49 protein-coding genes and 1 pseudogene (2 of these 50 cut by a window edge) are annotated in these 57,671 nt (G+C 69.1%); 27 read left to right on the plus strand and 23 right to left on the minus strand.

Annotation, left to right across the window (positions count from 1 at the left end; translation table 11 throughout):
• The 6 genes from ACGFIE_RS12080 to ACGFIE_RS12105 form a co-directional block, all read right to left on the minus strand.
• Positions 1-210, minus strand: partial view of a bifunctional DNA primase/polymerase gene (locus tag ACGFIE_RS12080; RefSeq protein WP_393293774.1) — the beginning only. It extends 834 nt beyond the left edge of the window; only the first 210 of its 1,044 coding nucleotides appear in the window; it begins with the start codon at positions 208-210; its stop codon lies beyond the left edge, outside the window.
• Entirely contained in the window at positions 207-722 is a 516-nt protein-coding gene (locus ACGFIE_RS12085) for a hypothetical protein (RefSeq protein WP_393293776.1), read from the minus strand. The genes ACGFIE_RS12080 and ACGFIE_RS12085 overlap by 4 nt, the downstream gene beginning before the upstream one ends.
• A 102-nt stretch (positions 723-824) precedes the next feature.
• Complete coding sequence (locus ACGFIE_RS12090) at positions 825-1,754, minus strand: DUF4192 domain-containing protein (protein WP_393293778.1); 930 nt, start codon at positions 1,752-1,754, stop codon at positions 825-827.
• Between the two features lie 76 nt (positions 1,755-1,830).
• Entirely contained in the window at positions 1,831-3,198 is a 1,368-nt protein-coding gene (locus ACGFIE_RS12095) for a hypothetical protein (RefSeq protein WP_393293780.1), read from the minus strand.
• A 107-nt stretch (positions 3,199-3,305) separates the two neighbouring features.
• Positions 3,306-4,088, minus strand: coding sequence for a hypothetical protein (locus tag ACGFIE_RS12100; RefSeq protein ID WP_393293782.1), 783 nt, complete (start codon positions 4,086-4,088; stop codon positions 3,306-3,308).
• 3 nt (positions 4,089-4,091) lie between these two features.
• The gene (locus ACGFIE_RS12105; protein ID WP_393293784.1) at positions 4,092-4,784 is read right to left on the minus strand and encodes a hypothetical protein; all 693 of its coding nucleotides are present in this window, start codon (positions 4,782-4,784) and stop codon (positions 4,092-4,094) included.
• 1,206 nt (positions 4,785-5,990) lie between these two features.
• Between ACGFIE_RS12105 and ACGFIE_RS12110 the strand changes: the two genes are divergently transcribed.
• On the plus strand, positions 5,991-6,188 hold the full coding sequence (locus tag ACGFIE_RS12110; protein ID WP_393293787.1) for a hypothetical protein: 198 nt from the start codon (positions 5,991-5,993) through the stop codon (positions 6,186-6,188).
• Between the two features lie 78 nt (positions 6,189-6,266).
• Here ACGFIE_RS12110 and ACGFIE_RS12115 read toward each other — a convergent pair whose 3' ends face one another.
• The 9 genes from ACGFIE_RS12115 to ACGFIE_RS12155 form a co-directional block, all read right to left on the minus strand.
• Positions 6,267-7,580, minus strand: a complete 1,314-nt coding sequence (locus tag ACGFIE_RS12115; RefSeq protein ID WP_393293790.1) for a hypothetical protein — start codon at positions 7,578-7,580, stop codon at positions 6,267-6,269.
• Positions 7,581-7,986: 406 nt separating this feature from the next.
• Complete coding sequence (locus ACGFIE_RS12120) at positions 7,987-8,388, minus strand: hypothetical protein (RefSeq protein WP_393293795.1); 402 nt, start codon at positions 8,386-8,388, stop codon at positions 7,987-7,989.
• A gap of 177 nt (positions 8,389-8,565) precedes the next feature.
• Positions 8,566-10,203, minus strand: a complete 1,638-nt coding sequence (locus ACGFIE_RS12125) for a hypothetical protein (RefSeq protein ID WP_393293797.1) — start codon at positions 10,201-10,203, stop codon at positions 8,566-8,568.
• A gap of 49 nt (positions 10,204-10,252) precedes the next feature.
• Positions 10,253-10,612 (minus strand): hypothetical protein, encoded by a 360-nt coding sequence (locus tag ACGFIE_RS12130; protein WP_393293800.1) that lies wholly within the window; start codon positions 10,610-10,612, stop codon positions 10,253-10,255.
• Between the two features lie 144 nt (positions 10,613-10,756).
• Positions 10,757-11,890: a DUF932 domain-containing protein gene (locus ACGFIE_RS12135; protein WP_393293802.1), complete on the minus strand. Its 1,134-nt coding sequence runs from the start codon at positions 11,888-11,890 to the stop codon at positions 10,757-10,759.
• Between the two features lie 62 nt (positions 11,891-11,952).
• A complete protein-coding gene (locus tag ACGFIE_RS12140) occupies positions 11,953-12,390 on the minus strand; it encodes a hypothetical protein (protein WP_393293804.1) in 438 nt (145 codons plus the stop codon).
• 131 nt (positions 12,391-12,521) lie between these two features.
• Positions 12,522-14,204 (minus strand): ParB/RepB/Spo0J family partition protein, encoded by a 1,683-nt coding sequence (locus ACGFIE_RS12145; RefSeq protein ID WP_393293806.1) that lies wholly within the window; start codon positions 14,202-14,204, stop codon positions 12,522-12,524.
• 398 nt (positions 14,205-14,602) lie between these two features.
• Positions 14,603-15,892 (minus strand): tyrosine-type recombinase/integrase, encoded by a 1,290-nt coding sequence (locus ACGFIE_RS12150; protein ID WP_393293809.1) that lies wholly within the window; start codon positions 15,890-15,892, stop codon positions 14,603-14,605.
• A 206-nt stretch (positions 15,893-16,098) separates the two neighbouring features.
• Complete coding sequence (locus ACGFIE_RS12155) at positions 16,099-16,701, minus strand: helix-turn-helix domain-containing protein (protein ID WP_393293810.1); 603 nt, start codon at positions 16,699-16,701, stop codon at positions 16,099-16,101.
• A gap of 132 nt (positions 16,702-16,833) precedes the next feature.
• Between ACGFIE_RS12155 and ACGFIE_RS12160 the strand changes: the two genes are divergently transcribed.
• From ACGFIE_RS12160 to vsr, 3 genes and pseudogenes are all read left to right on the plus strand, one after another.
• Positions 16,834-17,001, plus strand: coding sequence for a helix-turn-helix transcriptional regulator (locus ACGFIE_RS12160; RefSeq protein WP_393293812.1), 168 nt, complete (start codon positions 16,834-16,836; stop codon positions 16,999-17,001).
• A gap of 46 nt (positions 17,002-17,047) precedes the next feature.
• Positions 17,048-17,740 (plus strand): DUF3800 domain-containing protein, encoded by a 693-nt coding sequence (locus ACGFIE_RS12165; RefSeq protein WP_393293813.1) that lies wholly within the window; start codon positions 17,048-17,050, stop codon positions 17,738-17,740.
• A gap of 367 nt (positions 17,741-18,107) precedes the next feature.
• Positions 18,108-18,548, plus strand: a pseudogene (gene vsr / locus ACGFIE_RS12170) (DNA mismatch endonuclease Vsr); the annotation flags it as partial.
• 17 nt (positions 18,549-18,565) lie between these two features.
• Here the strand turns inward: vsr and ACGFIE_RS12175 are convergent.
• The gene (locus ACGFIE_RS12175; protein ID WP_393293815.1) at positions 18,566-20,464 is read right to left on the minus strand and encodes a DNA cytosine methyltransferase; all 1,899 of its coding nucleotides are present in this window, start codon (positions 20,462-20,464) and stop codon (positions 18,566-18,568) included.
• A 283-nt stretch (positions 20,465-20,747) separates the two neighbouring features.
• Between ACGFIE_RS12175 and ACGFIE_RS12180 the strand changes: the two genes are divergently transcribed.
• Genes ACGFIE_RS12180 through ACGFIE_RS12195 form a run of 4 tightly spaced genes read left to right on the plus strand, consistent with a single transcriptional unit; the run spans position 20,748 to position 27,770 of the window.
• Positions 20,748-22,223, plus strand: coding sequence for an ATP-binding protein (locus ACGFIE_RS12180; protein ID WP_393293818.1), 1,476 nt, complete (start codon positions 20,748-20,750; stop codon positions 22,221-22,223).
• Positions 22,220-25,015, plus strand: a complete 2,796-nt coding sequence (locus tag ACGFIE_RS12185; protein WP_393293820.1) for a Z1 domain-containing protein — start codon at positions 22,220-22,222, stop codon at positions 25,013-25,015. Before ACGFIE_RS12180 ends, ACGFIE_RS12185 begins: the two co-directional genes overlap by 4 nt.
• Positions 25,012-26,007, plus strand: coding sequence for a PD-(D/E)XK motif protein (locus ACGFIE_RS12190; protein ID WP_393293822.1), 996 nt, complete (start codon positions 25,012-25,014; stop codon positions 26,005-26,007). The genes ACGFIE_RS12185 and ACGFIE_RS12190 overlap by 4 nt, the downstream gene beginning before the upstream one ends.
• Complete coding sequence (locus tag ACGFIE_RS12195; protein WP_393293824.1) at positions 26,004-27,770, plus strand: AIPR family protein; 1,767 nt, start codon at positions 26,004-26,006, stop codon at positions 27,768-27,770. The genes ACGFIE_RS12190 and ACGFIE_RS12195 overlap by 4 nt, the downstream gene beginning before the upstream one ends.
• Before the next feature lie 38 nt (positions 27,771-27,808).
• Here the strand turns inward: ACGFIE_RS12195 and ACGFIE_RS12200 are convergent, their stop codons facing one another.
• Positions 27,809-29,095: a PIN-like domain-containing protein gene (locus ACGFIE_RS12200; protein WP_393293826.1), complete on the minus strand. Its 1,287-nt coding sequence runs from the start codon at positions 29,093-29,095 to the stop codon at positions 27,809-27,811.
• A 2,317-nt stretch (positions 29,096-31,412) separates the two neighbouring features.
• Between ACGFIE_RS12200 and ACGFIE_RS12205 the strand changes: the two genes are divergently transcribed.
• A complete protein-coding gene (locus tag ACGFIE_RS12205; protein ID WP_393294635.1) occupies positions 31,413-32,702 on the plus strand; it encodes a multidrug effflux MFS transporter in 1,290 nt (429 codons plus the stop codon).
• Between the two features lie 68 nt (positions 32,703-32,770).
• On the opposite strand, the gene ACGFIE_RS12210 is transcribed toward ACGFIE_RS12205, so the two are convergent.
• Entirely contained in the window at positions 32,771-33,439 is a 669-nt protein-coding gene (locus ACGFIE_RS12210; RefSeq protein ID WP_393293828.1) for a hypothetical protein, read from the minus strand.
• Positions 33,440-33,462: 23 nt separating this feature from the next.
• Here ACGFIE_RS12210 and ACGFIE_RS12215 point away from each other — a divergent pair, with 23 nt between their 5' ends.
• Both ACGFIE_RS12215 and ACGFIE_RS12220 read left to right on the plus strand, forming a co-directional pair.
• Positions 33,463-33,981 carry a hotdog domain-containing protein gene (locus tag ACGFIE_RS12215; protein WP_363678658.1) on the plus strand — a complete coding sequence of 173 codons (519 nt, stop codon included), beginning with the start codon at positions 33,463-33,465 and terminating at the stop codon, positions 33,979-33,981.
• Positions 33,982-34,123: 142 nt separating this feature from the next.
• Positions 34,124-36,133: an acetoacetate--CoA ligase gene (locus tag ACGFIE_RS12220; RefSeq protein ID WP_393293830.1), complete on the plus strand. Its 2,010-nt coding sequence runs from the start codon at positions 34,124-34,126 to the stop codon at positions 36,131-36,133.
• Positions 36,134-36,252: 119 nt separating this feature from the next.
• On the opposite strand, the gene ACGFIE_RS12225 is transcribed toward ACGFIE_RS12220, so the two are convergent.
• Entirely contained in the window at positions 36,253-36,942 is a 690-nt protein-coding gene (locus ACGFIE_RS12225; RefSeq protein ID WP_393293832.1) for a TIGR03089 family protein, read from the minus strand.
• Between the two features lie 152 nt (positions 36,943-37,094).
• On the opposite strand from ACGFIE_RS12225, the gene ACGFIE_RS12230 reads away from it, so the two are divergent.
• Together ACGFIE_RS12230 and ACGFIE_RS12235 are read left to right on the plus strand one after the other, a co-directional pair.
• Positions 37,095-38,240 carry a glycosyltransferase family 4 protein gene (locus ACGFIE_RS12230; RefSeq protein WP_393293834.1) on the plus strand — a complete coding sequence of 382 codons (1,146 nt, stop codon included), beginning with the start codon at positions 37,095-37,097 and terminating at the stop codon, positions 38,238-38,240.
• 64 nt (positions 38,241-38,304) lie between these two features.
• A complete protein-coding gene (locus ACGFIE_RS12235) occupies positions 38,305-39,396 on the plus strand; it encodes a mannose-1-phosphate guanylyltransferase (RefSeq protein ID WP_393293836.1) in 1,092 nt (363 codons plus the stop codon).
• Here ACGFIE_RS12235 and ACGFIE_RS12240 read toward each other — a convergent pair.
• Entirely contained in the window at positions 39,344-39,919 is a 576-nt protein-coding gene (locus tag ACGFIE_RS12240) for an NUDIX domain-containing protein (protein ID WP_363679552.1), read from the minus strand. The genes ACGFIE_RS12235 and ACGFIE_RS12240 overlap by 53 nt on opposite strands.
• 102 nt (positions 39,920-40,021) lie before the next feature.
• On the opposite strand from ACGFIE_RS12240, the gene ACGFIE_RS12245 reads away from it, so the two are divergent.
• Both ACGFIE_RS12245 and ACGFIE_RS12250 read left to right on the plus strand, forming a co-directional pair.
• A complete protein-coding gene (locus tag ACGFIE_RS12245; protein WP_393293838.1) occupies positions 40,022-41,068 on the plus strand; it encodes a hypothetical protein in 1,047 nt (348 codons plus the stop codon).
• Positions 41,069-41,358: 290 nt separating this feature from the next.
• A complete protein-coding gene (locus ACGFIE_RS12250) occupies positions 41,359-42,357 on the plus strand; it encodes a winged helix-turn-helix domain-containing protein (RefSeq protein ID WP_393293840.1) in 999 nt (332 codons plus the stop codon).
• A 199-nt stretch (positions 42,358-42,556) separates the two neighbouring features.
• Here ACGFIE_RS12250 and ACGFIE_RS12255 read toward each other — a convergent pair whose 3' ends face one another.
• The gene (locus tag ACGFIE_RS12255; protein ID WP_393293842.1) at positions 42,557-43,645 is read right to left on the minus strand and encodes a coenzyme F420-0:L-glutamate ligase; all 1,089 of its coding nucleotides are present in this window, start codon (positions 43,643-43,645) and stop codon (positions 42,557-42,559) included.
• Complete coding sequence (gene cofD / locus ACGFIE_RS12260; RefSeq protein WP_393293843.1) at positions 43,642-44,589, minus strand: 2-phospho-L-lactate transferase; 948 nt, start codon at positions 44,587-44,589, stop codon at positions 43,642-43,644. Before cofD ends, ACGFIE_RS12255 begins: the two co-directional genes overlap by 4 nt.
• Positions 44,590-44,687: 98 nt before the next feature.
• On the opposite strand from cofD, the gene ACGFIE_RS12265 reads away from it, so the two are divergent.
• The 6 genes from ACGFIE_RS12265 (at position 44,688) to ACGFIE_RS12290 (ending at position 51,474) form a co-directional block, all read left to right on the plus strand.
• The gene (locus ACGFIE_RS12265; RefSeq protein ID WP_393293845.1) at positions 44,688-45,701 is read left to right on the plus strand and encodes a hypothetical protein; all 1,014 of its coding nucleotides are present in this window, start codon (positions 44,688-44,690) and stop codon (positions 45,699-45,701) included.
• 274 nt (positions 45,702-45,975) lie between these two features.
• A complete protein-coding gene (locus ACGFIE_RS12270; RefSeq protein WP_393293847.1) occupies positions 45,976-48,519 on the plus strand; it encodes a bifunctional FO biosynthesis protein CofGH in 2,544 nt (847 codons plus the stop codon).
• Positions 48,520-48,684: 165 nt separating this feature from the next.
• Positions 48,685-48,963, plus strand: a complete 279-nt coding sequence (locus ACGFIE_RS12275) for a hypothetical protein (protein ID WP_234587743.1) — start codon at positions 48,685-48,687, stop codon at positions 48,961-48,963.
• A gap of 51 nt (positions 48,964-49,014) precedes the next feature.
• Positions 49,015-50,409 (plus strand): DUF4331 domain-containing protein, encoded by a 1,395-nt coding sequence (locus ACGFIE_RS12280; RefSeq protein ID WP_393293849.1) that lies wholly within the window; start codon positions 49,015-49,017, stop codon positions 50,407-50,409.
• 20 nt (positions 50,410-50,429) lie between these two features.
• A complete protein-coding gene (locus ACGFIE_RS12285; protein ID WP_393293851.1) occupies positions 50,430-50,759 on the plus strand; it encodes a phospholipase in 330 nt (109 codons plus the stop codon).
• A 457-nt stretch (positions 50,760-51,216) separates the two neighbouring features.
• Complete coding sequence (locus ACGFIE_RS12290; protein ID WP_007455784.1) at positions 51,217-51,474, plus strand: WhiB family transcriptional regulator; 258 nt, start codon at positions 51,217-51,219, stop codon at positions 51,472-51,474.
• Positions 51,475-51,544: 70 nt separating this feature from the next.
• Here ACGFIE_RS12290 and ACGFIE_RS12295 read toward each other — a convergent pair whose 3' ends face one another.
• A complete protein-coding gene (locus ACGFIE_RS12295) occupies positions 51,545-51,994 on the minus strand; it encodes a metallopeptidase family protein (RefSeq protein WP_007455785.1) in 450 nt (149 codons plus the stop codon).
• A gap of 153 nt (positions 51,995-52,147) precedes the next feature.
• Between ACGFIE_RS12295 and ACGFIE_RS12300 the strand changes: the two genes are divergently transcribed.
• The 6 genes from ACGFIE_RS12300 to ACGFIE_RS12325 form a co-directional block, all read left to right on the plus strand.
• On the plus strand, positions 52,148-52,516 hold the full coding sequence (locus ACGFIE_RS12300) for a DUF3499 domain-containing protein (RefSeq protein WP_266249057.1): 369 nt from the start codon (positions 52,148-52,150) through the stop codon (positions 52,514-52,516).
• Positions 52,517-52,755: 239 nt separating this feature from the next.
• Positions 52,756-53,940, plus strand: coding sequence for an extracellular solute-binding protein (locus tag ACGFIE_RS12305; protein ID WP_393293854.1), 1,185 nt, complete (start codon positions 52,756-52,758; stop codon positions 53,938-53,940).
• 5 nt (positions 53,941-53,945) lie between these two features.
• Entirely contained in the window at positions 53,946-55,097 is a 1,152-nt protein-coding gene (locus tag ACGFIE_RS12310; RefSeq protein WP_393293856.1) for an ABC transporter ATP-binding protein, read from the plus strand.
• The gene (locus ACGFIE_RS12315) at positions 55,094-56,002 is read left to right on the plus strand and encodes an ABC transporter permease (RefSeq protein WP_393293858.1); all 909 of its coding nucleotides are present in this window, start codon (positions 55,094-55,096) and stop codon (positions 56,000-56,002) included. Before ACGFIE_RS12310 ends, ACGFIE_RS12315 begins: the two co-directional genes overlap by 4 nt.
• A complete protein-coding gene (locus ACGFIE_RS12320; RefSeq protein WP_393293860.1) occupies positions 55,999-56,835 on the plus strand; it encodes an ABC transporter permease in 837 nt (278 codons plus the stop codon). Before ACGFIE_RS12315 ends, ACGFIE_RS12320 begins: the two co-directional genes overlap by 4 nt.
• 331 nt (positions 56,836-57,166) lie before the next feature.
• A protein-coding gene (locus ACGFIE_RS12325; protein ID WP_393294637.1) for a G5 domain-containing protein crosses the window boundary here: on the plus strand, positions 57,167-57,671 show its 5' portion. Its footprint extends 251 nt past the window's final position; the window shows 505 of its 756 coding nt (coding positions 1-505); it begins with the start codon at positions 57,167-57,169; its stop codon lies off the right edge, out of view.

Raw genomic sequence — 57,671 nt, forward strand, 5'->3', positions numbered from 1 at the left:
GGGGTGTTTGCCGGGTGACGGGCAGGCGAGTGCCCGCCGGCAGCTACAGCCACCAGCACGCTGGGGAGTGTGCAGGGGCATCACGGGGATACCGGCGGTGGCGTAACGAAGGGCCACGTTGAGGACGGGCTCGGATCGCAGGTCCTGCGGTGGGGGCGGTTGGGTGGCCGGTGCGGCGGTCGGTCCGTGGGCTTGGGTCGGGGTGGTCATCGGAGCGTCCTCTGGTGGTCATGGGCGCGGTTCGGGCCCGACGGATCTGTCGAGGCCGGGCATGGCGCCAGGACGGCGGGATGGTGGACGGGGTGCTGGTTGACCGTGAGGTCGAGGCTGACGTACTCGCCGTTTTCCGTTGCGATCGCGACGCTGAGCGGCGCAGCGGTGCCGGGGACCGGGGTGACGGCGATGGTGACGGGACCGGCGGTGATCGTGGCGGTCGGGACGCCGTATCGGTCCTCGCTGACCGCGGCGTTGACGTCCCAGGTTTCGGCCAGCAGCGGCCGGCCGCTGCTGTCGATGAGGCTGCTCACCAGTTCCAACGCGTCTGCGCCGGATGGCTCGGCTTCACGGTTGAGGAATGCGGTGAGCGCGTCGACGATCGCTGTGTCCGGGTGTTGCTGTCCGTTCGTCGTGTGGTGCGAACGCAGATCCCCGTCGTCGGCGACTGTCGGGGTGCGATCGCGCTGCATCAGGCCGGTGTTGGTCAGGGCAGCTTGCGGCGTCACGAGGTACTCCAGAGGCAGTGGTACGGGCGGGATGGATCAAGGTCGGGGCATGGTTGCTTCGGCCCGGAGGGCTGGCTGTGCGGAGGCGCGACGGGGAACGCGTCACTCGGCGCGCGCGGCGTCGAAGTCGCAGGCTCCGAGGAAGGCCAGGTCACGGGCGGGTATGTGCCTGCCGGCGGCGAGCGCCACGATGCGGCTTATCCGGTCCTGTGGGTCGACGGTGAGTGACCGCCGGGCCGCGGCGAGAGCGAGGGTCTCGTCGCCGAGTCGCCACGCGCACCAGGCGGCGAGACCTGCCGGGGCGGTGACGTACTCGTCGGGGATGCGGCGGGTCAGATCCAGCCACAGATCCCGCTCCCACATCGCCCCCGACGTGGCCCGCCGTACCGCGTCTTGGTTGTGCGGATCGGTCAGCAGGATCGCCAGGCGGGCGGCCTGCTCGACGGTGAGGCGGTGGCCGCTCCGGGCCCGGTCGAGCAGCGCTCGCAGCGTCGCCGGCCCGACGGAGGCGGGCTGGAGGGCGGCAATGGCTGCGGCGACGGCGGCCTGTTGTGCCGGGTCGGGATCGGTGAGCGCGAGCAGGGCGTCGCGACTCGGTAGCGCGACGAGGCCCTCGACGGTCGACTGGGCAGCAGTCGCGGTCGCCTTCGCGTCGAAGCTGACACCCTCGGTGGCGTCGCAGGGACAGTCGATGCAGAAGTAACGGTCGGTGATCACCAGGAGTGTCTGGCTGACGGTGAGGTGCGCGGCCAGGGCCTCACCTGCCGCCGTGACCGTCGGTGCGACGTCCCGGTTGCCGTAGCCGACGAGGACGAGGGTCTGCGCCGCCGTCCGATCGGCGACGTCGCGGAAGGCCTCGACGACCTGCGCCATCGGGGCGGCAAGGTCGACCCGGGCCGCGACGGCGACTCTCCGGTCGGCCTTCATGAAGAGTGCGACGAGACTCTGCTCGGGGTGGTAGCCCAGCAGGTAGGGCACCAGGCCCAGCAGCTCCGCCTGCGACCGGACTGTGAAGGTGGGGACGTGAGACACGACTAACTCCTTGATCGAGTACGGGTAGAAAGCAAGACCGGCTGTGGTCGCCCGGAGGACGGCAGGGGATGCCGCTCTACTGCGGTTTCGGGTGTCGGCGTTCGCTGGCGAGGATTCGGACAGTGGTGCTCGCGGCGATAGGCGCGTCGGTGGGGCCGCGGAGGTAGGCGAAGACGTAGACGTCCTTTCGCAGCGCACGGCCGGGGCCGTGTGGTTGGGAGCGCCAATAGCCGCTGATCCACCGCCGCTGCGCCTGCGGCTCCCGCGCCTCACCCCGCCTGATCTCCCGCGGGCCGGTGGCCTGCCGGCCGCGGATGCGGACCAGCCGGACCTCCGGTGCGGGCCGCCGGGTCCGTGCGTACGCCTTACGGATCGACCGATCCGCCGCGACGGAGACGGTTTCGCCGGTGCGCTGCGCGATGAGCAGCCACGTCGCGGCCAGCACCGCGAGAGCACCGTCAACACAAGTGATCGCCTCGCCGTGGACGAGGAGGCGGTGGCTGACGGGGATGAGCCAGCCGACCTGCTCCCGCAGCGCCTGCATCGCCAACCCATCGGCGACGCCGGCGGAGCCACCGACACCGCGGTAGGAGACGATCCGAATCCCTTCATCAGTGCTGGCCCACGATGCGGCGCAGACACCCCCGGCGACCGGATTGGCCCATAGGAGCAGCCCATGGGGTGCGGGGAGGTCTTCGACGTCGAGGACGGTCGCCGGGAGGTCCGTGGCGGCGGTACAGGCGAGGTCGGTGAACTCGTCGTCAACGGCGAAGAGCCGCCCACCATGCAAGCTCGCCGCGATGTCCTGCCGCTGGCGGACCTCCAGCAAATCCACGCGGTCTGGTCCGGTAAGCAGCGCGGTCAGCCGGTCACGGACCTTCGGCAGCGCCGTGGCCGTGACTGGGGTGTGGGGCCAGTGGACGTCGGTGAGCAGGGTCCGCTCTGGCCTCAGGGTCCCCACGACACCGGCATGAATCGCGCGCACGGCTTCGGCCGCGATCGTCGGATCCGCCCACCCCATCCGGGTGACCGCCCGCTGGGTCAGGGCTTCGCTCTTGCTGGCCTGGGCGAGCAGAGTGCAGGTGATACACGCCGACCAGGTGGTGCCGAAGTCGTGGACGCTGCTGTCGTCCTCGCCGAGAGCGAGGGCCTGTACGGGGCCGCTGTCGAGTCGGAAGACGGGATATCGGTCGCTGCAGAAATCGCAGGACCGCGCTACCCCGGCCACCTCTGCGCTCGGCACAGGGTCCGGATCGTGGTCGTAGGAGGTGCGGGCGGCGGGGTGTAGGTGCCGGAGCCGGCCGGTCGCGTCGAGGTAGGTGTTCAGGATCCGGCGGCAGACGCGGCACGCCATCTCCCGCCGTAGATCGGCCGGCGGGCAGACGGCGGCATCCGGCGGGTGCCTGGTGGGTGGATCGTCAGAGGGAGGGGCGGAGTGGGACATCGGGGTGAGGGATCCTCCGGTCGGAGTGGGACCGGCTCGTCGTCAATGACCGCCTACTTATGGACGTTCGACGCGAACCGGCAGGAGCGACGGCGCCGCCGCAAAGGTCAGAGCAGTTCGCGGCTGCAGGTGTACGCGGCGTGGTCACCGAGCAGACCCGCCAGGCTCGCCCCGGGCGTGACCATCACGGTCTTCTGGTCGCAGCTCGGGCAGGTCAGCCAGTCGCCCTCGTCGTTGGCCGTGACGTAGGTGTCCGGGGAGACGCAGGGCAGCGCACCTGCGCACGCGCAAGCCGGGGGCGTCGGGAGCAGCGGCAGCGGTGACCACTGTTGGAGCGCTTCCGCGATCGGGTACGCCGCGGCCAGCTCGTCGCTGGTGCCGCAGTTCATCTGATGCGGGACCAGGATCTGCTGGTGCACCCAACGTTTCAAGCGGGCCCCGGCGGTGTGTCGGGCGGCGGCGCGCATCAGCGCGAGCCGGTCCAATCGCCGGTAGCGGGCAGCAATCACCTGACAAAGCGCCACGGCGCGGCGGACGGCCGCGGCACCACCGGCCGTCGCTCGGTCGGCGGCCTTCAACGGCGCCAGGCGTAGCCGCAGCGGCCAGGAGGTCGTGTCGAGGTCAATCGCGTCGCCGCCGCCAACGAGTGTGATGCCGCGTACGACGAGCAGGTTCGTCAAGTGGGTGGCGAGCAGGTGCTCACCGTCGCCGAGCTGCACGATGATCCGGTCAGGAACGAGCTGCTGATCCAGGACGTCCGGCTTGAACAGGACCGTGCCGAACAGCCCAGCGGCCGAAACGCGGTAGGCGACCACGCCGCCCGGACGCCGTTCCTCGGTCACCGTGACACGGCCCAGACCCGGCAGCTCCACGAAGTCGTCGAAAGTCATCGGTCAGGCCCCGCTTCCGACGCCAACGGCGTGGACGGTGCCAACCTGTGTCGCTCGCAGTGCTGGCTGTCCGTTGCCGCTGCTCGATCCGGCATCGGCGCCGGCCGTGGCCAGGATGCGAAGGTCGGCGACGCGCCGCTCGTAGTGGTGGATCTCGGCGGAGAGTTCGTCGCGTCTGCGGTAGCGGTGCGCCAACTCGTCGCGCAGGAGGTGCTCGGCGCGCTGCTCGGCACACAGCCGCGCCCAGGTGGCGACGAGGGTATGACGTAGCGGGTGCGTGGCCCACATGGTGCGCAGGACAGTGATGATCGCGGCGGCGTACTCCGAGGTCCTGTCCGGCACCAGGTCGGCGACTCGCGTGCTGCCGGCGCGGTAGACCGTCAGGTGCCATCGCCGGACAGGCTCCTGCTGATCCGGGTCCAAGTCGGCGATGCCCGCAATGGTGATCCCGTTGATCACCGGCCGATTGATGAGCGGGCCCGTGTTGAAATCGTCCGCGGGTTCGTGGCCGCAGCGGACCCAGATCCGGGTCGGGAGCAGCTCCTCGCCGGCGAAGGCGGGCTCGATCATGAAGGCGCCGCTGGCGCGGCGCCCGGAGATGACGTAGCGGACCTGCCCGCTGGTGAGGTCCGGGGTCTGGGTGAGGGCCAGCTCGCCATACGGGTCAGGCAGTGCCACGGTGTGAAGTTCAGTCATGGGTGCTTCCAAGGTTTCTTGAGGTGAGCGGGCCGCCGGCCGGCGGCGATCAGGTAGGCGGTACTGCCGAGCAGTGCTTCGCGGTTGGTGTGGCCGGCCGTGAAGTCCTCGGCCCACAGGCACAGGTGGTTGGCGTGTGCGTGGTGATCAGCCGTCGGCCGCCTTGGATCTCGCTGCCGGTGCGAGCTGCACGAGCCCGACGAGCAGAGAGATGACGGTCGGGAGAGCGCTGTCTGCCCCAAGGATTGGTTCGCTGGGATGCGCTTGCCTCACGGGCTCGCCTGCGGGCAGCGTCGTCGATCGACGTCCGACCCGGTCTCCTTTCAACGGGCGGGGTCGCCGGATGGGCGATGCTGGCCCGATCCGCCCAGCCGGCCGATCGGCGCAGCCCCGCACGGGCCCACCCGACCGACCTTCGAAGATCATGAGCGGCTGCGACGGTGGGCCTTGCGGGGCCATCCGCGGCCGGCCAGGATCGAGGGCCAGTACGCACACCGGCTGACCGCCGCAGCGGAGCGCGTGAAGGCCCCGCTGCTGCGCCTGCACTCGGTCCAATTCCGGCAAGGGCGGCTTCGGCTGCTATAAGCGCAGGTGCCAGCGCCTGCCATGCCGTCGATCGAAAGCGAGCAGTTCGGAGATCCCTGGGGTGCGCTGTCTACCAGGTCGACTTGATCTGGCCAGTTTCTGCGGTAGTGAGCAGGTAAGTGGGTAGCTGTGGCACCCGTTCGCCAGGTTCAGTAGAGCCGGTGTGCCCCATCGATGAGCAGCGGGGCGGCTGGCCGGTGATGTGGATCTGCCCCACGACCAGTGGTGTGCTCAGGTCGGTGGTCAGGGCGAAGGCCCGGCTCAGGGCGCCGCTGATCGGGCCGATGAGGTTCGCTCTACGCGAATCCGGGTTGTCGAGGTGGGGTAGGTGTCGGCGTACGAGTTGCAGTGCAAACCGCGTAAGCCACCGAGTACACAGCGGCCATCGGCGTCCGTAAGGTCAGCGACGACCTGACAGCCGAGCCGACCTCGTCGCACACCGAGAAGATCGACTACAAAGGGTGATGCATGTCGACCCGGCGGCGTCCGGATCTGTCGATGAGAGTTGATCCGCTGGCGGGGGCTGGGGCTCCTGGGACGGGCTCCGAACCGGAAGCTTGCTCTCTACCCGGTCGCCTCAGGAGCCATTAGGCTGGCTGTCCCGCACCCGGAAGGTAAACGATGCCCAAGAAGAGAAGAATCACCGTTGAGCTCAGTGAGGACGCGACCGACGAAGAGTATGCGCACCTCGCGAACACGCTCTGGGCAGTGGCCCGACTGAGCCCAAGCTTTGAGAGCGTGCACCAGGACGGCGCCACGGATGTCGATTACTTGAACGGCTGGTGGGTCGATAAGGGGCACATCCGCTGGCCGAAGTAGCGACGTTAAGGTAGTGGCTCTCATTGCCTGTGATCTATCTGTCATGCCGATGAGAGCGCCGTGCTTTCGCTGAGCCGGCTATGACGCGGTCTTGTGGGCGCTGATGATGCGTTTCAGGACAGTTGCCATGGCAGTCCAGTCCTGGTGCGGTAGCGGGCCGCCACGTGCTTCGGCTATACGGACCTTGCGGCGATAGTTTTCCTGCACCTTCTTCTTGCTTCTTTTGTCGGCGAAACGGGCCTCATAGTGGCCAGGGTCGCGGTGATGGACGGTCAGATCCATTAATAGCGTAATGTTGTCGTCACCCCGGAGGGTGTCAGATCCTAGATACATCTCGATGCACCCGGAGATTCGCGCATTGCTTCGATCCTCAGTCGGCCGGTGCTGACTTCCGAGAGGTGGGAGTTGAGCGACCAGATAGTCGGATATCGGCACAGCGGGAAACTGCATGAGGACGATATTCGGCGGTAGCGCGACAGCCTTGAGCTGCTTCAAGGCATCACTAGCGGCGCCATCGTCGTCGAACGCGGCGACGATGCGGTTCCTGATACCTGCTGCGGCAAATGCTTTCACGGTATTGACCAGCGCTCCTGCGCTGCCCTCGGATCTGGCGCGGGGGTCGAGGAATCGCACGAGGTCGGTCAGGTGTGGATACAGCAACTTAAGGCCGGCACGAAGGAACTCGGCGTCGGTGCTGCCCTCGGTCAGTACGACAATCGGTGATCTGGCTGACGATTCGGCTGTCCACCATTCTTGAGCAACTGATGGCATGGTGTCGAGTTCGTCCTTGACAAGCCAGCCGCCATAGACCAGATCTGAAACATCGAGAATCACCTCGATGTCAGGCACGGCGTGCGTCACAAGCCGCAAGCGGTGCCATCGGGCATTTTCAGTTTCATCAGGAATTAGCTCCAGCAACCACTTTCTTGATCCGATGACTGGCTCCTGATCGGGGGGCTCGAACACAGCTTTGCTTTGTGTAGCGGCTGCTGATGCTATCGCCTTGAGCCAACGATCAGTGTCAAGCTCGGCGAGTGCTGCCTGTTCAGCCTCCCAGCGTTCGACCGACTCTGGATCTATCCTGCCCATGCCTTCGAACCAAGGCGGACTGTCAAGGTTCTCGCCGATCGATTGCCTCAGAACTTCGAGTGCAGAATCGATGTCGAAGCCGAGGATGTCGAGCCGGTCTGCGATCAGACGCCCGGTGGCCTTGTACTCGAAGAACTCAACGTCATGGTCCGGCTTGCCATCAAGCGCATAGCGAGTTGAAGCTTGCCCGATCGAAGGGGAATACATTTCGTCCTGAAACAGGCAAACGAGGTCATTGGGGACCATATCCTTGAAGAAGAATAATGTGAACGGTCCGGCACTCAGTTCACCCCAACTGCCCATGGTCATCCATTCTGGGGGTTCAGCCTGCCGACGCGCGAGGGGGTTTGGTCTCCTCTCTGACGCCGAACCACAACGTCGCGATCAACGAGCGAGTCGGTGCACTCTCATGCCGCGATTCGGGCGCCAGCCCACGGCGATCGACTACTCGCAGTTAATGGCAGACGCGGGTCGCCGGGCATGCCCGCTGGCGCAGTGTCCCGAGTGCTCCGCGTCCCGGCCTCTGCAGAGTTGGCGTACATGACTCTGCGCTGGAACCCGTATGCCGTCAGTAGGCCGTACGCGGTCGACCAGGTGGTGACGTCGAGGGGCAGGGTGTCCCGGGGTGCCGAGGCGATCAGAGCCTTGGCTGCGTCGATGTCGAAGACCCATGGCCCGAAGTGGAACCACTGCTCTGGTCGGCCGCCGGTCACCGGCTGTTTCCCTTCTCGGTGAGGCGGGTGTAGATGGCTATGCAGCGAAGGATCAGCTCGTGCGGCGGCAGGGTGAGCAGTCGTTGTTGGTTGTCGGGGCGGAGCCGGTCCCAGATGAGGATGGTGACGCTGGCTGACCACAGGTCAACCAAGACGCCGTTGATCTTGGCGTGTTGCCGGTTGGCGACGATCTGACGCAGGGTGTCGATGAGGGCGAGGTCGTCGGGCCGGTGGTTGGCGTCGTCGGGTCGGGCGGCTTCGGGGAGCAGGGTGTAGCAGTCTGCGCAGGTGTAGCCGGTGCGAGGTGGGGCTTCGGTCTCCCATCGACGGACGTCGGCGGCGGGTACGCCGCACACCGACTGGCGCGGGTCGTGGGGGTGGCGGATGTGGCCGCTCATCGGGAGCCCTTCCGGTCTGGTCGAAGTGGGGTGAAGGTCGGGCATCGCAGTGCTTCTCCTGGAGGCTGTTTGGGGACTTCGTGCTGTCGCGGCGGCGGGCATCGCTCTGGGCCGCGTGGAGGGTGAGAGGCGTCGGTCGGCGAGACGCTGGCCGGGCGCCGGGGACCAAGGGCTTGCCTAGTCCTGCGGTGACGGGAGGACTGCCGCGTCGTTGATCGGTCCGTCGGCCCTGAGCGCCGCGAGGAGCGCCGTGGCGCGGTCGGTAGAAACGCGGACCCCATCGGTGCGTAGCCCTTTGATCAGGACCGACCGGGACAGCGTCACGCCGTGAGCGCTCAGGCGGTCCGCGACTCGACGCCCGGGGTCCATCAGGTCCCTAACGTCGGGGATCGGCCGTGGCCGTAGCCGGTCGGCCCCGTCCCGCGAGGGCATCTCGCGCGGAGCCGGTCCGCTGTCGCCGATGCTCCGGACCCCGACCCGGTCGTCCGCCTCGACGGTCGATGCTGCGACGGTGTCCCTGGAAATCGAGGGCGAGGTGGAGGTCCGCTGCGAAGACCACTCGGCGTTGACCTGGTCCGGGAGATCGTGGCCGTGGTCCTGTTCACTGCGGTCCCTGTCGACCGCGGTCCGGTCTTGCGCCGGGGCCATCCGCGCTGCCGGGTCTGACCCTGCGGATAGCGCAGAGTCCGGGGCCGGCCGGGTCCGGTCCTGCGCCGGGAATGCTTGCCCTGAAGCAGACGTGGGGTCCGGCTCGGTGCAGGCGCGGTCCTGTGGTGATGAGGACTGGTCCGGGACCTGTCCTGTCTCATGGTGGATCTGTGGGTGGGGTAGGGCGGGGACCGGGCGGCTGGTGCCGTGTTCGGCGAGCCAGGTCAGAGATGCGAGGACCGCGCCGGTGTCACCCCGCCGTGCGGCGGCGCGGGCCGTGCGGCGTGCCAGCCGGCGGACCTGGTTGCGCCTCGCGGCGGTCCGCCGGGCCTGTCGTTCGGCTGCGGCCCTCCGCAGCAGGTAGGCGGCGCGAGGGCTGACGCGGTCGCGGACATCGACGGACCAGGCTGCGGCGGTGCTGGGCAGGTATCGGAGCCAGCGGCGCCAGCCGAACGCGGCCGGCGGATCGGGTAGGAGCCTGCGGCGGCGCAGTTCGACGCGGTGTCGGGCGCCGCTGCGGATCTCCCAGACTACGATCCCGGCGAGGGACAGGACGGCAAGGAGTCCGGCGCCGACGCGGCTGGCATGTTGGTGGCCGAGGTAGTTAATGCCGGCGGCGGTAGCGGCGCAGAGCCAGGTCAGGGCGCGCGGGGTGCGGGCGGCTTCCCCGGCGAGGCGCATCTTCTGCGCGGTCAGCGCCATAACCAGTGCCAGACCCTCGATCGCGACGGCGACGACGATCCCAGCGAGCATCGGCCAGCCCCGAGCTTGCGCGGCGGTGATCTGTCCGTAGACGGCGCCACAGACAGCCAGCATGTACATGGTGGCGGCGTAGACGTCGTCGGCGTGCCCCCGCACGTACGCGAGGTGGGAAGCGGCTTGGTGCCGCCAGCGCGCTGCCCGCTGCCGGGCGGTGCGGGTGCGGGCCTCGCGGCGGGCCCGCCGATTGGCGGCTCTCTCCTCGGCCTCGCGGCGCTGGGTGGCGCGGGTCTGGGCGGCGAGGTGCTGCTGCCGCTCTGCTGCCTGGAGCTGACGCTGCATCGCGGCGTCAGCGGCGGCGATCCTCGCTTCCTCGGCGGCCTGGGCCTGCTGGGCGTAGAGGACCTGGCGGGCCAGTCGCCGGTCCCGGCTCGCCAGGTGCGCGACGGCCTCCAGGTCGACGCTCACCGGCCCCGCCCCCTCTCGCCAACGGCGCCGCAGTAGCTGTCGAGGGGAGTCACCGCGGCTCCTGGGCGGGGAAGTCGGCCGGGGTGCCGCGGACGATGGTCATCGGGTGGTGGGCGAGGGCGAGGAGTTCGTAGACCAGATACGGGTGGCCTCCCGCGAGACGGAACCCGACCTGATCGCAGGCCGCGCCGCGAACCGGCCGCAGGACACCGCCGGGTGCCCAGACAGCGATGACCCACGTACGCGCCCGGTTGACGTCGTAGGTCAGCTGATACACGGGCCCGTCGTCGCCGACCACGGTGAGCAGCGCAGGTCCGTCCGTGGTGAAGAGGATCTGGTCGACGCGGGCAGGACGGTGCGCCAGAGCCGCGCCGACGGCGAGACGGAACTGTATCCAATCCATGATCACGAACGGCTCCGTGTCCTGCTGTCGGGCATCGTCGGATCGGGGGCGAGGAGATGTGTGGTTCATGAGGGCGGCTCCTGGGCGAGTACACGGCGCGCCCGGACCTGCGAATGGGTCCGGGCGCGCGAATGTGCGAGAGAGGTGGTTTCAGGCGGTGGTGGCGGCGAGGTGCAGGGCCTGGACGGCCGTGGCCTCGAGACCGTGGGCGGCGTCAGCGTCGGAAAGGGTCTGGGCGACGGAGGTGACGGCGTGCATGACCCCACCGGCGGTGGGGTCGGCGCCAGCGATGAAGTGGGCGAGGATGTCGCGTTGCTGGTCCTCGCTGTAGCGCAGCCGCTGCCCGACGATCTTGAGTGTGGTGTTGGGGTCGGTGATGGGGGTGCCGGCGGCGGTGTCGAGCTCGCGCAGGACCTCGGCGATGTAGTCGGCGTCGAGGAAGGCGGTGACCGCGTCGGTGGTGCGGGAGGTGATCAGGTCGAGGGTGCGGCGGGTGGTTTCCTCGGAGGCGGTGACGACCCCGTCTCCGCCGGTCATGCGGGAGCCGATGTGGGTACGACGCAGGGCGTTGCGGCGGATGACCATGCCGTTGCGGCAGACCTCGAAGCGCACCCACGGGGCGATGCTGAACGCACCTGCCCCGGTCTCGGAGTTCGAGATCAGGAATCCGGCTGAGACGATCGGTAGTTCGGAGCCGGCCCGCCCGTCGAACGGGGACCGGTAGCGGGCCAGCAGGCGGGGCGCGGCGACCTGCACCTGAGGGGAGTAGACCCGCAGGTACATCCGCCGGTCGGTCAGGTCGCATCCGGCGAACTGGACCCGCACGTTCGCGCGCCGGATCCCGTCGAGGGCGGCGAAGAGTACGTCGAGGTTGTCGATGCGGTGGTACCGGTCGGACAGAACCGCCCGCACGATGCCGCCGCCGGTGTCGTTGCGCAGGCAGCGGATGAGGAAGTTGCGGGGGTCGCGGGCAAGCCAGCCGTTGACGTTGTCGTCGAACAGGTCGGGGTGTTCGGCGGCGAGACGCCGGAGGTACGCGACGGGGATGCCGAGCTTGTCGGCGAGGCCGGCGGTGGCGACATCGTTGACTGTGTACGTGCCGGCGGTCATCGTCACCCCCTCCGGGCCGAGCTGCGGCTCGGTGCCGTCCAGGACGAGGTTGCCGGCGACGGCGCGCATCCGTCCGGCGCCGGCCTTGACGTCCATGGCGCGGGTGGACTGGTCGGTGAGCATGTGGCGTAGCTGGTCGAGGTCGACGTTGCGGTGCGCCGGAACAGTGATCATCGAAGACATGAGGGATGGATCCCTTCGAGAAGAGTCTGGAGATGGGGAGTTCGTTGAGGGGGTCAGCGGCCGGCGTTAGCGGCGGTCATGACGGCCAGGCGTAGTCGCTCCCACTGCTCGGGCCCGAGGGTGCCGAGCGCGCGGGCCTCGTCGAGGTGGTCCAGGGCGCCGGCGGTGTCGCCGGCGGTGAACGCGGCGTCGGCGGCGCGGAACGCCACTTCGCCCTGCTCGCGGCGCAGCTCTCGCCATCGCGCGGGGTTTCGGGCCGGCCCAGCCTGAATCAGCACCTCGGGATGGGTCCGGGCATGGGCGTAGATCCACTCCCACTCGGCGGGGGTGGCGTTGACGATCTCGGCGACGTACCGGCAGCCGTCACCGGTGACCCGGTGATAGCCAGGTCCGTACTCCTCGAACGCCAGCAGGATCTCCCGCTGGCGGATCAGCGCCAGACGGCGCTTAGGGTCATCGACCTCGGACACCAAGTCGGCGTCAGTGGACACGGGGCTCCAATCGGAAATGTCGAGAGCTGGCGCGGTGAGTGACCTCGCTCCGCTGCGGAGTCGGGTTGGCACGCGAGTCGGCGGGGGCCTACGCGCAGTGCGTGGACCCCCGCCGATAGCGGATTTTCAGATCAGGACTTGCCGCTTACGGGTCCGTCGTCAAACGTCTGCTTCTCGACGTCCGCCAGTTCATCGGCGTCCGAGAGGTCATCGGCCTCGGGGCCCGTTGCCTCGGGTTCCGTCGCCTCGGGCTCGGGCTCCTGCGCGGTGTGCGGTGCGGCGAGCACGTCGTCGTCCGCAGCGAGGCCGTCGGCCTGCTCGGTCTCCGCATCGACATCGCCGAAATCTGGATCCTCGGCGTCTGCGGCCGTGGACTCGTCGGTGTCTTCGTCGTTGGGCAGCTCGTCCTGCGGGTCACGGCCGAGCGAATCCCGCAGCGTCGTCTCCGCCTCGGAGAGGGTGTAGCCGTCGGCGACGAGCTGGTCGAGCCACGCCACCGCCGCCTCGTCATCCAACGCCCACGTCTCGTCGCGGGCCGCGTAGCCGAGGTTGCGTTCCTGGACGCAGATCCACTGCGCCACCAGGCAGCGACGCAACTTGTCCTCCCGAGCCACCACGGCAGCGGCACCATCGACGCCACCGAGAGTGGCGTACAGGCCGTCGACGTCGCGGAACCGCAACCCGCCCACGACGGTTGCCCGAAGCGCCTCCAGGAAGAGGCGCTTCACCGCCCGCGCCGACCCGTATGCGGTGCGGTAGAACTCCCGCCGCACCTCCGCCGCGACTGTCAGACCAGCGAGGTACTCGGCGCGGGCCTGCTCGGCTGCCTCCCGGCGGGCACGTTCCTCTTCCGTGACGCCCCGACGACTGCCGTAGCTCAGGCGCTGGTAGCCATACCGGTCCGGCTCCGCACAGTAGAAAGTCGTCTGGGCATGGTCGCCGATCTTCTCAACGAACGCTGCGAGCCCCGCCAACGTGGGAAACATCTCTGGGTCAAGCGGGTTGCCGTTGGCGTCGGCGAGCTGCGTGGCGGCCACGGCCGTACCGCTGTAGGGGTAGCCCTTCGGCTTCGACGTCACCTTCACCCCGGCGAGCACCAACTCCGCCTTCGCCCGCTCCTTCGCCGCCGCGAAGGTCCGCTTCGAGCGCTCGGCGGCGATGGCGTGCCGGAATCCCCAACTCGACCCGGTGCCCTTCAGGATTCGATCCAGGGCAGCCGGATCCTCGGTGAACTCGGTGAGCGCAGAGGCATCCTCCAGCGTCAGGGTGCCGGCGTCGGCCGCGCCGCGCGCCGCCTGCGGCAACTCCCGCAGCTTCAAGGTCTGCTTCACCCTCGCCGCCGGGATCGCCCGCACCGTGGCAATCTGCTCGGGCGACCAGTCCAGCAACGTCAGCTGGTGAAACGCCTCAGCCTCCTCCGTAGGAGTCAGCCCCACCCGGTGGCCGTTCTCGGCGAGCTGCGCAACGATCTGCGCCGCCGCGCCCTCGTCGGAGGCGACCCACACCGGCACCTGCTCCATGCCGAGCTCGATCGCCGCGTACTTTCGGCGATGCCCGATGATCAACTGGAACGCATCCGGCTGCTCCGGCACCGGAATGACCACCAACGGGCAGAGAACTCCCACGACCGCCATCGAGGCGGTCAGATCGCTCAGGTCACCGACGTCCGTACGCAGGTTGCGTGGGTTATCGACCAGCTCACGGGGGTCAAGGTACTGGGCCCGGACCAGCAGGCTCGCAGGGTCCGCGAGGGCGGTGACCTCGGCGACGCCGAGCTCGTCCGGTACGGGTCGGGACAACAGAGTGGTCGTCATAACAGAGAACGTCCTTTCCAAGACCACAAGGACGCCCTACTCGGCGCGGGAACGGCCGGGTGGGCGGTGCTGGCCCGATCCGCCCGGCCGGCCGATCGGCGCAGCCCCGCACAGGCCCACCCACGCTCCGTACGACGCTCAGAGGCGGCTGCGCCGGTGGGCCTTGCGGGGCGAGCCGCGGCCGGTCAGGATCGAGGGCCAGCAACCGCACCCGCGGCCTCCCGCCCGAGAGCAGGTCAACGTCAACGACGAAGCGGCGCGGAGGCAGGCCGCTACACCGGGGGTGCTGCCGGGCGGAACCTGGGCGCGGTCAGCGGGTGCTACGGTCGGAAGGCGGACCTGCCCCACGTTTGTGGATCGGCAGGTCCTGCTGTGTTCGGGTCGCCGTCGCTGGCTGGTCACCGTGGTCCTGAGGAATCACGCAACGAAGTGACGACGGCCGGCTGGTCCGTCTGAACAGCAGCCTTATTCGTTGGCGGGGTGGCCATTGCGGTGTCGATGGCGGTTCTGCCGCGTTCGGGCGCTTCGGGCATGAGGTGGCCGTAGTACTCGTCAGTGACCTTGGAATTACTGTGGCCCAACCAGACCGCGAGGTCGGTGATCGGCACCCCGTTGCCGAGCATCGAGGAGGCGAAGAAGTGCCGCAGCGCGTGGGTCTTGGTGAACGACACCTTCGACTCCGTGAGTGCCAGCTGCCAGATCTGGTTGCGGAAGTAGTACTGGTACAGCAGGCCGGTCCGGCTGTGGTTGGGAAAGAGCAGGTGGACCTGACCCTGGCTGCTCTGCCACGCGAGGGTGCCGAACTTCTTCAGGTGTGCCCGTAGGACCGCGGCGACGACCTTGGGAAGCGGCACGGCCCGGCCGGGGGACTCGGCATCGCGGTGCTTGGTGTACATCTTGAGATGCAGGCCGGCGTTCTTGCCACTGTCGCTTTCGCCGTCCTCGGTGATTTGCCGGTTGACGTGCAGCAGTCCCCGGCGGAAGTCGATCTGGTCGCGACAAAGGCCCATCGCCTCAGCGACGCGTAGCCCGCAGCCAGCCATCAGCCATGCCACCGCGGCGTATCGGGGGTCGAAGGCAGCGATGAGCGCTTCGATCTCGACGCGTGTCGGGACGACGATCTTCTCTTTCACCACGCGGCGTACATTGGCGCGGCGACCGGGGAGTTTGGCCCGCTTGGCCGGGTTGCGGCCGAGTTCGTCGTTGTCGACCGCCCACTGCAGCGCCGAGCTGAGGTACCCGAACCGGGTCTGGATGGTCTGCGGTTGGTACTTCTTGGTGTCGCGCATCCACAAGATCCACGCCTGGATGTCGGCGAGCTTGAGCGCCCCGGTCGTCCTGGCCTTGAAGTATGGCCGGACCGCCTGGTTGAGCATGCTGCGGTACTGCCGGACGCTGGAGTTCTCCAGGCCGCGTGTGGTGGCCCACCGTTCGAACAGCGTCGCGACGGTTTCGGCGCCTCGCTCGGTCTCCAGGTACGTGCCGGTGTCGAGTTCGCGCTCCTTGCGGGTGCGGAAGTTCTCTGCGTCGATCTTGCGCCGGAAGGTCTTCTGTCGTTGCCGGTGGTCTGGATCCATCCAGAAGCAGGTGTAGCCGGGACCGTCGGCGCTGGGCTTGATCCATGCTCGTGCCATGAGGGGAACTCCTTGGTGCATTGCGAAGCCGGCCGGCGTCGGGGCGCACGTCATCGCCCCGGCTCGTGTACAGCGAGCGGGTTGAGGACAGGGGGTATCGCCCCGGCGGCCGGACCAGGCTGCGGGCTGAAGGGTGTGCGGTATCGGCTGTCGGTGCGAGTGGCGCGCCGCGGATTGTCGGGGTACGGGCTATCGGCTCGTGACCAAGCCGCAGGTCACGAGTGGTCTGTCAGAAGCAGTGAAGCGGTGGCGCCGGGTGATTACTCCAGCCGGTCGAGGAAGCCGTCGATCATCGCGAGTAGCTCCTCAGTGGGTGCGCCGTCGGCGGCGGCGGTGCGGACTTCGCCCAGTACCTCGCGGACCTGCTGGCGCGTCTTGCGGCGAATCTCGTCGCTGTCGGCGAAGAAGCCGTCGAACGCGGCCTGCGCCCTGGTCAGGAACTCGTCGCGTAGCTGTTGCGGGATGCCACGCCCGGATGGCTCTACTGATTCAGCTGCCGTCGCCTCGTAGTGCGCCGCGTCAGTGCCGTCGAGAGCTTCCTCGCCGCGCATCCACCGCAGCAGCCGAATCGAGTCGACCACCACACCGGGTGTGACCTGCACCCGTCGGTCGGCACCGGGAACCAGCAAAGCCTCTGGCGGAACGTCCAGCGCGTAGGCGAAGCGCATCAGCTCGTCAACGGTAACCGGAGTCCGGCGGCGCCCCGCCTCGATGTTCATCAACACAGTCGTCGACATCGCCGGATCGCCGTACAGCTCGGCAGCCTTGTCCGGGTTCAGTCGGCGCTTCTTCCGGATCTCCTTGAGGCGTAGACGCACCACCTCGCCCGGGGTGGCCTCGTCGCCGAGCTGCTCACTTGTCATGTTCGTAAGTTTTACTCGCCCTGTTGACAAGTTGCAAGCCTGCCGGTCATATTACTTGCCCCATCAGCAAGTAGAGCGGATCTACTTGCTAAACAAGCAAGTGAGTTGATGATGCGAGAAGAGTCGACGGGCATGTGGACCCACGAAGAAGCCGCCCGGTACCTGGGCGTCCAGCCCCAAACCTTGTACTACATGAACTACAAGGGCAATGGGCCCAAGTCGTACAAGGTCGGGAAGTACCGCCGCTACCGCAGGCGCGACATTGACACGTGGCTCGAAGCGCACAGCTCCGAGCGCTGACCACCCCTCAACCACCGTCACGTCACCCTGTTCGGAGCGAGCCAGCTTGACCACCACCGGCACCAACTTCGCCCTCTTCTACGTCGACGACTCCGGTAGCGAAGCCCACGGCCTGACCACGTTCAGCTGGATCCGGATCGACCCAGCACAGTGGGCTGGCGCGACCCAACGATGGTTACGGTTCCGCGCTGCGGTCTTCCGCCGCCACGGCATCCCCGCCGACATTCGGCTGCATGCCACCGAGCTGGCAGGCGGTCGGGGGGCCTGGGTGAAGGATCCTGCCGGCAGGACGGCTGGGAAAGGTCTGAATGTCATCGAGGAGTGTTTGACCGCGATAGCTGCTCTGCCGGGAATCACGCTCGGCAGCGTCTATCGCCGTACCAACGCCCGAGGACGCAACTTCGAACGCGACAAGCAGGACCTCTACCGCTGCATGATCGCGAAGCTTGACGCCGACCTCCACGAAGCTGCCGCCTTCGGCGCCGTCGTCCTGGACGGTGACGGCACCAACGGCGGCTACAACCGCGCACACCGCGCCCTCGCCAACGGCAGCCGTGCCCTCATCGAGGACCCCTTCTTCCGGCACGCCAATACGAGCCAGTGGGTCCAGATTGCGGACCTCGCCGCATGGACCGGATACCGATCGCTGCGACCAGGCGGCCGCCGGGACAAAACCACCACCTGGTACGGCCGGGTCCTCCGGCATCTCGACGGGGCAGGAGGACCCGTCGAACTTTGACTCGGAAGACCCCATTGCAGGCCAGCTCCCACGGGAACCTGCGAGTGGACGGAGGTGCCGTGTCGGGGTAGTGCGATCGAGGGCGGCGCTGCGTAAGCGGCCTTAGCAGTGGGGGCGCAGGAGCAGCATCCGCCCCCGGCGCGAGCGGTGTCACAGCCCCCAACCTCGGCAAGTACGGCTGACGGTTGTGCTTGCGTGCCCTCTCTCTTGAGAATCCTTGGGGGCTTGACATCGCTAGACGGGGGAGGAGCGTCGCTCCTAGCCCAGCGCTGCGCGTGCGCACAACGCTGTCCCCGCCGCGCCGTACCCTGGCTGCGTTCCCCCAGCCTGCTGGACGTCGAACACAACGAGAGCTGGTTCGATGCTGATGAGGACTGAAGCCCCTGATGAATCTCGGCGAGAGTCGCAAAGTAACAACTTGCCGGTTGGCGGCCCCGCGAAGCCTCACTCGGGAGTTAAGCCTGACCGGCGTGACTGGGTAGCAACGTCTGCGGGTGCGCATCTGAGGGGGCGCCGGACGGAGGACACCGCTCCGGAGCTGACACTCCGACGAGCGGTTCACGCGCTCGGCCTCCGTTTCCGGCTGAGACGTCGCCTGGCCGGATGCCGGCCAGACTTCGTCATGCCGCGTCACAGAGTGGCCGTCTTCGTTGACGGCTGTTTCTGGCACGACTGTCCTCAACACGGACCCAAGAAGTTCAGAGGGCCGAACGCCGATCGCTGGCGGACTAAACTACGGACCAACGTTGAGCGAGACCGCCGCAACGACGAGGCACTGACTGCTGCCGGTTGGTCGGTGATCAGAGTCCGTGAGTGCGAGGTACGTCAGGACCCGGCGGCGGCTGCCGCACGGGTGGCGCGAGCCTGCCGAACAGCTGACGTAGACAGAGAACCCACGTCGCAGTGTCCTCGCAACGGGCAGCTGCCGCAGGCCGACGACGACTGATCCGCCTTGCAGAAGTTGGCACCCACAAGTCTGACCGCGGCCATGCGTCCAGGCGCATGCTGACCGGAACCAACCAGAAGGGCGAGATCAAGGCGGCCCCGGGTACGGAGGTTCGACCCGCCGGAGCCGGTGCTGAGTACGCGGTCTGCGACTCTGACCGTGGCCTGATTCGGCAGTAGTCGGTCCTCACCGAGCAGGAGCCGGAACAGTTCGGTCTCCGCAGCTTGGAGGCGTGCCTTCTCAGCGATCTCGGCAGGATCGTCGCAGTCGTCGAGTTCGCTGATCACGGTCGATAGTCGCTCCGCGGCCCGTCGTAGCCGCGAGGTGGCGTCCGGGTGGCGGGATATCGCTTCGAGGTGAACCGGCGTGAGGTTGGTGAGGCCTCTTACTGTTTCGAGTGCAGCGCCGAGGCCCGTCTGGCCCCGGCACATCGCGACCAACGCGGCGAGTGTCGGAGACATCTGGTCCGACGGAAACAGATACCAGTGTTGGCTACTGCGTTGCAGTGTCGCCCACTGAGCCAACCGCTTCCGCACGGGCCCGAGGTCCCTGTCAGTGCTGGGAAGGGGTAGGTCCTCGCGCGGTGTAACCGCCAGCGCGGCGGCCTTGCCGAGCAGTGGCGGCACGGCGTTGCCGATCTGACGAAACGCGTCGCTACGCGTACCCGCGAACCGGAACCGGTCCGGGAAGGTCTGGATGCGGGCTGCCTCACGAACAGTGAGCGTACGGTGTTCCTCCGGGTGGATGTACCAGTAACCGTCCTTGGCGATGTGTGCGGTGATCGACCGGCTGAGATCGCCCCAGCCGAGCCGCTTGTACTTGTCGTCGAAGGTGTCGGCCTTGTAGCGGCGTAGCTTGGGATCGATGTCCGAGTACAGAGTTCGGGAGTCCATGAGTGCGAAGACTTCTCGGTCATCGTCCCGTACCGGACGGGTCATGTGGTCGTACACCAGTCCGGACGGAGCTCCGTCGCGCATGGCGATCGAGTACTCGCTGCTGGATCCCTCGTAGGCCATGACGCGACCGCCGGTGGTCAGACCCAGTTCGGGCAAATCCGAGATTGCCTCGCGCAGTTTCGTGGGTGAGTCGGTCTCCTCCGGCCAGGTGAACGCTCCGTCGTCGCGGCGAGCCAGAACGATGAGGCGTTGGCGGTGTTGCGGGACGCCGAAGCGCCACGCATCGACCAACCGCACCTGTGTGCGGTATCCGTCCTTCTCCAGCGTGTTCACGATGGAGCGGACAACGAACAGTTCATCCCCGAGCGCCATGTCGGGGACGTTTTCCATCAACACTGCGCGAGGCCGGACCCGAAGGACAACCTCCACGAAGGACCGCCACAGTTCCTTGCGGTGGTCGACCTCGTCCCGGACGCCGGCTTCAACCAGACTGCGGATCTTGCTGCGTCCGGCACGGCTGAACGGCTGGCAGGGCGGCCCTCCGGCCACCAGGTCAATGTCAACCCTCTTCAGTAGCCGGATCAGTCCGCGTCGGGCGGCGGCATCCCCAAGGTCGACGTCGAGAGCGAGCCCTGGGAAGTTCGCCCGGTGGGTTGCGAGGGCCTTCTCGTCGTGATCGACTGCAGCGGCGACTGTCCATCCCGCGTTGGTCAGTCCGAGGCTCAGGCCGCCGGCGCCGGAGAAGAGGTCCACGGCGAGGGGGCGACCTCTGGCCTTCTCACCCTGGCACCAGTCGACGAATGTCTCGGTGGTGCAGCCGTCGGGATGTGGAACGAGCCGTAGATCGTCGCTACGCTGCAGCTTGACGCCGTAGGTGGACACCCGGCAGTCGTCCCCCCTCGCGAATACCCCACGTCACGCAGGGCGTACACCTGTACTACTCGATTCCAGCAACGCTACTTGATGACCTGCCGGAAGCGGAAGTCACCACGCGTCAGTTCGAGACCGTGCCGGTATCCTAGCGGCCTGCCCGGGAGAGATCCACACGGCAAAGGCTCGACGATGTCAGGCAAGTCGGGGAGGGGTTCCCGGTCGATCTGTCGTACCGGCGGGATCCGCAGTGAGGTCGTATGCTGTCTCACCGTTATCGAGGGGAAGGGCGCCGATGACCGCCGAGCCAAGCGACCAGCACGCCCCGCCTCAGGCCGCAGCGTTGATCGAGTCGCTCAGGGCGCTTGGTTACGACCTGCCGGACGCGATTGCCGACCTCGTGGACAACAGTGTCACGGCCGAGGCCGTCACGGTCGGCATCGAGTACAACGCCGACGCGACCGGAGGATGGGTGGCGATTGTCGACGACGGCAGGGGTATGACTGAGGCGCAGCTCCACGAGGCGATGCACCTTGGGACGCACGGGCCTTGGGTGCAACGCCATCCGGCTGATCTCGGACGTTTCGGCCTCGGCCTGAAGACCGCCTCTTTCTCGCAGGCTCGCCGCCTGACCGTCATCAGCCGGTCGTCCGACGGCCGGACAGCGTGCCGTGAATGGGACATGGACCATGTCCGGCGACGTAACGGGTGGTACCTGCGCGACAGTCTTGACGAAGAGGCCATGTCGGTTGTCCGACAGTTGAACTTCCGGAATCACGGCACGATGGTGCTCTGGAGAAACTTGGACCACTGCGGCACCGGAAGTGTGCTGGTCAACCGTATGACGAAGGTGCGAACTCATCTCGGAGCCGTCTTCGGCCGGCACCTCAGCCGCGGCTCTCTGAGTCTGCACGTGGGCGGTCAGCCCGTCACGGGATGGGACCCATTCCTGCGTGACCACGCGGCAACTCAGGACATGGGCACCGAGTCGATCCACAGTGGGAGCGGGGTTGTGACCGTCACTCCGTTCGTCCTACCGCACCCTTCCCGCATTCTCGAGAGTGCGAGCAGGAACGCGGCTGGCTCGTCCGGCTGGATCCGGCACCAGGGCTTCTACGTCTACCGCCGGCAGCGGCTGATCACTCTCGGCGGCTGGCTCGGGATGCCCGGCCTGCGCCAGACCCATCCAACCCAACTGGCCCGGATCTCCGTAGACATCGGCACCGAGGACGATCACTCCTGGCAGGTCGACGTACGGAAGGCCAAGGTCATCCCGCCTGCGCACCTGCGTGACAGGCTCGCCGAAATCGCCACACTTGCCCGTTCCCGATCGGAACAGGTGTTTCGCCACAGGGGCTCGGGCGGGGACCGACGTGGTGGTAGGGACCGGCTGGTCTTCGTGTGGCAGCAGCACGAGCGGCGCGGTCGTACTGGTTACAGGATCAACAGAGAGCATCCTGTCGTCGTCGCAGCACTCGCCGACGCTCCCGACGCCGTACGGCCGCTGCTGCGCCTGATCGAGGAGACTGTGCCGGTCGGGCTCATAGCGGCGGACACCAGCAGCTCCCCCGAACGCGTTCCGCAGGCTCCTCTCGAGGCTGCCGAGCGTGAGGAGGTGGCCCTGCTCCTGCGGGCAGCCGTTGCGAAGCTGCCAGCCCAGCCGACTTCCCGGGAGGCATTCCTGCAGGCGCTCAAGTCCACGGAACCCTTCAATCGGTTCCCGGACGTGCTGGCCGAGGTCCTGGATAGCGAAGGAGCACCAAGCTCGTGATCGACGCTTTCGACATGGCGCTCGGCATCAGCGAGAACGCTCTGCTCAACACGCCGCGCACCGAACGGACGGCCGACAAGCTCAGACAGGTTGCCACCTTTGCCGCGGAGGTCGCCAGCGCTGTCGGGTTCGTCAACGTTGACGAACTCGCGACTCGGCTCGAGGAGCGCTTCGACGTCTGGGTGCCCCGTCCGGTCGCAGTTCTCAACTCGGACCAGCACGAACCCTGGTACGCGGCGCGGCGTGACAAGATTGCCTTTGACTACTGGGAACGCTACCGCAAGTGGCTGACAACCCGCGCCGGCTGGAAACCACAGCCCGTCGAGGCACTACACGAGGCCACTGACCTCGTGATGGACAGACTCGAGGACCCAGGACGCCCTGGGTCGTGGTCGACCTACGGGTTGGTCTACGGGCAGGTCCAGTCCGGAAAGACGGCCAACTACACGGGCGTCATATGTAAGGCCGTGGATGCCGGCTACCACCTCGTGATCGTTCTCGCCGGCCGTAACGAGAGCCTGCGCAACCAGACGCAGGCCCGCCTCGACCTGGAGTTCCTGGGCTTCAACACCAGGGTGACCCGCCACCGTGCCGACGGTGCCGGACTCGGCGACATTGGTGTGGGTCTCCTGGGACTGCACCCGCCGGTGCAGGTGTTCCCGCTCACGACCACCGAGTCCGACTTCAAGCGCAACGTCGCCCTCACGACGGCGGTCGACCTGCGCAAGAACCGAGTGCTCATCGTGGTCAAGAAGTACAAGAGCATCCTCGAGAACCTCGCCGCCTGGTTGGAGAACTTCACCAAGGACCAGGCGCTGGCCGAGCTTCCGCTCCTACTCGTCGACGACGAGGCCGATGATGCCTCAATCGACACCAGGAAGGCGCCCAACAACAAGACTCACAGTGACCCGGAGCATGACCCCACCGCGATCAACAAGGCCATCCGGCAGCTTCTGAAGATGTTCGACCGCAAGGCGTACGTCGCCTACACTGCCACGCCGTTCGGCAACATCTTCATCCCGCACACCACGGACCATCCCGAGCTCGGTCCGGACCTGTTTCCCAACAGCTTCGTTCTCGCCCTCAAGCCACCGTCCAACTACTGCGGACCGGAACGAGTCTTCGGTTTCGAGGATCCCACCTCGGACGAGGTACGCCAACCGTTGCCCATCATCAAGCAGATCAAGGACCACTCGGTCTGGATGCCGGACGGTCACAAGAACGGGCACCGGCCGGCGACGCCGATGCCGTCCTCGTTGGTCGAGGCGATAGACGCTTTCGTGCTGGCAACCGCAGTTCGAAAGGTGCGCGCGGCCCGCGCAGGTGGCCGTGCGGGCCACAACTCCATGCTGATTCACGTGACCCGCTTCACCGAGACGCAGTCAGCCGTGGTCAGTCAGGTGCGACAGCACCTGGCTACAATGCGCGACACCTGGGGTGAACGAGGCAGCCTCGGCAACTCCGTCCGGAAGCGACTGAGTACGCTCTGGCGCCGCGACTTCGTCCCGGTGCACCGCGAACTTGCCGCTCGGGACGATCTCGGTGACGCGGTCGGAGATCCCGTGGTGATGTCGGAGGCGCTCGGCGTTATCCCGGAGGTGCTCGCCGAAGTGGCGGAGAACGTCAGGGCGATCAACGGGACAGCCCAGGACGTCCTCGACTACCGATCGGCTCCCCTCACAGTGGTCGCCGTGGGTGGAGACAAACTGTCACGCGGGCTCACCCTCGAGGGACTCACGGTCTCCTACTACCTGCGCGCCTCCCGGGCGTACGACACGCTCCTCCAGATGGGCCGGTGGTTCGGGTTCCGTAGCGGCTACCTCGACGTCACACGCCTGTACACCACGAAGGAGTTGACCGACTACTACGTTCACATCGCACGCGCGAACCGGGAACTCATGGACGTCGTCACCACGGTGGCCGAGAACAACGCAACACCACGCGACGTCGGGCTGAAGATCGAGGATGGCATCGGCCAGCTGCAGGTCACGGCAGCTGTGAAACGGCGTGCAGCGACGACACTTACCTTCACGTTCTCTGGTGAGCGTCCCGAGACACTTGTGATGCTCACCGACACGGCATCTTCGAAGACAAACCGCGAGCTCCTCGACAACCTCGTCGAGGCCGTCGCCGGCTGCGACCAACTACCCGACGGGACAGTCAACAGCGCTAACGGGTACGTACGAACCAATGTGCCGCCAGAACCGGTGAAGGCCTTTCTCGCAGGCTTCAGGGCGTCCCCCCGCAACGTCCAGGCGGCCCCTCGCTTTCTGATCGAGTACATCGACGCCCAGCAGGCAAAGGGTGAGCTGGTCAACTGGACGGTCGCCTTGGTGGCCGGCAAGGCGCCGACCACGGATGTGGTCGACGGCAGCACGGTACGACGGGTGACGCGGCGCAACACGAGCAGCACGCCGTACGTGTCGGGTCAGGACTACGAGGTGGGTGTGCTGGTGAACCCCGCTGACGAAGCCATCGGACTGACGGCGGACCAGTTCGAGCGCGCTGTCGCCAGAACGCGCGCCGAGGCCGACGGTGGTAAGGCGGTCAAGCGCCCGAGTGGTAGGGCCCTCCGGCGAGAAAGGTCCCCACGGGACGGTTTGATGGTCCTCTACCGCGTGGACCCGGGAAGCGGAAGACCGGATGAGTTGGTCATCGGCTTCGCGATCTCGTTTCCACAGACCGACAATGCCAAGAAACTCCGATACAAGGCGAACAGTGTGTTCATCGAGAACCTTGCCAAGAGTCTGCGGGCCCAGGAACTCGGCCTCCCCGAGGACGACACGGAGTGACCCCCGCCATTGCCGACGTGACGCGCCTGTTCGAGGAGATGCAAGAGTCACCCCCTGGCAGCCCTGGTACGCGGCGTCGACGCCTGCGCACGAAAGACCTCAGCGCCGAGGTGTACCTGGAGGTTGACTTCCCCGACCGTGTCCGCGCCCTGAACGTGGCGGCACACGATGCGCCGAAAGCTCCGAGGCTGACCGACACGGCGGAACTCCGGTACACCTTCGAGGGTCGCAGGATCCGGGTCGCCGCAACGTCGCTGGTGGAGACCGAGATGTTCAATATTCTCGTGGCGGATCTGGTGCTGCACATGTCGGCCGCTCCAGATGGCCCAGGCGCAGCATTGGTCCGGCGGATGGCCTCCTGGCATCGCATGCTCGCGGCGGGCCTGCGAACGGGACTGTCTGCGCAGGCGCAGCTGGGACTGTATGGGGAGCTGTTGGTGCTGCGGGAGTTGGCGATCCCAGCGTGGGGGCCAGCAGCCGTTGCTGCCTGGGTCGGCCCGTTGCGGGCAGACCAGGACTTCCGACGTCCAGGGATGGCTGTCGAGGTGAAGTGCACCGGCTACCGGGACGCGGGACGCTGCAGAATCAGTAACGAGGCGCAGCTCGACGCCGACGGCATCGGGTACCTCGTCCTGATGCACCAGAGCGTGCGCACCAGCGCCACGATCGGCGTCAGTCTCCCCGAGCTCGTCGATGCTGTGCGGGCCGAATCTGCGGTCGCCTCGGACGCCGCGTTGTTCGAGGACCGACTCCTGCACGCCGGTTGGCTCGACCTCCACCGTGAGCAGTACGAGCGGGAACGATACGAACTCGCCGCCCGTCGCTGCTACCACGTGGGTACTGGGTTTCCCAGCATCACCAGGCGACAGTTGCCCGCCGGGGTGAGCGCCGTCGCCTACTCGGTCGACCTTGAAGAGTGTCGGGACTATCTTGTGCCACAGACCGACCTCGTCCAACACCTCGCCTCGGCAGACCTTGGAGCCACGCAGTGACCACGAGTTCCGACCTGGCTGCCTTCGCCGAAGATCTTCGCGTCGAGGTCAACCAGAGGCTCTCGGCCGAGCCGGAGATGATGGTCGGGGACATGTTCGTCAGGGTGGTGTCGGAAAGGCTGATCGCCGACGGATCACTCGAGGACCTCGACGTCTGTTACATGCGCCAACAAGGCCGGCCCGCGCTCGAGATATCCGGGTACAACATCAGCTCTGACGGGACGATTCTCGACCTGGTCACCAGGGAGACGGAGAAGTCCGGAGAGACCATCACCAAAACGCGGGTCGGCGCCCTCTTCCGCCGCGCCACCGCCTTTGCCCAGGCATGCCACGAGGGACTCCACAAACTCAAGGAGGAGTCTGCTCCCGTCTACGACATGGCGCAGCGAATCCATGCGGAGTGGGCGCAGCTACGCAGGATCCGCGTGTTTCTGCTGACCGACGGTCGCGCCACCCTGGAAAGTATCGACGAGTCCACGGTCGTGGGCCTGCCCGTCACCTACCAGGTCTGGGACATTGCCAGACTCCATCGGCTCGCCGCCTCCGGCCGCGCGCAGGAGGAGATTGTCATCGATCTGGAGGAGATGGGGCACACTGTCCCGGTTCTCGAGTCTCCCGAACAGTCAGACGGTTACCGGTGTCTTCTGGCGGTCATTCCTGGTCAGCTGCTGGCCGACCTGTACGCGAAACACCACAGTCGGATCCTTCAACGCAACGTGCGTGCGTACCTCCAGGCCCGCGGCAGGGTGAACAGGGAGATGCACGCAACAATCCGTGAACAGCCCGGCCGCTTCCTCGCCTACAACAACGGCATATCCGCCACCGCGACCGACGTCGAGGTTGACAGACGCGAGGGCGTCGTCTTCCTCAAGCGCCTGCACGACCTGCAGATCGTCAACGGTGGTCAGACAACGGCCTCGTTGCACCATGCATCGACAAACCACAGCCTCGACGGTGTGCACGTCATGGCCAAGATTACTGTGGTCCCGGAGGCTGCTCTCAACGAACTCGTGCCGCGAATCTCCAGGTATGCCAACTCGCAAAACGCGATCAGACCCGCAGACTTCGAGGCGAACGGGCCGTTCCACATCGGCCTGGAGCATGTGTCGAGGGTGGCCTGGGCGCCGGCACGGGTTGACTCCAAGCGCGAGACCCGCTGGTACTACGAACGTGTCAGGGGTCAGTACCAGGTCGAACGAAGCCGTCAACAGACCGCTGCGCGGAAGAAGCGTTTCGAGGGCGAGTGCCCGCCGCACCAGAGGTTCAGCAAGACCGACGCGGCAAAGTACGAGATGACCTACCTGATGCGCCCGCACACAGTCAGTCTCGGCGCCGAGAAGTGCTTTCAGGAGTGGACGCTGGAGTGCAAGCTCGACGAGAGGGACGCCCCGACTCTCTCCTACTTCCGACACCTCGTGGCCAAGGGGATCCTCTTCCAAGGCATTAGGACACAGGTGCTGAAGCTGCGCCTCGGCGGATATCCGGGGCAGACGGCTGCCTATGTTATGGCGCTGATCGTCGAGCGACTCGGCGGGCAGGTCGACCTGGACATGGTGTGGCGCCTGCAGCAGGTCCCCGAGCAGATCGAGGCGACTGTGCCCCACGTGACGCAGCTCGTGCGTGATGTGATCATTGATCCGCCTGGTTCAGCCAACGTCACAGAGTGGTGTAAGAAGGAGGACTGTTGGAACCGGGTCCGGGCGGTGTCCTGGTCGCCGCCGGCCGACCTGGCAGCGATCGCCTCTGCGCCTCGACGAAGCTGAAAGGCTGCGGAGTCACCACGACGCGAGCCTCGCACCGCTCAGGGGTTCGAGGCTGCTTCGACGCGATCCTCGGACCGAGCCAGGGGGTCGGCCAAGGACGCGAGGATCTCGACAACCTCCGACGGCACGCGGAACGCTGAGGCACGAACCCCGTCTGGGTATAGCGGCTTGAGCATAGGGGCGACGTTATCCGGCAACAGCCCGGCTCGTTGGAGGTCGGCCGTGATCCGCTTGGTCGGTCGAGTGAAGCCGCGCAGCATACGTTCGTCGTCGTAGCCGCACAGTTCGTACACCTCGTCTCGGCCGATCACGCCACCGGCCTCCGCAGCAACCCGAATCACCTCTGCCTGGACCTGCCCCTCTTGGTCTAGGCGGCGGAGAAGTTCTCGCAAGGTGTCGACCGTCCATTGGGCCGCCGGGTCGAGTTCCTCGCGCGTCCGGTCGGCGTCTGCAAGCGAGTCGGGACTGACCTCGACGTTCAGTGTCTGGGACCGTTGTAGTAGGTCTCGGGGTCGCAGGAGAAACAGACGCCTGCCATCACTGAGATCGAAGAACTCCTGTGTTAGCTCCGGACGCGGACCGACAACGACGTGCCGGTGCCGCCACCACCAGTCGTCCTTCTCATCACCGGTCACGATGACGAGGTCAAGCCCTCGCTGACAAGCTGCCTCGCACGCCTGTACCCAAACCAGGTAGTCGCCAGATGCGCCTTCGGGCAGCCGGTCAGCTTTGTCGGCGTCGAGGAAACCCGGCGGCGACTGAGCGTCCACCCGTCGCTGACCTTCGCTGATCCAATTCTTCCAGATCTCGTCCGAGGGGCGGGAAATCACTCTGCCCTCGAGCATCCCTGCCAGCCGGCTCAGAATCTGGTCGTGAGCGGCGGGCGTCGCCGCGTGGATCCGATCCGGCTCAGCGCCTCCAATAGCCGCAACGAGATCGTCGTAGAGCCTGTCGACAGCTGCACGCAGCCTCACGAGCTCGGTGTCGTCCAGCGCGACCTGTTTCGCCCAGCGGCCCAGCGCATCCGAGGTCGACTTACGATTCTTGACCAGGGCGCCCCGTGCCTCTGCAGTAGCTCCCTCCGGATTGCCCACTGCCGTCAACCGGTTTCGATGGAACTCGTTGACGGCCTGGTGAGGCACCACAAGCCGATCCCCAAAGCTCTCGAGCACAGCCAGAAGGTCCTTCGCGGTGCGGGTGTTATAGCGGTACAGGTTGAGCAAAACGTTCGCATCGACAGCTACAACGGCCGACTTCAGGGCACGGTCGATGTCCTCGTCAGCCAGAACCCGGAACCCCTCGAAACCGTCAAAGAGGCCGTTCAAAGAGTTCCCCTCCCACCGTGCGCGGCTGCCGTACTAGAGGCAGCTCGCCGTTGCCGCGACGGAGACAGAACCGCCGCCGACCATCGGTCTGCCCGACCCAGCAAGCGAGCCGACCACGGAGACAGCATAGGAGCCCGGCCTCGGATGCGGGACCCTCGACTATGCCGAGGCGTGGCAGCCGCACGACCGGATCCTTACGGGCGTCCGGGTGCACGCCCGGGAGCCAGTTGGTCCATCAACCAAGGGCGGTGAGGTGTTGTGAACGGCATGATTCTCGTGCAGTCCTCGGACCTCTCCATCGGTGCCCAGGTTCACCCCTGGTCACTCAAGTTCTTGTCGCCTCGGACGATCACGTACCGCCCGCCCTCGAAGTGCGTTGATGACCGCGACCAAGTTTGCTGTTCGGGCGTGGTCGACGATCACCCAGCACATCGCCGTTAGTACAAGGAAGCTGATCGCTAGTGCTGCCAGCAGGGCCGGCCGACCTCCACCAGCAACAGCGCTGATTCCACTAACGAACCATCCGACCACCCGTGCTGTCACTGCAGCGCCACCTCTCTGCTCTGGTGTCACCAGGTTGGCGCAGTCGCTGCAGAGTCGCTAGTTTTCCGATGATGCGCCGCTAATACTCACCGGGTTCTCGATGGGATGGTCATGGCTCCTCGACAGCGGGCTCGGTCGACAGTCCGCACTGTGCCTGTGTGCCTAGTGGTTGATCCTGGGCTGAACGACTTGGTCCCCGAGTGGCCAGAGTTCATGGCCGACTTCGGAGACTTCGTTGTCAACTTCAGCCTTGCTGAACGCGATGGGCACCTGCGCCCTGTGAAGGTTGTCTTCGCAACATCTGGTGGCCGCGGCGGGATAACTTCTGCCAAGCTGCGACAGGTCGAGCTGGACAAGATGGTCACCGCGGCTCGCGCTGTTCTGGCGCACGCTGTTCGTGATTTGGCTCTTCCTCCTAACGTTCATCCACCACCTGGTTGGTATGCCATGTACGGCGGTCGAGGTGGCCACGTTCAGGCAGCCGACATCGCTCGCGCGCGACGTCTGCTTGAGCTATCCAGCCGTGGTCGGCTCCGGCGAGGCCGTACCGGTTACCCGGCGACCCACTATGAACAGGTCGCGCGTTCATACCTTGACCTGTACGCCGCTGGCCACAGGAGGGGCATCCTCGATGCCCTCGTACGACAGTTGTCGGAGGTCCGCGGTGGGCACGTGCCCTACGAGACTGTCCGCACCTGGGTGAGAAAGGCGCGCGAGAAGGGCTTCCTCACGCCCGGACAGCCGGGCCGGGCCGGAGCTGAGCCTGGCCCCAAGCTGGAGATGCACGGCCCGCACGGCGATGCAAGCTGAAGGGCCGCATCGACTCGGCGGTTGCTGTGGGTAGTGCTGGCATCGTCAGTGGCCCGGAGAGCGCCGGGGTGCCGAGGTGTAATTGTGGCGCTCTGCTGATCGGCGCCGGACCTTGTTGGTTGGTGCCACGCTGACGAGGTCACGCACCGAGGGCCGTTGTCGCAGACGTACCTCCGCGAGGGCTCTGGGGAAATCCTGGGGTAGGTCGTGAACTAATGAATTCTCCCAGTTCAGAGGCCATGTCCTCGTTGTTCACCCAGATCTACGAGGGTACGAATCAGGTGCAGCGGATCGTCATGGCGCGGCAGCTCCTCAAGGACTGACTGCCGCTGTTCTACCGCTCAGATTGGGTGCGGCCGAGTCAGTCGACTCGGCCGCGCCCTGTATCCCGTTGGGTGCTCTGAGGTATTTCGACCGTGCGGCCTCGTCGGCTGTCGTGGGGGCTTCCAGCTGCACGATTACATTGATCTTCAACGCGAGCACGATTGCCGCGTACACGATCGGCCCGCGATTCGACTGCTGGACGGCGACCGGTTCACCGCGGGCGGAGTGCTGTTCGGCGGGGTCGGCGGGGTGACCGGCGTACCGGACCGGCCGGGGCGACGGAGCGAGCGGGCATTCCTCGCCGCGATCTGGGACCAGGCCGTGTCACGGCTCGGATCCGGGCGCGTGGCGAACGTGGACGGGCGGGCGCTGCTCCTCGTTGGCGATTCCTGAACCGGCCTGGCGCGGGGCCCGCCGCCATCGCCCGGTCCCACCCGAGAGCCGCACCGCCACTCGTGACGGGCGGCCGGCGTTTGCGTGAGTCCGCACACACTCGCCTTGGTGTACGGGGGTGTGACGTTAGGGGAAGGGAGACTCGCCGAACCGCTTCCCTACCCCAGCACCATCGTGCCTCGTCCCTCGATTCCCCACCGTCGGGCCTGACGCGTGACCTCCGAAGACCCGCAGAGAGATTGAGATGATGACGCAGTTGGTGGAGAAGACCGGCCCGGAAGCCGCCGCGGAGCCAGAGGTGCTGCCCGGCGACCTGATGACGAACCGTCAACGGGTACAGCTCGTCCTGGTGCTGGGCGCGATGATCGCGATCGGCCCACTGACCATCGACATGTACCTGCCGGCGCTGCCTGCCATCACTGCGGGCCTGCGGACCACCGAGACGGCCGTGCAGTTGACGTTGACCGGCACGCTGATCGGCCTGGCGTTGGGCCAGTTGCTGGTCGGGCCGCTCTCCGACGTGGTCGGTCGGCGACTGCCGCTGCTCGCCGGGCTGGCCGCGCACATCGTGGCCTCCGTGCTGTGCGTCTTCGCGCCCAACATCGCTGTGCTCGGCGCGCTGCGCGTCCTGCAGGGACTCGGGGTGGCGGCCGCCACAGTGGTCGCCACGGCCGTCGTCCGCGACCTGTTCAGCGGCGCCTCGTTCGCGCGGATCTTCTCGCGCCTGATGCTGGTCATGGGGCTGGCCCCGATCCTCGCGCCGACGCTTGGCAGCGGGCTGCTGCGCTGGACCGAGTGGCGGGGTGTCTTCGCGGCGCTTGCCGTGCTGGGCGCGTTGCTGATCGTCGTGGCGGCTTTGCAACTCCCGGAGACCCTCGCGGTCTCACGCCGCCGCCGCGGTGGGGTGGCCGCGACCCTGCGCGACTACCGAGGGCTGCTCAACGACCGGGCGTTCGTCGGTCTGGTGCTTGTCGCCGGGCTGGCCATGGCGTCGCTGTTCGCGTACGTCTCCGGGTCGTCGTTCGTCCTGCAGGACCAGTACGGCCTCGACGAGCAGCAGTTCGGCCTGGCCTTCGGGGCCGGTGCGGTCGGCCTGATCGGGGGCACCCAGTTCAACGTCCGGCTGCTGCGGCGCTACACCCCGCAGCAGATCCTGATCAGCGCCCTGATCGCCGGAACGGCCGCCGGGTTGCTGCTGATCGTGTTCACCGCCACCGGCTTCGGTGGTCTCGGCACCCTGCTCGCGTCGCTGTGGCTGGTGCTCGCCGCGGCGGGTCTGGCCCTGCCGAACGCGCCGGCGCTGGCCATGAGCCGGCACAGCGAGGCCGCCGGCACGGCTGCGGCGCTGCTCGGGGCCGTGCAGTTCGGCGTCGGCGCGTTGTCGGCGCCGCTGGCGGGTCTGTTCGGCACGGGAAGCGTACCGATGGCGATCGTCATCGCGGGCGGCATGGCCGCAGCGCTCGCGGTCATGGTGCTGGTCGTGCCCCGCGCCACCCTCGGCGCGGTCGACCCGGACCTGGCCGTCGCCGTGCACTAGAGAGCCCGGACTGGCCGTCGCCGCGCATCAGAGAGAGGGCGGGCCGGGTCTCCCGGCCCGCCCGACGATCAGCGGATCTCGGTGGTGTTGTCCTCGGGGCGCGACTGGCCGCGCGGCGGGGCGGACCACGGCGACTCGCCGCCCACCCGGCGGGGCAGCGGTTCGGTAGGCGTCGAATCGGCCGGGTAACCCAGGGTCAGCGGGGCGGTGTCGCGCTCCGCGGGCTCGGGCGACGGCCAGTCGGTGAGGGTGAAGTCGTCGGCACGCGGCCCGTCCGCCGGCGCCGGCGTCAGGGCCGGCGCGGTCGCCGCCTGCGGCCACCGTCGCCACCGTTGACCGCTGAACGTCGCCATCAACAGCAGCAGGCCGAGCAGGAAGAGCGTGCCGTTCTCCACCGGCAGCCGCAGCGGCAGCGGGTCGCCGAGCACCTTCCACTCCTGCGGGATCGCGTCGCGCACCTCGAAGGGCGCCACGAACATCCCGACGTACGGGGTGACCAGCAGCAGCCCGGCCACCAGCGGGCCCGCCGGTGAGAAGCGCAGCGTGCCGAGCAGCCCGAGCAGGACACCGCCGACGCCGAGGTACACGGCCGGCTCGATCAGGTTGGCGGTGTTGAAGGTGCCGATCTCCACCCAGCGGTCGACCGTCCGGCTCGACCCGTCCTGCCCGAGTGTGACAAGCGCCCACGTGATGGGTGCCACCACCAACCCGGCGAGGAAGCTCCAGAGATGTCGCATCCGCGCACCGTACCGTTTCCGGCATGACCGAGCACCTCTCCGACGCTCCGACCGGCAAGCCGACGTCGTACTCCCGCGTCACCCTCAGCAAGATCATGACCGCGGTGGACGTGAACCTCTACGGAACCGTCCACGGCGGGGTTCTGATGAAGTTCGTCGACGACGTGGCGGGTGCCGCCGCCGCCCGGCACAGCGGCGGGACGGCGGTCACCGCGGCGATCGACGAGATCGTCTTCTCCGAGGCCGTCCGGGTCGGTGACCTGGTGCACGCGCACGCCCAGGTGAACTGGACCGGGCAGACGTCGATGGAGGTGGGCGTGCGGGTGGTCGCCGAGCGGTGGGACTCGGCCGAGGACGCGCCGGTGCGGGTGGCCACGGCGTACCTGGTCTTCGTCGGCGTGGACGTCGGCGGCGCGCCGCGCACGGTCCGACCGGTGCTGCCGGAGACGCCGGAGGACGAGCGCCGGTACCGGGAGGCCGAGATCCGGCGCGAGCACCGCCTGGCCCGCCGCCGCGCCATCCAGGCGCACCGGGCGGGCTGAACCACATGGGTGGGCGGGCCGCAGTGTGGGTCGGGCACGCGTCGATCGGCGTACCCGGTGCGCAGAATGGCGCTTCGAGGTAGGGCAAGATGGCGCCACGGCCCATTCACAGTGTCGTGCGGGGCCAGGGGAGGGTGGAGCAGTGGGTGACGTGCTGTGGACGCCGCCGGCGGACGTGCTCGAGCGGTCCCGGATCGGCGGCTACCTGCGCTGGCTGCGGGAGCATCGTGGGCTGGACTTCGCCGACTACGACGCGCTGTGGCGGTGGTCGGTCACCGACCTGGACGCGTTCTGGCGCTCGATCTGGGACCACTTCGAGGTGATCGCGCACACCCCGCCGAACGCCACCCTGGCCGAGCGGGGGATGCCGGGGGCCCGCTGGTTCCCCGGCGCCACCCTCAACTACGCCGAGAACGTGCTGCGGATGCCGGGCCGCGCCGACGACGACCCAGTGGTCATCGCGCACGGCCAGACCCGGCCACCTGTCACCCTCACCGCCCGGGAGCTGCGCGAGCAGGTCCGCCGGGTGTCGGCCGGTCTGCGCCGGCTCGGCGTCACCGCAGGGGACCGGGTGGCGGCGTACGCCCCGAACATCGCCGAGACGTACGTCCTGCTGCTGGCCACCGCCAGCCTGGGCGCGATCTTCTCGTCCTGCGCGCCCGAGTTCGGCACGCGCAGCGTCACCGACCGCTGGCAGCAGATCGAGCCGGCCGTGCTCGTCGCCGTGGACGGCTACCGCTACGGCGACAAGCCGGTGGACCGCCGCGCCGAGGTCGCCGCCATCCGGGCCGCCCTGCCGTCGCTGCGGCACACCGTGAGCATCGGCTACCTCGACCCGGCCGGTCCCCTGCCCGAGGGCGCGCTGAGCTGGGCCGAGCTGGCCGCGCCCACCGACGAGCCGTTGACGTTCACGCCGGTGCCGTTCGACCACCCGCTGTACGTCCTCTACTCCTCGGGCACCACAGGCCTGCCGAAGCCGATCGTGCACGGCCACGGCGGCATTCTGCTGGAACACCTCAAGATGCTCGCCCTGCACCACGACCTCGGCCCGACCGACCGGTTCTTCTGGTTCACCACCACCGGCTGGATGATGTGGAACTTCCTGGTCTCCGGGCCGGCGGTGGGCGCGAGCATCGTGCTCTTCGACGGCAACCCGGGGGTCCGGGTGGAGCCCGGCCGGCCGGCGGAGCCCGACCTGGGCGCGTTGTGGCGGCTGGCGGCGGAGACCGGCACCACGTACTTCGGCACCTCGGCGCCCTTCCTGCTGGCCTGCCGCAAGGCCGGCCTGGTGCCCCGCGAGGTCGCGGACCTGTCCGCGCTGCGCGGCGTCGGTTCCACAGGTGCGCCGCTGCCCGCCGAGGGCTTTCACTGGGTGTACGAGACCGTCGGCGACCAGGTGCAGCTCCAGTCGCTGTCCGGCGGCACCGACGTGTGCACAGGCTTCGTCGGTGGCGTGCCGCTGCTGCCGGTGTACGCCGGTGAGATCGCCTGCCGTGCGTTGGGCGCCAAGGTGGAGGCCCGCTCGGCCGACGGCACCCCGGTGATCGGCGAGCTGGGCGAGCTGGTGATCACCGAGCCGATGCCGAGCATGCCTGTGGGCTTCTGGAACGACCCGGACGGCACCCGCTACGCCGAGGCGTACTTCAGCGTCTACCCGGGCGTCTGGCGGCACGGCGACTGGATCACCATCAACTCCCGGGGCGGCTGTGTGATCACCGGGCGCTCCGACGCCACGCTCAACCGGGGCGGGGTCCGGCTCGGCACCGCCGAGTTCTATTCGGTGGTCGAGGGCCTCGACGAGGTCGTCGACTCGGTGGTGGTGCACCTGGAGGACGACGAGGGCGGTGCCGGCGAGCTGCTGCTCTTCGTGGTGCTGGCCGACGGGCTGACCCTGGACGACGCGCTGCGGAAGAAGATCTGCCGCGAACTGCGTACCGCGCTCTCGCCCCGGCACGTGCCCGACGAGATCCACCAGGTGCGCGCCGTGCCCCGCACCCTCTCGGCGAAGAAGCTGGAGGTGCCGGTCAAGAAGATCCTCACCGGCACCCCTGTCGACCAGGCCGCCGCCAAGGGTGCCCTGGCCAACCCGGAGTCCCTGGAGTCCTTCTCCGCCTTCGCCCAACGCCGGACCACACACCAGCAGCCCGCCTGAAGGTTCCCGCGGGGCGGCTCACCACCCGCCCGCGACGCGTCCGAAGCCAGTGCTGCGCTGGAGCCCGCGCTGGCGTCGGGGTCGGGTCCGGTGGGTGCCAACCGGGCACGGCGGCCGGGTCAGGGGAGGGCGTGGGTGACCTTCTCCGTGCTCTGGCGGCCGGCCAGGCGGGCCGGGTCGAGGTTGGCGCAGAGGACGACGGTGGCGGCCCGGGTGAGTGGCGCCAGCAGCCAGTCGACCGGGTCGGGATGACGGGCGGCGTCGACCAGCACGCGGGCACCGGGCTCGATGCCCAGCTCGTCGGCGCGTGCCTCGGCGCGGGCGAGCAGCTGCGCGTCGGCGGGGCCGGGACCGGCCTGCGGGGTGAAGTGGTCACCGTGACCGCGCACCTCGACCACGTAGTCGGCGAAGCCGGGCGGCACCTGCCGCAGCGGGGCGGCGAGCGGGGCGAGGCCCAGGGCGTACCGCTCGTCGGCGGACCAGGACCGGGCCTCGTCGAGCCGGTCGGCGGCGGCGAAGAGGACGTCCACCGCGCCCGGCGTGTCGACGACTGTCACCTTGGCCGACCAGCAGCCCAGCAGCACGGCGGCGGTCTGCCAGTGCGGAGGGAGCAGCACGCCGGCCGGTGTGCCCGGCGCGAGGCCGACCTCGTCGACGAGGAGATTGGCGGTCTTCGACACCCAGTTGGCGAGGGTGGCGCCGGAGAGTTCGGTGCGGTCACCGGTGGAGTCGTCGTACCAGGTCAGCAGCGGTCGGGTCGGGTCGGACGCGATCGCGTCGGCGAACACCCGGGCAATGTTGTCGGCCATCGGCGCGAACGATACGCCTCTGCCGCCCGTACTCGATGACGACGACAAGTCGGCGTACCGTCGGGTCGCAGTCAGCGTCGGCCCCGTACTCCGGCGTAGGCTTTACCCCCGGAGTGTTGTTCCCCACAGACCCACCTTCAAGGAGTCGCCCCGTGACCGCCGGTCGCCCGCCCCGCGTGCTCATCGACGCCACGAGTGTCCCCGCCGACCGTGGTGGCGTCGGTCGATACGTCGACGGTCTGCTCGGTGCCCTCGGCAAGGTGTGCGGGTCGGGGGTGGAATTGGCAGTGGTGAGTCTGCGCACCGACCTGGAGCGTTACACCCGGATGCTGCCCGGCGCGGAGATCATCCCCGCGCCGGCCGCCGTGGCGCACCGCCCGGCACGGCTCGCCTGGGAGCAGACCGGTCTGCCGCTGCTCGCCCAGCAGGTCGGCGCGCACGTGCTGCACTCGCCCTTCTACACCTGCCCGCTGCGCGCCGGTGTGCCGGTCACGGTCACCGTGCACGACGCGACGTTCTTCACCGAGCCGGAGCACTACGACAAGTCCCGCCGCACGTTCTTCCGCAGCGCCATCAAGACGTCGATGCGCCGCGCCAACCGGGTGATCGTGCCCAGCAAGGCCACCCGCGACGAGCTGATCCGGCTGCTCGACGCCGACCCGACCCGCATCGACGTGGCCTACCACGGTGTCGATCACGACGCCTTCCACGCCCCGAGCGAGGAGGAGAAGGCCCGCGTGCGCGCCCGGTTGGGGCTGGGCAACAGCACGTACGTCGCCTTCCTCGGCGCCAAGGAGCCGCGCAAGAACGTGCCCAACCTGATCCGCGGCTGGGCCCGTGCCGTGGCCGATCGGACCGACCCGCCGGCCCTGGTGATCGCCGGTGGGCAGGGGCACGACGACGACATCGACCGGGCGGTGGCGGAGGTCCCGTCCCACCTGCGGCTGCTGCGCCCCGGCTACCTGCGCTACGCCGACCTGCCCGGCTTCCTCGGCGGCGCTCTGGTGGCCGCCTACCCCTCCTACGGCGAGGGTTTCGGGCTGCCGATCCTGGAGGCGATGGCGTGCGCCGCTCCGGTGCTGACCACCCCCCGGCTGTCGCTGCCGGAGGTGGGCGGCGACGCCGTGGCGTACACGTCGGAGGACGCGGAGCAGATCGGCACCGACCTGGCGGCCCTGCTCGACGACGAGCAGCGTCGGCTGTCGCTGGCGAAGGCCGGCTTCGACCGGGCCAAGGAGTTCACCTGGGAGTCCAGCGCCGAGGTGCACATCGCCGCGTGGAGCCGCGCCCGGTCGTGACCGTTCGTGCCCTTCCGTGGTGACCCGTGCCACTTGGCGGGGGTGCGTCGGGCATGATGTGCGGATGCTTTATGCGGTCATCCCGGCAGGTGGCAGCGGCACAAGGTTGTGGCCGTTGTCCCGCGCCGGCCACCCCAAGTTCCTCCACCCGCTGACCGGCACCAGCGCCTCGCTGCTCCAGGCGACCGTGGAGCGGCTCGCGCCGCTGACCACGCCGGAGCGGACCCTCGTGGTCACCGGCGCCGCGCACGTCGCGGCGGTCGCCCGGCAGCTGACCGGGCTGCCGGAGGAGAACATCCTGGTCGAGCCGTCTCCTCGGGATTCCTGTGCGGCGATCGCTCTGGCCGCGGCGGTGATCGCGCAGCGTGACCCGGACGCGGTGATGGGCAGCTTCGCGGCCGACCACCTGATCCGCGACCCGGACAGCTGGGTGCGCACGGTGCAGGAGGCGGTCCGGGGGGCCGAGCACGGCATGCTGATGACTGTCGGCATCACCCCGACCCGGCCGGAGACCGGCTACGGCTACCTGGAGACCGGCGACGAGACCGAAGGCACGCCGTGGCGCACGGTGGCCGAGTTCAAGGAGAAGCCTGCCGCCGAGGTCGCCGAGGCGTACGTCCGTTCGGGCCGGCACCTGTGGAACGCGAGCATGTTCGTCTGGCGGGTGGACGTGTTCCTCGCCGAGCTGGTCCGCCAACAGCCGGCGATGCACGCGGGCGTCACGGCGATCGCCGCCGCCTGGGGCACCCCGGAGCAGGACGACGTGCTCGGTACGGTCTGGCCGACGCTGCCGAAGATCTCCGTGGACTACGCGGTGATGGAGGGGGCGGCCACCGCGGGTCGGGTCGCCACCGTCCCGGGCGACTTCGGCTGGAACGACGTCGGTGACTTCCACACCCTGGGTGACGTGCTGCCCGCCGACAACGCGGGCAACGTGGTGCTCGGCACCGACGCCAAGCCGGGCGTGCTCCTGCGGGACACCGCCAATCTGGTGGTGGTGCCCCAGTCGGGTCGGTTGGTGGCGGTCCTCGGTGTGCGCGACCTGATCGTGGTGGACACTCCGGACGCGGTGCTGGTCTGCCCGCGTGAGCGGGCTCAGGACGTCAAGCTCCTGGTCGACGAGCTGAAGGAGCGGGGCGAAGAGGGCTACGTCTGAGGGCCGCGAGAGCCGGCGCGACCAGTTGCGCCGTCCCGCTGGCCAGCGGCTCGGGCAGCCGGTCCGGTGGAAACCACCCCAACGCCTCGGCCTCGTCGCTGACCTGCTCCACAGCGCCGGCCGGGGCGACGACGGCGAACCGTACGTCGTAGTGGCGCGACCCGCCCTGGCAGAGCACCTCGTGCACGTCGATGTCGATCGGCACCGGATCGATGAGCAGGTCGGCGATCCCGGACTCCTCGGTGGCCTCGCGCAGCGCGGCTCCGACCAGGGTCTGGTCGACAGGCTCACAATGCCCGCCGAGCTGTAACCAGAGACCGAACTTGCCGTGCAGGCAGAGCAGCACCCGGGAACCGGTCGGGTCCATCACCAGCGTGCTGGCGGTGACGTGGCCGGGACGGTGGTGCCGGCTCATCGCGACCGGTCCGGCGGCGAGCAGCGCGAGGGTCCGATCCCGCGCGTCGGCCGCCGCCGGGCTCGTCGGCTGCCAGCCGTCGAGCAGCGTGACGGTGTCGGCGTGCAGCGTCGCGTACGACGCGGGATCGGTGGGGTCGACGGCGGGTCCGGTGAGCGCGGTGTCGGGCACCCCGTCACTGTACGAGCGCGCGCTTCGTACCCTGGCGCGGTGACCCTACGACTCGTCGAATTCGTGGTGGCCGGCAACGAGGCCAGTGATCTGCTACCGGTGCGCTCGTCGGCGCTGCTGCGCTCGTACGGCGCTCGGCGGGGTTTCTGGACGGTGTTGGACGAGGGCCCGGTCGAGCGCTGCCTCGCCCTGCTGCTGGAGTTGGACGATGGTGAGTGGACGGCCCGGCACGTCAGCGCGGACGCCGGGCCCGAGAACGGCCGGACCGAGGACGGTGAGGCGCTCGCCCACCACGACGGCTGGGTGTACGTCTTCGGCTCCCAGTTCGGTTCGAAGGCGGGTCCGCTGCGCCCCCGACGTGCGTTCGTGGCCCGGTTTCGCGAGGACGACGCGGCGGCCGGCCCGCTGTCGGTGCACGTGGTGCGCAACCGGTTCCGGCTGCACCGGGCGGTGAACGACGCCCTCGCCGCGTCACCGCTGACCCTGCTGCCGGCGGGGGACCGGGTACGCGACCGCTTCATCGTGGAGACCCTGGCCCGGGGGACCAGCCGGGCGAAGAGTTGGGTGAGTCGCCTGGCCCCGGACGACCTGCCGTTGAACGTCGAGGCCGCGGCCTTCACCCCGGCCGGCACGGCGCTGCTCGGATTGCGTTTCCCGGTCACCGAGGCCGGCGAGCCGATCCTGGTGGAGGTGTCCGGCGTGCCGGGCATGTTCGCCACGGACCCGGTGTGGCCCCGGGCGCTGGGGGCGTACGCGCTGACCGGGGTGACGCCGCCGGGCGAGCTGACCGGCTTCCGGGCGATGGTGCCGACGTCGGACGGCGGGTACGCGGCGGTGATCGGCTCGATCGACGCGTTGGGCAAGGGGTCGGTGCTGCTCGACGACCATCCGGGCGGGGGTGCGGTCACGTCCCGCCACGTGCGGTTCCGGCTGCCGGCGGGGCGGACGGGTGAATCGTGCCGACTGGTAGGGGAGTCGGTGGCCGATCTGGCGCCGTTCCACCACGTCGAGGGCCTGGCCGAGCTGGACGGGCGACAGTTCTACGTCACGGACGAGGACCATCGGGTCGCGCTCTGGGTCGGCTGAGCGGGGTAGGCGCACCACGGCGATGGGATGACCGGACGGCACCTCTGCGGAGCAAGGGCCGCAGACCCTCGTGGTGCCGCCCGATCACCGGCCCCTCCCCGGTCCCCGGTGCCCCGACACCTAATGCGTCCAGGACGCGTCGGTGCCGTGCTCGGGCACTGGAAGCATGCCTAACCGGCCCCGGAGGCGTCGAGGTTTTTCAGTCCAGGCTTAAAGATGGAGATAACTGCCGGCCGGGTAGAGTCGAACGGTCACCCGGCATCCCCCTGCCGGCGACACGGGAGCGCTCCATGCTGAAGATCCACTTTTCCGGCGAGGACATTCTCCGGACCCGGGTGGCGCCGGCGGCCGACCCGGTCTGGGAGCTTGTCCTCAGCCTGCACGTGTTGCAGGGCCGCAACCGCGACCCGCTGACGTCGGCCTGGCGGCGCACCGTGACCCGCGGGCTGCGCCAGGATGTCGCCTCCGATCAACTCCGACTGCTCTTCGCCCTGAACCCGCCGCGCGGCTACTTTCCCGACTTCCTCACGCCGTACGCCAGTGTCGAGGGTTTCGAGGCGGGGCTGGAAGCGGTGCGCAGTACGCCGACCTCGCTGCTCCAGCGAGACCTGACCCTGGTGGCGGCCGACAACCAACTGCCGTCCTCCGCGGCCGCGCTGGCCCGAGGTGACGTGGCGACACTGCGCCACCTCGCGGATTCGATGGAGCAGTACCGGTCGCTGGCGATCAGCCCGTACTGGAGCCGGATCCAGTCGGCGGTGGCGGCGGATCGCACCCGGCGCGCGCGGGCCCTGCTCGACGGTGGCGTCGAGGGGCTGTTGGCGAGTCTCCGCCCACGGATGCGCTGGGACAGCGGGGTGCTGGAGGTACGCGACTACCCGCACAGCCGGGAGCTGCACCTGGACGGTCGAGGGCTGCTGCTGGTGCCGTCGTTCTTCTGCGCGGGCACCCCGGTCGCCCTGCTCGACCCGGCGCTGCCGCCGGTGCTGGTCTATCCGGTGGACCGGCTGGGCGGGCTCGCCGCGACCGACGGCGACGCGCTGGCCACGTCGAGCGCCGGCCGCGACTCGCTGGCCGCGCTGCTCGGCCGGACCAGGGCGGCCGTGTTGGAGGCCAGCGACGACGGCTGCACCACGGGCGAGGTGGCCCGCCGGCTCAACATCTCACCGGCGGCCGCCAGCCAGCACGCCACAGTGCTGCGCAACGCCGGCCTGCTCGTCAGTCAGCGCGACCGCAACACCGTGCTGCACACGCTGACCCCACTGGGCCGAGCCGTACTAGACGCCTGACCGCTCTCCCCGCGCGTCTCCCCGCGCGTCTCCCCGCGCGTCTCCCCGCGCGTCTCCCCGCGCGCCTCCCCGCGCGTCGATCATGAAGTTATTGCCCTGACACGCCGAGATGACGGGCAACAACTTCATGATCGACGAGCGGAGAGCGGAGAGCGGAGGGCGGCGACGCCGGGGGAGGGGCGGCGGGGGTGGGGTTTGGTTACAGGGCGAGGGCGGCGCTGGCCGGGCTGCCGGCGGGTGGAGGCAGCAGCGTCGACCGGACCCCCTCGGCGGTCAGGGCGACGCGCAACCGATGCAGGTCGGCGCCGAAGCGGACCAGGTCCATCGGGTCGAGCGGCGCCGGCGCGGTGCCGAGCACCAGCGCGCTGGCGCCGGCCGGCCAGCCCGGCACCTCGGCGACCAGGCCGGCGCGGACCTCCGCCTCGTCGACAAGGGTGAAGACCGTGCCGGGGGTGACCACCTCGGCGACCGCGTCGAGCGCCCGTCGCACCGCGGCCGGGTCGGCCGGCTCGGGGCCGACCGCCTCGGCGAGGGTCGCGGCCTCGGCCAGCCCGGCCCTCCGGGCCTCGGCGGTGCCCAGCGAGAACAGGTCCTGCGCCGCATCACGGATCAGCGCCCGCGCGCCGTCGGAGTCGTCCGTGCCGGCGGCCGCGAGATAGCCGCGCACCACGGCCACCGGCACCTGGTCACACTTGCCCTTGATCAGTTCGCCGGCGCCGGCCAGCTCGTCCACCACGGCCATCTGGGTCAGTTGCAGCTCGTTGCCGTACGGGTCCACCTCGCCCCGGTGGTCGCGGATGGCGGGCATCCCGGCCACCCCGAGCGCGACATCGGTCAGCCCGTTGCGCCAGGGCCGACCCATGGTGTCGCTGATGATGACGGCGACGTCCAGGTCGTACCGATCCCGCAGCGCGGTGCGCAGCTCCCGGGCCGACGCGTCCGGGTCCACAGGCAACAGCACCAGCCGGGTCTTGTCGACGTTCGACGCGTCGATCCCGGCGGAGGCCATCACGAAGCCGTGGTGGGTCTGCACGATTCGGGTCGGCCCTCGGCTGGCCACCACGCGGGCGGTCTCGCCGGCCAGCACCTCGTCGCGGGCGGCAAGCCGCTCCGGCCCGTCCGCCGGCACGTCGACCAGCCGCCCCTCCGCCTTGGAGACGATCTTGCTGGTCACCACCAGCACGTCGCCGTCGCGCAGCCACGGCGCGGCGGTGGCGATCACCGCCGCCAGGTCGTCACCCTCGGTCACGTGGCCGATGCCCAGCACCGGCAGGATCTCCAGCCTCACGTCAACTCCACCGCGGCGCGGACCATCGCCGCCGTCGCCGCCTCGTCGGTCATCCGCAGCGGCATCGCCCGGACCGTCACCTCCGGCACCAGCGTGCCGGCGTCCTCCTCGGCCACCAGCCAGCCGTCCAGCAGCCCACCCGCTGCCCGACCGCCGTAGAGCCGGCCCACCCCGGCCGCGCTGCACTCGACACCGAGCACCGCGAGGCAGCGGTCGGCCATCCCCCGCACCGGGGCGCCGCCGATGATCGGTGAGACACCCACCACCGGCGCCGGGCCGTCGATCAGCGCCTCGCGCATCCCGGGTACGGCAAGCACCGGCGCGATGCTCACCACCGGGTTGCTCGGCGCGATCAACACCAGGTCGGCCGCGCCGATCGCGTCCCGCACCCCGGGTGCCGGCTTCGCCGTCTCCGCGCCGACGAACACGAAACGGTGCGTGGGGATGTCGGCCCGGTACCGTACCCACCACTCCTGGAAGTGGACCGCCCGCTGGCCCCGGTCGTCCTCGACGACGGCGTGGGTCTCCAGCCGGTCGTCTGTCGCCGGCAGCAGACGTACGCCGGGCTGCCACCGGGTCGACAGCGCTTCGGTGACCGCGCTCAGCGGGTAGCCGCCGTTGAGCATGGTGCTGCGCACCAGGTGGGTGGCGATGTCCTTGTCGCCGAGGCCGAACCAGGTCGGCTCCGCTCCGTACGCGGCCAACTCCTCCTTGACCGTCCAACTCTCGCCGGCCCGTCCCCAGCCCCGCTCGGGGTCGGCGCCGCCGCCGAGGGTGTACATGACGCTGTCCAGGTCGGGACAGATCTTCAACCCGTGCAGCCACAGGTCGTCGCCGACGTTGACCACGGCGGTCACCTCCGCACCGACGTCACGGGCGTACGCCCGGACGCCGAGCAGGAACCGGGCGCCGCCGATGCCGCCGGCCAGAACCACGATGCGCATGTCGACCATCCTCGCGTACGTGACGCCTCCGGTCCGCCGGTGCCCGGCGAGACTAGGCTCACGTGCGATCTGTCCGTCCATACCCCGAGGGGGAGCTCGTGACCAGCCCCGCCGAGCCCGCGTCCGCCGATGCGACGCAGGCCCGCCAGCTGACCAAGCCACTGCGCGAACTGGGTGCGCTCGCCCTGCTCGGTGCCAACGCCGTGTTCCTCTTCGTGGGGCTGCTCCGGCTGCTTACCCCGAACGACTACGGCGGTTTCACCGACCGAGCGGGCGACCAGTTCTCCTCGTTCATCGGGGTGGAGGCGGTGGTGCTGCCGCTGCTGGCCGTCCTGCTGGCCACCCACGTCGCGCCGGTACTGCCGAAGGCGAAGCTGATCACGCAGGTGGCGCTCGCCGAGTACGCCGTCAGCGCGGTGCTCGGCACGCTCACCATGCTCATCTGGACGGTGGGCCGGCTCGCCGACGGCGAGATCCTCGACGCGTTGCTCGGCATCCTCACCCGGTTCGCCTGGCTGGTGATCTTCGCGGTGGCCGCCTGGGTGGTCTTCACGATCTGGAAGGCGTTCTACTACGTGCCGAAGCCGAAGCCCCAGCCGGGCGTCTACGGCCAGCCGCAGCCGGGCTGGCCGCAGCAGCAGGGTGGTTGGCCGGCCCCGGGTCAGCCCGGCGCGCAGCCGCAGGGCGGGTGGCCCGCTCCCGGCCAGCCGGGCGGCTACCCGCAGGCCGGCCAGCCCGGCGGTTACCCGCAGGCGCAGTTCCCCGGCCAATACGGCCAGCCGTCCCCGCCGTTCCAGGCCCCGCAGTCGGCGCCGCCGCACCCGCAGTCCGCGCCGCCGTTCCAGGCCGCCCTGCAGTCCGCGCCGCCGTTCCCGCAGTCCGCGCCGCCGTTCCCGCAGTCCGCGCCGCCGGCCAACCCCGCCCCGCAGTCCGCGCCGCCCGCGCCGCCGTTCGGGCAGCCGCCGTCGGCCGACCCGACCCAGGCGATCCCGCGCCAGTCCGCCGAGCCGGCCTCCGCCGACCCGACCCAGGCCATCCCGCGCCCGGCCGACCCGGACGCCGACCGCACCCAACACATCAACCCGGCCAACCACCCCGACCAGCCCCGCTGACCCACCCCCCACCCCCCACCCCCCCACCCCCCCACCCCCCACCCCCACCCCCACTCCCGCCCTGCCCAACCCCCGCCCCGGTGATCATGAAGTTATTGCCCGACCACTCGGCGTGTCGGGACAATAACTTCATGATCACCGGGGCTGACGGGGGTGGGAGCGGGTGGGGGTGGGGGGTGGGGGTGGGGGTGGGGGTGGGCGGGGGCGGGTGCCGTTTCCCACGGTCCGGGCCGGGACTGGTGGGGCGGGCTCGCGCTGCGCATAGGCTGAGCGGATGGTTGATCGCACCCACTCCGGTCCGAGCGAGGCGAGCGTGCGGCGGGCCCTGGGCCGGGCCGCGACCGGGCGCGCGCTGGACGTCGACGAGGCGACCGCGTTGCTCGCCGCCCGTGGCGACGCGCTCGACGAGCTGCTCCGGACCGCCGGTGGGATCCGCGACGCCGGGCTGCGCGACGCCGGGCGCCCGGGCGTGGTCACGTACTCGAAGAAGGTCTTCATTCCGCTGACCCGGCTCTGCCGGGACCGTTGCCACTACTGCACGTTCGCCACCGTGCCGCACCGGCTGCCGGCGCCCTTCCTGGACCGGGACGAGGTGCTCGACATCGCCCGCCAGGGGGCGGCGCAGGGCTGCAAGGAGGCCCTGTTCACCCTCGGCGATCGGCCGGAGGAGCGCTGGCCGGCGGCCCGGAACTGGCTCGACGAGCGCGGCTACGACTCCACTCTGGACTATCTGCGCGCCTGCGCGGTGGCCGTGCTGGAGGAGACGGGCCTGCTGCCGCACCTCAACCCGGGCGTGCTGTCGTGGTCGGAGCTGCAACGGCTCAAGCCGGTGGCCCCGAGCATGGGAATGATGCTGGAGACCACCGCGACCCGACTGTGGTCCGAGCCGGGCGGTCCGCACTACGGCTCGCCGGACAAGGAGCCGGCGGTCCGGCTGCGGGTGCTCGACGACGCCGGCCGGGTGGGGGTGCCGTTCACCACCGGCATCCTGATCGGCATCGGGGAGACCCCTGCCGAGCGGGTGGACGCGCTGTTCGCGATCCGGCGCGCGCACCGGGAGTACGGGCACCTCCAGGAGGTGATCGTGCAGAACTTCCGCGCGAAGCCGGACACGGCGATGCGCGGCATGCCCGACGCCGAGTTGCACGACCTCGCCGCCACGGTGGCGGTGGCCCGACTGCTGCTCGGCCCGAAGGCCCGCATCCAGGCCCCGCCGAACCTCATCGCCGGCGAGTACGACCTGCTGCTGCGCGCCGGCATCGACGACTGGGGCGGCGTCTCCCCGCTCACCCCGGACCACGTCAACCCGGAGCGCCCGTGGCCGCAGATCGAGGAGTTGGCCCGGCACACCGAGCTGGCCGGGTTCACGCTGCGCGAGCGGTTGACGATCTACCCGGAGTACGTGCGCGCCGGTGATCCGTGGCTCGACCCGCGGCTGCTGCCGCACGTGAACGCCCTTGCCGATCCGGTGACGGGAATGGCCGTCGAGTCGGCCCTGCCGCAGGGCCACCCGTGGCAGGAGCCGGAGGAGACGTTCGGCGGGCGTACCGACCTGCACGCCACAATCGACACCACCGGCCGCACCGACGATCGGCGGGGTGACTTCGACAGCGTCTACGGGGACTGGTCGGAGGTCGCCGGCAAGGTGACCCCGGAGGCGGCGGCGCGGCGTGCGGGCGTACCCCCGGTGGCGGCCGGCAGCGGTGCGGACCGTGACCTGGCGGCCGGGCTGCGGTTGGCCGCCGACGACCCGGCGGCGCTGCTCGACCCCCGTCACACCGACGCGGCGCTGGCGTTGTTCGGCGCGGACGGGCCGGCGCTCGACGAGGTGTGCCGCCTCGCCGACGACGTGCGCCGCGACACCGTCGGCGACGACGTCACGTACGTGGTCAACCGCAACATCAACTTCAGCAACGTCTGCTACGTGGGCTGCCGGTTCTGCGCCTTCGCCCAGCGTGAGCGCGACGCCGACGCGTACCGGCTCTCCGTCGACCAGGTCGCCGACCGGGCCGAGCAGGCGTGGGCGGCCGGCGCCAGCGAGGTGTGCCTCCAGGGCGGCATCGACCCGAAGATGCCTGTCACCGGGTACGCCGACATCGTGCGCGCGATCAAGGCGCGGGTGCCGGGGATGCACGTGCACGCGTTCTCGCCTATGGAGATCGTCACCGCCGCCGCGAAGGCGGGCGTGCCGGTCCGCGAGTGGCTGACGCAACTGCGCGAGGCCGGGCTGGACACCATCCCGGGCACCGCCGCCGAGATCCTCGACGACGACGTGCGCTGGGTGCTCACCAAGGGCAAACTGCCGGCCGCCGCCTGGGTCGACGTGGTCAGCACGGCCCACGAGCTGGGCATCCGGTCCAGCTCCACGATGATGTACGGCCACGTCGACCACCCCGGGCAGTGGCTGGCGCACTTCCGGGTGCTGGCCGGCGTACAGGACCGCACCGGCGGGTTCACCGAGTTCGTGGCCCTGCCGTTCGTGCACACCAATGCTCCGATCTATCTGGCGGGAATCGCCCGACCGGGGCCGACCTGGCGGGAGAACCGGGTCGTGCACGCCATGTCCCGGCTGCTGCTGCACGGCCGGATCGACAACATCCAGTGCTCCTGGGTGAAGCTCGGCGACGACGGCACTGTCGCGATGCTCCAGGGTGGCTGCAACGACCTGGGCGGCACGCTGATGGAGGAGACCATCTCTCGGATGGCCGGCTCCGACAACGGGTCGGCGCGTACCGAGGAGCAGTTGCGGGCCATCGCGAAGGCCGCCGGCCGTCCGGCGCGCAAGCGAACGACCTCGTACGGTCACGCCCCGCGCTGACGTCGAACCTTTTCCCGCCGCCGGCCGTACCACGCGGTGCCGGCGGCGGTCGCGGCGAGGACCGCCGCCGGTGTTCCCCCCAGGGGGCCCGGCGGCGTCGGTCGACGGCACCGGACCCGTCCGTCACCGCGGGCGCGTACCGCGCCGCCGCCGGAAAGGTTGCCCATGACCAGTGATCAGCGGAAGCGGCAGTGGCCGCGACTGACCCGCCGGCAGACGTTGACCGCCGCGGCCAGCGCCACCCTCGGCGCCGCCGCACTCACCGTGCCGGGTCTGTCGGCCGCGCAGAACGCGCCAGGCGCGGCCGGCCGGGCCGACGAACCGATAGTCGTGCACCTGCGCGACGCCGCGTCCGGAACGATGGACGTCTTCGTCGGCGAATCCCGGATCGAGGTACGCGACCGCGGCCTGGCGGACCGGCTGCGGCGCGCAGCCCGGCGCTGACCCGCACGCCCCGCCCCGCCATCAGTCCCCGCCCAGTGAGGTTGGTCCGCCATGTCTTCCCACCGCGAGGCTCCGGAGATAGCCAAGGATCCGGTCGCCGACAGCTCCGACCTGTACGCATTCGTCAGCCCCGACAAGCCCGACACGGTCACGTTGATCGCCAACTACGTGCCGTTGCAGCTTCCGTCCGGGGGGCCGAACTTCTTCGAGTTCGGCGACGACGTGCGCTACGAGATCCACATCGACAACGACGGTGACGGTCAGCCGGACATCACCTACCGGTTCGAGTTCACCACCGAGATCACCAACCCGAACAGCTTCCTCTACAACACCGGGCCGATCGACTCGTTGGACAGCAAGAACTGGAACCGCAGGCAGTTCTACAGCCTGACCCGGGTGACCGACGGCCGGGAGCACCGGCTCGCGCACAAGCTGCCCTGCCCGCCGTGCAACGTCGGCCCGCTGTCCACCCCGAAGTACGCCGACCTCGTCCGGCAGGCCACCTACACCCTGTCGACGGGGGAGCGGGTCTTCGCCGGGCAGCGTGCGGACGGCTTCTTCGTCGACCTGGGGGCGATCTTCGACCTCGGTACGTTGCGGCCGTTCCAGCAGCTGCACGTGGCGGGCAAGAAGATCTTCAAGGCCGAGGGGGAGCCGGTCAACGCCACCGACCGGATGAACGTGCACAGTCTCGCCGTGCAGGTGCCGTTGAAGCAGGTGCGCCGCCGCGCCAGCCGGTACGGCGCGGCCGACGCGGCGTCGGTGCTCGGGGTATGGACGTCGGCGTCGCGTCGGCAGGTCCGGGTGCTCGGCGACCGGGTCGCGCAGGACACCTCCACCGGCCCGTTCACCCAGGTCTCCCGGTTGGGTAATCCGCTGTTCAACGAGGTCATCGTGCCGATGTCCAAGAAGGACCTGTGGAACTCGCTCCCGCCGTCGGAGGACAAGCGGTTCGCGCAGTTCGTCGAGCGCCCCGAACTGGCGGCACTGCTGCCGGCCCTCTACCCGGACGTCTTTCCCAACCTGGACAAGCTCAACAGGTCGAAGAAGGCCCGGGCCGACCTGGTGGCGATCCTGCTCACCGGCGTACCGGCCGGGCTGATCGACGGCTTCACCAATGCCACCGGCGACGTGCAGGCCGACATGCTGCGGCTGAACACGGCCATCGCGCCCACCAAGCGGCCGGACCGGTTCGGGGTGCTCGGCGGCGACCTCGCGGGCTTCCCCAACGGGCGGCGGGTCGGCGACGACGTGGTGAGCATCGCGCTGCGGGCGATCGCCGGGGTGACCGTCCCGCTTGTGGACAAGACGTTCCGCCCGGATCCGGCGGCCGGCGCGGTCACCCCGGGGTTGAGCGCCGCCGACGTGACCGCCCCGTTCCTCGCGAACTTCCCCTACCTCGGTACGCCGTACGACGGGTTCAACAACCCGCCGGCGTCGTCCTGACCGCCGGCGGGGAGCAGCGGATGCACGAGCACACGTACGGGCCGTCGGAGTCGGGCAGCGTCGTCCTTGAGTTGGGCGGTGACACCGGTGCGCTGATCGTCTACACCGGCGGGGATCTGCACGGTCGGGAGATCGAGATCAGCCGCGGCGATGATCGGCGGGTCCACTCGGCGGTACGGGAGCGGCGGGTGCGGGACGGGTCGTTCCACAGTGCGGTCTATCCCGATCTGCCCGCCGGCACTTATACCATCTGGTGGGACGAGATCACGTCCGCCGGCACGGTTTCTGTCCACGGTGGAGGGATAGCCGAGTTCGTGTGGCCGAGCAGCGGTTTCGGGGCCGCCGGCTGACCTCGAAGCTCCCTTTTCCACTCGCACCCCGTCCACATTGTGGGCGGGGTGCGAGTGCTGTCCGCGACTCGGTGGGCGGTCTGCGCCGTGCCGCGTTAACCTGTCCCCCACCAAGATCAGCTTTGCGAAAGGGGGCCGGTGCTTCCCGGGCGGTGGCCCGTCGAGGGGAGCGCCACGGCAGAAAAGTCGGGCAACTCGCCGGAGAGGGCGTTACTCGGCCGGGGTCTGAATCGATAGGGCAGGTTGCGAGGCTGGGACGGTCCTGGTGGCCGACCAGGGGTGTCGGGAGGGCGACTCCATTATCAAGTTTGGCTTGACGGCGCACGCATTACACGCGTGTAATTTGAATGGGGTTGTTCGCACGGAACGCAACAAAAAGGGACCGGACGGACAAGCACGCCTTTCGCGTGGGGGGTTGCAGCGGCGATGACGCCGGTGCGCGACAAGGAGGCATTTGATGGACGGCCAGCTTGAGGTGGCCGACCTGCTCGGAAACGCGCCGGAGTGGCAGGAGCGAGCCTTGTGCTCGCAGACCGACCCCGAGGCGTTCTTTCCCGAGAAGGGCGGCTCGACCCGCGAGGCGAAGCGAATCTGCTCGCGCTGCGAGGTCAAGACCGAATGCCTCGAATACGCTCTCGGCCACGACGAGCGGTTCGGCATCTGGGGTGGGCTCTCCGAGCGGGAGCGGCGCAAGTTGAAGCGGCGGGCCGCCTGAGCGGTGCAGGGTCGGGGCGGTGGGGGCCGCCCGGCTCAGCCGTCGTACACGTGCGACAGGTGCGTACGGCTCAGGCCAGCTCGTCGGGGTCGACCCCGAGCAGGTTCGCCACCTGTTCGATGATCACGTCGTGGACGAGGTCGGCGAGATCCTCGCGGTCCATGGCGCGGAACTCCAGCGGCCGCCGGTACAGGACGATCCGCGGCGGCACCTCCTGGCGACCGGGGCGGCCGGGCAGGAGTCGGGCCAGCGGCACCTCGCCGTCCTCCAGCACGTCGGAGTCGTAGACGTTCAGGTCCGGCGGGACGTCCTCGACGGCGAACTCGACACCGGCCAACTCCTTGGCGAACCGTCGCTCCAGCGTCTCGACGGTGTCCAGCACCAGGTCGTCGAAGACCTCGGCCTTCGTCCGGGCCAACGGCACTGTCGCCGGCACCAGACGCCCGCGCAGGCCACGCCCGTGCCGGTCGCGGTGTGCACGCCGGCCGGGGCCGGGGCGGCGGTGTTCCGGGCTCGTCATGAGGCAAAGGGTAGCCCCCGTGCCGGGCCGGTCAGCGGCACCGCCGCACCCCTGGCGCGGCGCGACCCGAACCGCGAATTGTGATCACCGCGACGGGCGTGTCGCAACGCGAAGCGATGCGCCGGACCCGGTAATGGAGATACCCTGCCGCACGTGAGGTCACCACGGCGCTGCTCCCGTAACGGCTGCCCCCGGCAAGCGGTCGCCACATTGACCTATGTCTACAACGAGTCGACAGCGGTGGTGGGCCCCCTCGCAGCGTTCGCCGAGCCGCACACGTACGACCTGTGTGAGCAGCACGCCCGCAGCCTCACCGCGCCGCGCGGCTGGGACGTGGTACGGCACGAGGGCGAGTTCGAGCCGCCCCCGCCCACCACGGACGACCTGGTGGCGCTGGCCGAGGCGGTCCGCGAGGCCGCCCGCCCGGCCCCTCGCCCGCCGGAGCCCGACCAGGGCCACCACGACAACCCCCACCAGACCGGTCGCCGAGGCCACCTCCGGGTGATCCCCCCGAACCACTGAGTCGACGCCGTCCGTCGCTGATCCACTCGGGTTCACTGAAACCGGGGCATCGGCGCGACCTGGACACCCCCCGTTCCAGGAAGCCGAGTCGATCAAGCGTGGGTCAGGCCAGCCGGTTCCTCATCGTGCGCTCGCCAATGTCAAGATCAGTGGTCCCGGGCACCTGATCCTTCCGACATTCCCGCCGGCGCGCGTCCACAGCATCTCGCCCGCCGACGATGACCCCTCTAGGAGTCGTCATGCGTACTCCCCTCCGGCCCCTCTCCCGGCGTGGACTGCTCACCGGCACTCTCGGATCGGCCGCCCTCCTCGCCGCGGGCGGCAGCCTCGCCGGCTGCGGCACCAAGGGCGCGCAACAGACCGAGGCGGGCTGCGTCAGCGAAGACCTGTCCGGCACCGAGAAGAAGCTCGCCTTCTCCAACTGGCCGCAGTACATGGACGTCGACGAGAAGGACGAGTCCAAGCGGCCGAGCCTGGACGAGTTCGTCACGACCAGCGGCATCCAGGTCACCTACACCGAGGACATCAACGACAACAACGAGTTCTTCGGCAAGGTGCAGAACCAGTTGGCCGCCTGCCGGAGCACCGACCGGGACATCATCGTGCTGAGCGACTGGATGGCCGCGCGGATGATCCGGCTCGGCTGGATCCAGAAACTCGACCCCGCGAAGATCCCCAACGTCCAGGCGAACCTGCTGCCCTCGTTGCTCCACCGCCCGTTCGACGCCGAGAACCGCATCTCGATCCCGTGGCAGTCCGGCCTGGCCGGGTTGGCGTACAACGGCAGCGTCACCAGGGAGCTGCGGACCGTCGACGAGCTGCTGACCCGCCCCGATCTCAGGGGCAGGGTGACGGCGCTCAGCGAGATGCGCGACACCATGGGTCTGCTGCTCGGCGCGAACGGGCACGACCCGTCGAACTTCACCGCAGCCCAGTTCGACGACGCGCTCAACAAACTCAGGAAGGCAGTCGACTCCGGGCAGATCCGCAGGTTCACCGGCAACGACTACGCACCCGACCTGGCCAAGGGCGATATCGCCGCGTGCATCGGCTGGTCCGGGGACGTCATCCAGCTCTCCAGCGCGAACGACAAGGTGCGGTTCGTCGCGCCGGACTCCGGCGCGATGCTCTACAGCGACGACATGGTGGTCCCCAACAAGGCCACCCACCGGGGCAACGCCGAAACGCTCATCAACTACTACTACGAGCCGGCGGTCGCCGCGAAGCTCGCCGCGTACGTCAACTACATCTGTCCGGTCAAGGGCGCCCAGGCCGAGATGGAGAAGATCGACCCGGAGTTGGCCGTCAACCCGCTGATCTTTCCCGACGACGCGCTGCTGGCGAAGTCCACTGTGTTCATGGCCCTCGACGAGCAGCAGGAACGGGAGTACGAGGGCAAGTTCCAGCAGGTCATCGGGGCGTGACGGCGATGGCGCGCGAGACACCCGCAGGCGATCTGCGCCTGGCCGACCTCACCAAGAGGTTCGGCAGCTTCACGGCCGTCGACGACCTCAGCCTGACGATAGGCCAGGGCTCGTTCTTCGCGCTGCTCGGCGCGTCCGGGTGCGGCAAGACCACCACCCTGCGGATGATCGCCGGACTGGAGACGCCGACCAGCGGCCAGGTGCTGCTCGGCGACACCGACATCACCCGGCTGCGGCCGTACCGGCGGCCGGTCAACACCGTGTTCCAGAGCTACGCGCTCTTTCCGCACCTCACCATCTTCGAGAACGTGGCCTTCGGGCTGCGACGGCGCGGCATCCGCGCGGTCGACGACCAGGTCCGGCGGATGCTGTCGCTGGTGCAGCTCGACGGGTTCGGCCCCCGCCGCCCGGCCCAGCTCTCCGGTGGCCAGCAGCAGCGGGTGGCGCTGGCCCGCGCGCTCATCAACAAGCCGCAGGTGCTGCTGCTCGACGAGCCGCTCGGCGCGCTCGACCTGAAGCTGCGCCGCCAGATGCAGATCGAGCTGAAGCGCATCCAGACCGAGGTCGGCATCACCTTCGTACACGTCACCCACGACCAGGAGGAGGCCATGACCATGGCCGACACCGTCGCGGTGATGAACGCCGGCCGCATCGAACAGCAGGGCGCCCCGGCCGACCTCTACGAGTTCCCGGCCACCGCGTTCGTGGCGAACTTCCTCGGCCAGTCCAACCTGCTCGCCGGCGAGGCCGCCGGCACCACCGGCGGCGAGGTCGCGGTGACGGCGCACGGCGCGCGCTTCTCGGTGCCCGCCGGCCGGTCGCGGACCGACCGAGGGCCGGTCCACCTGGGGGTACGCCCGGAGAAGCTGCATCTGGTCGGCTCCGCCGACCAGGTCCCCCACGGACACCAACACGTCACCGGGGTGGTCAGCGACGCCTCCTACGTGGGCGTCAGCACGCAGTACCTGCTGCGCACCGGCTGGGGCACCGAGCTGTCGGTCTTCGCGGCCAACAGCGGTACGTCGACGACTGTGGCAGTCGGCAGCGAGGCCGTGGCGCACTGGGATCCGCGGCACGCGTTCCTGCTGCCCCGCGACGCCACCGACGCCGACCGGACCGCCCCCGTGTTCGCCGAGCCGCTGGGTACGTCGTCGTGACCCTCCTGGAGCCCACCGGAGCGGGGCCGCCGCCGCCCCCGCCACCGGCAGCCCGGTCCGGGCGGCACCGGCTGCTGCCGTACCTCCTGCTGCTGCCCGGCGCGGCCTGGCTGCTGGTGTTCTTCGGCGTGCCGCTGCTGCAACTCGCCGCCGTCAGCCTCTACGACCCCGGCGGCTCGCTCTCCACCGGGTACGCGATGACGTGGGCGTTCGGCAACTATCCGGACGTCGTGCAGGCGTACGGGCAGCAGCTCCTGCGCTCGTTCGGCTACGCCGGACTGGCCCTGGTGCTGGCCCTGCTGCTCGGCTACCCACTGGCGTACGCCATCGCGCAGAAGGCCGGCCGGTGGAAGAACCTGCTGCTGGTGTGCGTGGTCGCCCCGATGTTCACCAGCTTCCTGGTCCGCACCCTCGCCTGGAGGACCATCCTGTCCGACAACGGCGCGCTCGTGGGCCTGCTGCGTGACGCGCACCTGCTCGCCCCGGACGGGCGGCTGCTGGCCACGCCGTTCGCGGTGGTGCTCGGGCTGACGTACAACTTTCTGCCGTTCCTCGTGCTGCCGCTGTACGCGAGCCTGGAGCGGCTGGACCCCCGGCTGCTGGAGGCGGCGAGCGACCTGTACGCCAGCGGGGTTCAGACGTTCCGCCGGGTGACCCTGCCGCTGTCCGTGCCCGGCCTGATCGCCGGCACGCTGCTGTTCTTCATCCCGGCCAGCGGCGACTACATCAACGCCGAACTGCTCGGCACCCCGAACGAGTACATGGTCGGCAACGTCATCGACTCGGCGTTCCTGGTCCGGCTGGACTATCCGCAGGGCGCCGCGCTGTCGTTCCTGCTGATGGCGGCGATCCTCGCGGTGGTCCTCGGCTACCTTCGCACTGCCGGCACGGAGGAGGTCCGGTGAGACTGTCCCGCTGGCTTGCCGACCGCTGGGTGATGATCGTGGCGCTGCTGGTGCTCGGGTACGTGGCGTTGCCGATCCTGGTGGTGGCCGGGTTGTCCTTCAACCGCCCGTCGAGCCGAGTGTCGTACGACTTCGACGAGTTCACTCTGGACAACTGGCGGGAGCCGTGCGCCACCTCGGACATGTGTGACGCGGTCGTCCGCAGCGTCCAGATCGGTTTCCTCGCCACGGTGGTCGCCACCGTGCTCGGCACCCTGATGGCGTTCGCGCTGGTCCGGCACCGCTTCCGTGGCCGGTCCGGCGTCAACGTGCTGATCTTCCTGCCGATGGCCACCCCGGAGCTGGTGATGGGCACGTCGTTGCTGGCCCTGTTCGTCTCGGCGGGGGTGCCGCAGGGCTTCTGGACCATCGTCATCGCGCACGTGATGTTCTGCCTGTCGTTCGTGGTGGTGACGGTCAAGGCGCGGCTCGCCGGGATGGACCGGCGGCTGGAGGAGGCCGCCATGGACCTCTACGCCAACGAGTGGCAGACCTTCCGGCGGATCACCCTGCCGCTGGTGCTGCCCGGCATCGTGGCCGCCGCGCTGCTGGCGTTCTCGCTGAGCTTCGACGACTTCATCGTCACGAACTTCAACGCCGGCACGACAGTCACGTTCCCGATGTACGTCTGGGGCGCCGCCCAGCGGGGCATCCCACCGCAGGTGAACGTGATCGGCACCGCGATGTTCGCCAGCGCGCTGCTGTTGGTCGGCCTCAGCTCGCTTCGCGGGCGACGTGCTCGCCGCGCCGCACTGTTGGCCGGCCCGGTGCGGCAGGCGCGTGGGGCGTCGTGACCACCCGTGTTGCTGGAGGAGCGCCGAACCGCGCCTGCTGACGGCATCCCGACAGGTCGAGGCGGCACGCAATGCACTGGCGGGTGCCCGCCCGCCCTCCGGCGCGATATTTGGTCAAATGCGGCGGTTTGTCGCTACGGGAGGCCGCACGATCGGCCCTGACCGCCCCGCCCGAGAGGTCACCCGATCTGCCGGCTCGTCACGCTCGACGCCCGATCGGCGGTGCTGATCGGGCCCTCTCGATCATCTTCGCCGGAGCGAACGGCGCAGGTGACCGACGTGACGGTGGATATTGCCCGCAGTGTTTGCGACGACACTCATCGCCGTGACGATGCAACCACCGCCGGGGCCCGCGCATCCACCGCCGTACGGCCCCGGACCTCAGCCAGCCGCCGCCCCGAACTGGTTCCGCCGCGCCAGCCCAGGCCGCCGCGTCGCCGTGATCCTCGGCTCGGTGGCGCTCTCCGTGTTGCTGCTCTGCTGCGCCGGCACCGCCATCGTCGGCGCGCTGACCGGCGAGCCGGAACCCAAGCGCACGGGCACTGCGGCCGAACAGGCGCAGCAACCCATCGTGGCGGCCCCCGCCGAGCCCACGCGGGAGGCGCCTGCCCAGGCACAGTCGCCGGAGGCGCCGCCCTCCGCGGCTTCGGTGCCCACCCCCTCCAGCGTCTCGCCATCGCCGACGGTGCGGGTGACGACAGTGACGGAGCGCGCCGCGATCCGGCACGGCGAGCGCACCGTCAAGGACGCGTCCCTGGCCGAGGGCAAGCGGGTGGTCCGCACCAGGGGCGTCGACGGCGTACGGACGCTTACCTACCAGGTGACCACCACCGACG

Origin of the sequence: Micromonospora sp. NPDC049275, from assembly GCF_043197115.1 — a bacterium.
Classification (GTDB): Bacteria; Actinomycetota; Actinomycetes; order Mycobacteriales; family Micromonosporaceae; genus Micromonospora.

What these genes read in the sequence shown, in the direction of transcription:
- ACGFIE_RS12235 (WP_393293836.1), top strand. Translation starts at nt 38,305, where the DNA reads ATGCTTTATGCGGTCATCCCGGCAGGTGGCAGCGGCACAAGGTTGTGG.
- ACGFIE_RS12225 (WP_393293832.1), bottom strand. Translation starts at nt 36,942, where the DNA reads ATGGCCGACAACATTGCCCGGGTGTTCGCCGACGCGATCGCGTCCGAC.
- ACGFIE_RS12215 (WP_363678658.1), top strand. Translation starts at nt 33,463, where the DNA reads ATGACCGAGCACCTCTCCGACGCTCCGACCGGCAAGCCGACGTCGTAC.
- ACGFIE_RS12270 (WP_393293847.1), top strand. Translation starts at nt 45,976, where the DNA reads ATGGTTGATCGCACCCACTCCGGTCCGAGCGAGGCGAGCGTGCGGCGG.
- ACGFIE_RS12110 (WP_393293787.1), top strand. Translation starts at nt 5,991, where the DNA reads ATGCCCAAGAAGAGAAGAATCACCGTTGAGCTCAGTGAGGACGCGACC.
- ACGFIE_RS12310 (WP_393293856.1), top strand. Translation starts at nt 53,946, where the DNA reads ATGGCGCGCGAGACACCCGCAGGCGATCTGCGCCTGGCCGACCTCACC.
- ACGFIE_RS12290 (WP_007455784.1), top strand. Translation starts at nt 51,217, where the DNA reads ATGGACGGCCAGCTTGAGGTGGCCGACCTGCTCGGAAACGCGCCGGAG.
- ACGFIE_RS12305 (WP_393293854.1), top strand. Translation starts at nt 52,756, where the DNA reads ATGCGTACTCCCCTCCGGCCCCTCTCCCGGCGTGGACTGCTCACCGGC.
- ACGFIE_RS12150 (WP_393293809.1), bottom strand. Translation starts at nt 15,892, where the DNA reads ATGACGTGCGCCCCGACGCCGGCCGGCTTCGCAATGCACCAAGGAGTT.
- ACGFIE_RS12155 (WP_393293810.1), bottom strand. Translation starts at nt 16,701, where the DNA reads ATGACAAGTGAGCAGCTCGGCGACGAGGCCACCCCGGGCGAGGTGGTG.
- ACGFIE_RS12295 (WP_007455785.1), bottom strand. Translation starts at nt 51,994, where the DNA reads ATGACGAGCCCGGAACACCGCCGCCCCGGCCCCGGCCGGCGTGCACAC.
- ACGFIE_RS12285 (WP_393293851.1), top strand. Translation starts at nt 50,430, where the DNA reads ATGCACGAGCACACGTACGGGCCGTCGGAGTCGGGCAGCGTCGTCCTT.
- ACGFIE_RS12115 (WP_393293790.1), bottom strand. Translation starts at nt 7,580, where the DNA reads ATGGGCAGTTGGGGTGAACTGAGTGCCGGACCGTTCACATTATTCTTC.
- ACGFIE_RS12095 (WP_393293780.1), bottom strand. Translation starts at nt 3,198, where the DNA reads ATGTCCCACTCCGCCCCTCCCTCTGACGATCCACCCACCAGGCACCCG.
- ACGFIE_RS12120 (WP_393293795.1), bottom strand. Translation starts at nt 8,388, where the DNA reads ATGAGCGGCCACATCCGCCACCCCCACGACCCGCGCCAGTCGGTGTGC.
- cofD (WP_393293843.1), bottom strand. Translation starts at nt 44,589, where the DNA reads ATGCGCATCGTGGTTCTGGCCGGCGGCATCGGCGGCGCCCGGTTCCTG.
- ACGFIE_RS12180 (WP_393293818.1), top strand. Translation starts at nt 20,748, where the DNA reads ATGACCGCCGAGCCAAGCGACCAGCACGCCCCGCCTCAGGCCGCAGCG.
- ACGFIE_RS12160 (WP_393293812.1), top strand. Translation starts at nt 16,834, where the DNA reads ATGTGGACCCACGAAGAAGCCGCCCGGTACCTGGGCGTCCAGCCCCAA.
- ACGFIE_RS12280 (WP_393293849.1), top strand. Translation starts at nt 49,015, where the DNA reads ATGTCTTCCCACCGCGAGGCTCCGGAGATAGCCAAGGATCCGGTCGCC.
- ACGFIE_RS12205 (WP_393294635.1), top strand. Translation starts at nt 31,413, where the DNA reads ATGACGCAGTTGGTGGAGAAGACCGGCCCGGAAGCCGCCGCGGAGCCA.
- ACGFIE_RS12250 (WP_393293840.1), top strand. Translation starts at nt 41,359, where the DNA reads ATGCTGAAGATCCACTTTTCCGGCGAGGACATTCTCCGGACCCGGGTG.
- ACGFIE_RS12105 (WP_393293784.1), bottom strand. Translation starts at nt 4,784, where the DNA reads ATGACTGAACTTCACACCGTGGCACTGCCTGACCCGTATGGCGAGCTG.
- ACGFIE_RS12210 (WP_393293828.1), bottom strand. Translation starts at nt 33,439, where the DNA reads ATGCGACATCTCTGGAGCTTCCTCGCCGGGTTGGTGGTGGCACCCATC.
- ACGFIE_RS12275 (WP_234587743.1), top strand. Translation starts at nt 48,685, where the DNA reads ATGACCAGTGATCAGCGGAAGCGGCAGTGGCCGCGACTGACCCGCCGG.
- ACGFIE_RS12135 (WP_393293802.1), bottom strand. Translation starts at nt 11,890, where the DNA reads ATGATCACTGTTCCGGCGCACCGCAACGTCGACCTCGACCAGCTACGC.
- ACGFIE_RS12100 (WP_393293782.1), bottom strand. Translation starts at nt 4,088, where the DNA reads ATGACTTTCGACGACTTCGTGGAGCTGCCGGGTCTGGGCCGTGTCACG.
- ACGFIE_RS12145 (WP_393293806.1), bottom strand. Translation starts at nt 14,204, where the DNA reads ATGACGACCACTCTGTTGTCCCGACCCGTACCGGACGAGCTCGGCGTC.